Raw genomic sequence first — 40,747 nt, forward strand, 5'->3', positions numbered from 1 at the left:
GGGCAAAGAGATCGTGCGGGCTCATCCGCCGCGACAGCGCCAGAAGGTGCCGCAGATCCCGAACGGCGCTCGAGAAGCGCAGCGGCTGCTCGTCCGACAGCTGCACGAGATGCTGCCAGACGGACAAGCCCTCCGGCCGCAGCGCCGCCACCTCGAAGACATCCTCCTCGGAGAGGTCGAACAGCGGGCTCTTCAGCAGCGCCGCAAGCGAGAGGTCGTCCTGCGGCAGCACGAGGAACCGGCCGAGCGCCAGAAGGTCCTGGACGGCGATATGGCTGGTCAGCCGCAGCCGGTCGGCACCGGCGACGGGGATGTTGTCGCGTCGCTTCAGCGCCCGCGTCAGGGCATTGACGAAAGCATCCCGCTTGCGCACCAGCACCAGGATGTCGCCGGGTTCGATCGGCCGCTCGACGCCCTTCTCGATGATCGTCTCCCGGCCGATCATCTCGCCGACGCGATGCGCGATTCGGGCGGCGAGGATGGCCGAGGGTGCCTTGTCGGGCGTGGCGTCGAAGGGCGCCGTCCAGTCGTCGCCGGCATCTGCCACCTCCGGCACCACCACGTCCCAGAGATCGACGGCACCGGGATGGCCGATGCGGTTCGAGCGGTGGACGATCGGCTCGCCGCCGAAGGTGAGGCCGCGGGCGTTCTCCTCCAGCGAAAACACCTGGTCGACCGCGGCCAGCACGTCGGCGGTCGAGCGGAAGGAGAGCGGCAGGCGCACGGGATTGAAGCCCTGGCCGCTCGCCCGCACGTCTTTTTCGGTGCGGATGCGCTCCTCGGCGAACCGCTCCGGGCGGGCACCCTGGAACGAATAGATGGACTGCTTCTCGTCGCCGACGGCAAAGATCGTCCGGCGGATCTCCCGGGCGCTGCGGCCGGAGTAGAAATCCTCCGCCAGCGACTTGATCACCGTCCATTGCACCGGGCTCGTGTCCTGCGCCTCGTCGACCAGAATATGGTCGATGCCCTGGTCGAGCTTGTAATGCACCCAGGCGCCGACGCCGTCGCGGGTCAGAAGATCGGCCGTCTTGGCAATCAGATCCTCGAAGTCCAGCAGGCTGCGCTGCTTCTTCAGGTCCTCGTAGTCGTCGTTCAGCCGCTCTGCCAGCATCAGCGCTGCCTTGGTCGCCGCCAGCATCCGCATGATCCGCAACCGGTTGCGGCACTCGACGACATGGTTTCGCGCCTGCTCGACGGCCGCGGCCAGCAGGGGCGCCGCGTCGAGCATCTTCTTGGCAACCAGGGAAGTGTCGGCCTTCGGCTTGCCGTCCTTGGTGAGAAAGAGGCCGTCGAGGATGCGGGCGCGGACCAGGGGATCGGCTTCCTTCTCGCAGAGCCGCAGCCCATAGGCGACCTCTAGAACCTTGGAGCCGCCCTTCTCGTCCGAGAGCTGCAGATAGCTTGAAAGCGTGCCGCCGGAGAGGCCGGCGAGCGGCCAATAGCCAGCAGCCACGGTTGCCTCCGTCGCGTCCGGCGGTTGATCCCAGGCCTGCCGCAGCGCCGGATCGATTCCCCCATGGGCCTGCGCATGGGCGAGGAAGCGGCGGATCGCTGTGCGCCGGGCGATGATGTCGCTGAGCAGCGTCTCCAGACCGAACTCGTCGCCGAGGTCGAGCACGTGGGCGAATGCCTCGGCCAGCGCCGGATCGTCTTCCGCCGACGTCGCCGTCAGCAGCGACCGGCGCGCCTCGGCCAGCAGCGCGGAAGCGGAGCGATCGTCGAGGACGGAGAAGTGGCCGGCGACATTGGCTTCCAGGGGGAACTGGTGCAGCAGCGCCTCGCAGAAGGCGTGGATGGTCTGGATCTTCAGTCCACCCGGCGTTTCCAGCGCCTTCGCAAACAGCCGTCGGGCTTCCGCAAGCTTCAGCGAATCCGGCTCATCACCTTCGATGGCCGCAATCCTCTGGGTCAGCGCCGCGTCGTCCAGCACCGCCCATTCCGCCAGCCGCTGGAACACCCGGTTGGACATTTCGGAGGCCGCCGCCTTGGTATAGGTGAGGCAGAGAATGGAGGAGGGGCGGCAGCCGGAGAGCAGCAGCCGGATCACCCGTTGCGTCAGCACATGCGTCTTTCCTGACCCGGCATTGGCAGAGACCCAGGCGGAGCTGACGGGATCCGACGCCAGCGACTGCTGACGCGCCGTCCAGTCGAGCCATTGGTGCGGCTCGTCGCCATCCGGCAGGGCGTCACTCATCGGGTTCGCCCTCCTCGTCATCGGCCGTCGCCCATTCGGCAACGCGCGCCAGATGGTCGTAGTCGCCGCCGTAATCACTCTGCATGAAGGGCACGAGCCGCGAGGCGAAGCCGGCTTCGCCGCTGCGCAGCAGGGCCACGAACTTCGTCAGCTGCTCGACCGAATCGTCTGCGAGATCGACCGCGGACTTGCCGTTCTTGGCGCCCTCGTTGTTGACCAATTCGGATTTGAAACGCTCGCCAGGCTTCAGCCGCACGTAGAGCAGTTCGTCCGGCTCCAGGGCACCGACGGATTTGAAGGCGCCGGCGCGCAGCGCCGCGGCCTCCAGAGCCAGCTGCGGGTCGAGAAGCGAGCGCGCCTGCGACGGGCTGGGATTGGAGCCGGTCTTGTAGTCGATGAGGGTTGCCAGTCCCGACCCCTTGATGTCGATGCGGTCGGCGATCCCGGTCAGTCGGATGCCGGCGCCGGGGATCTCCCAGCCGGCGCCGCATTCGGTGACACTGCTCCGGATGTCCGGCGCCCGCTGCGCCTCCCAGCGCAGGAAGGCCTTGCCGACCTCGACCACGCGCGGCCGCCAGACCCGGTCGATATGCGCCGGAAGCTGTTCGGCGTCGAAGAGTTCGTCGATGATCCGCCGCATGGCCTCCAGCGACACCGGGGTGCCAGGAAGATGACCCTCGCGGGTATAGCGGTCGATGATGGCGTGGTAGAGCGTGCCGCGCTCGGCCGCCCCCGGATCCGCATTGAAGGCGGCGATCGGATCGAGCCGCAGGATCCGCCGGGCATAGATCGAATAGGGATCGCGCCGCAGTCGGGCGACTTCGCTGAAGGAATATTTCGTCGGTTGCAGATCGGCCGGAGGCTTGGGCGACGGACGCCGTGCCGGGCTCTGGTTGTCCCCCGCATCGATCGCACTAGCCCATTGGCGATACTGGTTGCCGCGGGCCCGCAGATTGCCGGCGAGATCGTAGCCGCCAAGAGCCAGAAGCCTCTGCAGCCAGCGCGAGGCGACGGTGGGCGTCGACCCCTGCCGCAGCGACCGTGAATAGATCAGCTGCCGCGTCCCGTTCGCCATCTCGAAATCATGCGCCAGCTGCCCGATTCGCCGCTCGGGTGGCTCGAGCCCCATCTCCGTCTTCATCGTCCGCGACAGGAAGGGATTGTTGATCGTCTGCCCCGGCCAGGAGCCCTCGTTCAGCCCGCCGAGGATCATCGTGTCGACGGTCTGCAGCCGGGCCTCGAGCGTGCCGAAGATGAAGACGCGCGGGTGGCTGAGGGAGCGGGGCTTGACCGCTTCGCCGGTTGCCAGCGCCTGGACGATATCGATCCACTGCGGCCCGTCCGCCTCCATCTGGCCGTCGGTCTCGATGACCTCTCCCAGCAGTCCTGCCAGGCGTTCACCGGCTTCGCCCGACCAGAGCGGCGAGAGGTCGCCCGCCGCGTCGGCGCACAGTGATTCCAGCGCTCGCCCGGTCCGGTCGGCCCAATCGGAGAGGTCCAGCCTGGCCGTCATGCCCCGGCCATCGGCCCGCCGTGCCAGGAGGGCGCTCGCCAGCGGCTCGATGGCGGCAGCGAGACGCTGCGCCAGCCTCTCTGCCGTCTCGAAGGCCTCGTCCGAAAGCGCCAGCCGCCATTGCGGCGGATGCCGGTCGGTCTTCTGGGCTGCCCGCTGTTCGTGCAGCAGTGGTTCCAGGGCAGAGATATCCATGTCGCCGCGCCCGCCGCGCAGCGCGAGGATTTCCAGCGCTTCGGCGGCCTCCCGCAGCTGTTCGTGATCCATGCCAAGCCGCACCAGCGGATGCTTGAGGAGCGAGGTGATCGCGACGGGATCACCGGGACGCAGCGTCGCTTCCAGGAGCAGCTGCACCAGCGTGCCCTGCGGCGTTGCCGAAAGAGGGGTGCCTGCCGTGTCGTCAGCGGTAATGCCGAAGCGCGCCAGCTCGGCCGTCACCCGCCGGGCGAGTGTCCGGTCCGGGGTGATCAGCGCCGCCTGTGATTCGCGTCCGTCCGCCCGGGGCGTCTCGAGCGCCAGACGAAGGGCGATCGCGATCGCCACGGCCTCTTCACGCTCGTTGGCCGCTTCGATCAGGGCGACGTCGGCAAAGGCCTCCTGCAGTGCCTGCCGATCGACCTCCTGACGCCAGCGGCTCCACTGGTCCGTCGCGGTCGCCGGCGCCAGAGCCTGCGACAGCGTCTTTGCCCGCAGATCGAGGTCGGGGGGGACCGAGCCCAGCGTTTCGACCTCATCCCGGTCGACGCCGAGCTTGCGCAGCAGGCGCGACAGACCGAACTGCGGGTGGCTGCGGCTCGACGGATCGATCCTGCCGTCAAAGCCCTCCGCGCTGATCGTCGCCCACTGGTCGTCCGGCATGTCGAGGTCGAGGCCGGGTAGAACCACGGATCCCTGCGGCAGGGCGGCGATGGCCGCGATCAGGTCGGCTGCGGCCGGCACCGAGCCGGTCGAGCCGGCAACGATCACCGGACCCTTGTGCTCCCGTTGCGCAGTCCGCCGCGCTTCACCGCGCAAGAGCGCCGCCTGGTGACGGGCAGGTGAGGAGCGCCGCAGTTCCTCGAGGCGCGCCGGCCAGAAGGCGCTGGCGATCGACAGGAATTCCGCCGTCAGCTGCCACCAGAGCGCATGCTCCGCCGTGTCGAGGTTGCCGAGGTCGGCCCAGTCCCGCTCTTCCGTCTCCACCGAATCGATCAGTTCGGCCAGCGAGCGGGCAAGCCAGATGGCGTCGGCCGGGCTCGCCGGCGCCACCAGCGGGGAATCGGAATGGATGTCGATGACCACCTGCGGCAGGCGGTTTCGCCAGGCGAGGATCAGCCGGCCGAGCTCCAGCAGCCGCGCCACCCCGCCGATCGGCATGGCCAGGTCCATTTCCTCGGGCGCTGCGAGATCGAAATAGCCGCTGTCGTCCTCGGTCTCGCCGAGCGGACGGATGACCGGCAGGATCGCGGAGCGGCCGCCGAGAAGATCGACGAATTCCGATCGCAGCACGCGGGCCGACCGCCGTGTGGGAACGAAGATCGTGACATTGGCGAGGGACAGCGGATCCTCGGGATCATGGCGGAACCCCTCGCTCAGGCGACCGTCGCAAAGCGCCGCGGCCAGCGTCTTGAGGAAGGGCGTTCCCGCCGGAATGGTGAAGATGCGTTTCTGGCGGCGCGCGTCCATCGTCACGCGCCGACGGAAAGGTCGGCGAGCACCTTCTCAGCTTCGTCGAGAGCCTCCGGCGTGCCCACGGTCAGCCAGTGGCCGTCGAGGATCAGCCCGTACAGCCGGCCCTTCTCGATTGCCTGGTCGAAATAGCGGTTGAGGCTGAACGGCGTCTGCGGGGCATCGGCACACAGCGTCGAATGCATGGCGATGGCACCGGCATAGACGAGCGGTTGCGCGCCGTCCGTATACCGGCTGAGCCGCCCGGCGCCGTCCAGCTGGAAGTCCTTCTTGCCGTTGTGGCCGGTCGTCTTCTCCAGCGGTACGCAGAGGAGCAGCATGTCCATCGTGTCCGGGTCAAAGGCATCGGCAAGCCGCTGCAGGCTGGTCGGCTGTCCGGAGGGTTCGCCGACCCAGAAGAGATCGGCGTTCATCACGAAGAGCGGCCCGGGCTGAAGCAGCCTCAGCCCCTTCACGAGCCCGCCGCCGGAATCCATCAGCTGGTCGCGCTCGTCCGAAACCTCGACCTGGAGCCTGGGGTAGACGGCGAGATGCGCCTCCATCTGGTCGGCGAAGTGATGGACGTTGACGACCGCGTGTTCCACGCCGGCCGCAGCCAGCGCGTCGAGGGCATAGTCGATCATCGGCTTGCCGGCGACGCGCACCAGCGGTTTCGGCATGCGGTCGGTGATCGGTCGCAGGCGGGTTCCAAGACCCGCTGCCAGCACCATGGCCTGGGTGATCTTCATGCCATGCTTTCTAAAGCAGGGCTCCTGATTCGGGTAGCGCTATTCCCGCCTTCAGGCACCAGGCCCGCAGTGGCGCCAGCGCCTCGTGTCGCAGCGCCGTCGCCAGATGGGCAAGCGTGCGGGGCATGTGCTTCATGTAGCCCGGCTTGCCGTCGCGCTGCATCAGCCGAACCCAGAGGCCGGCGAGCTTGCAGTTGCGCTGGGCCGCCATGATCGCGAAGGCCTTGAGGAAGGCTGCCTCGCCGAAGGGGCCCTGGCCATGGCGAAGCGCCAGATAGTCAGCCATCATCATCTCGGCGAGCGGCGCGGGGATGTCGACCCGGGCGTCCTGGACGATGGAGGCGAGGTCATAGGCGGTCGGCCCGATCATCGCGTCCTGAAAATCGATGAGGCCGGCCCGCTTCACACCTTGCTCGTGCTCGCGCCAGATGATGTTGGGCGAATGGAAATCCCGCAGCAGCAGGTTGGTCTCGGCCGCCTGCAGCTCAGAGATCAGCGCCTGCCAGATGTCGTGATACTCCTGACGCTCGGCGTCGGACGCCGGATTGCCGCGCTTCCAGGGGAGGTGCCAGTCGACGAGCAGCCGGGCCTCCATGGTCATGGCCACGGGATCGAAGTCGGGAATGTGGTGCAGACGTCCGGCACCTGCGGGCAGGTCTCGCGGCGCCGGCCGTTCATGCAGATAGGCCAGGCAGGCGACGCTTTCGCGATACCGCTCGGGGATCGGCTTGCCTTCGGCGTCCAGAACGCCATCGGCACCGAGATCTTCGAGGAGCAGAATGCCCTCGTCGACATCGGCCTCAAGCACCTTCGGAGCCGCAAGGCCGATACCGCGGAGATAATCGGAAACGGCGATAAACGGGGAGGCGTCCTCGGCCAGATGCGCGACCTTCGGGTATGTCTTGCCGTCTAGGACGGCCGGGCCCTCGAGCTGCCGCGGCCAGTCCATGAGGATCGTCGCGGATCCGTCGGCACGATGGATGGTCTCATAGGCCCGCACCGAGGCGTCGCCGGTCAGGTATCGGCGTGTTGCCGCCGGATAGCCCCAGCCGTCCAGCGTCTTGCGGATGGCGAGGGACCGTCGGATGCGCTTCAAGGCGGCATCAGGCCCCTCGAAACGGGCAATCCGCCCCTGGCCCTCGTTTTCGAGCCGCAGCGTGAGGCGATCCCGGGGAAGAAGAGCCTCCGCCATCTCCGGCCATTCGACCAGGCAGATACCCGAGGCCAGCGCCTCGTCGAGACCAAGCTCGTCGAGTTCGGACGCGTCGCCGAGACGATAGAGGTCGAAATGGGAGACGGGAATGCGCAGCTCGTAGCTCTGTACCAGCGTGAAGGTGGGGGAGGGAACCTCCAGCGCCTCGTCGTCGGCGATCGCTCGCACCAACGCCCGCGCCAGCGTCGATTTGCCGGCGCCGAGGTCTCCGGAAAGCGCCAGGCAGTCACCGGGCTTCAGGGCCAGTGCAAGATCTTCGCCAAGCTGGATGGTGGCCGCTTCATCCGCAAGGCTGACGACAATCGGAGTGGCGTCGCTCATTCGGCCGCGGCGATGGTACGCATCGTGACGGCGCTCGGGATCCGGCAGCTGACGGTGGTGCCGGCACCGGGCCGGCTTTCGATCCTGACTTCGCCCTTGTGCAGCTGCACGAAGCTCTCGACGATCGACAGGCCAAGGCCGGCGCCGCTCCGCTTGCCGCCGCGGGGTGTCGAGGAGAAACGGTTGAAGATGGTGCTCAGCATCTCTTGCGGAATGCCGGGTCCGCTGTCGGAGACCGAGAAATACACATCGGTCGCGTCGCGTCGGCAGGTGAGGGTGATCGTGCTGCCTTCCGGCGCGAAATTGGTGGCATTGGTCAGGAGCTTGAGCAGGATCTGCTTCAGCCGCTGAGGGTCGGCGACGATCGAGCCGATCCCCTGCGGTGCGGTGATCTCCAGGGTCATCTGGTTCTCCTGCAGCCGGTCGGCGATCTGCATCGCCACGTCGTCCAGAAGATCGTCGATGCTGATCTCTTCGTAGTCGAGCTGCATGATGCCCGCATCGACCGTCGCCAGATCGAGGATGTCGTTGACGATGGTCAGCAGGAGGGACGACGAGGTGGAGATGTGTCCGATATACTCCGCCTGGCGCTCGTTCAGCGATCCGACGCCCGGCGTCTTCAGGAGGTCGGTGAAGCCGATGATGTTAGTCAGCGGCGAGCGAAGCTCATAGGAGACATGCTGGACGAAATCGTTCTTGATCTCGTCTGCGCGGCGAAGGGCTTCGTTCTTCTCCATCAGGGCACGTTCGGCGCGGGCGCTGGCGGTCATGTCGACGAAGGTGAGCATCGTCTGCGCGTTCGGCAGCGGCGTCACCGCATAGTCGAGGATCAGGCCGGAGAAGAGCTCCAGCGTACCCTGCAGCGAAGGCCTCTCGTCATCGCAGTTCGTCAGTATCTGGCCGAAGCGCCGCCAGCCGTCGGGCCTGTCATAGGACGGCGCACAGGCCTCCTCGATGGCGCGGATGTGGACGCCGGGCTTTGCCTGTTCGGCGGTAATGCCCCAGAGGGCCCGGAACGCCGGGTTCGACAGCCGAATGCGGCCGTCAGGCCCGAACACCGCCACGCCTTCGGAAAGATGGTCGATGGTTTCGCCCTGTACCATCACCAGCGTATTGTAGCGCGTCTCGAGATCGACCTGTTCGGTGAGGTTCTCGAACACCCAGGTGGCGCCGCCTTGCGGATGCGCGGTGGCGATGACCCGCAGCGTCTGTCCTTGCGGCAGGTGCCAGAGGTCGGTCTTGGTATCCAGCGCCTGATAGACCGAAAGGGCCTCCTCCTTCCAGACCCGCCAGTTGAGCGGCTCGGGAAGCCTGTTTTCGCCGCGCAGGCGATCGAGGAGCTCGTTGTTGTCGGGCCGGGAATCCAGGAAGGAGAGATCGAGACCCCAGAGGGACACGAAAGCCTGATTGTAGAACTGCAGGCGCCGGTCGCGATCGAAGATGGCAACCGGCGTTGCCAGGTGATCGAGCGTTTCGGCATGGCTGCGCAGGGTGCGCTTCAACTCTTCTCGAACCGCCTCGGCTTCCGACACGTCGATGGCCATTCCGGCCGAGCCGCTTGCCGCCACGACGTCGACGATCTCATAGATGGTGCGGTTGCCGTGAACGACGGTCGAGACGCGGTCATGGTAGGGCGAATCGGGGGTCACGCTGGCGCGAATCTTTTCGCGGGCGACGGTTCCGAGGAACTCGCGTCCTTCGCCGATGGCCTGGGTCGGCGCAACCGCGTCCACGGCGTCGCTATAGGCATGGTTGACCCAGGCAAGGCGGCCGGCGTTATCGCGCCGCCAGACCGGCTGCTCGATCGCATCCAGGAGCGACTGGAACAGCGTGATGGAGCCCTGCAGGCGCTCGCGCTCGATCTTCAGCTCCGCAAGCTCCGCCCGCAGGTTGTTCAAGGCGATGAAGCGGACGAAGGCCCGACCGCCGGACACGCGCCCCTGCACCTCGAGGATTTCGTCGCGGTTCGTCTCGACCACCGTGTCGAAACTGTGCGCGTCGCTGCGCAGCGCCTCGATGGCCCGCTCCAGCTCGGTGGCCGAGCCGGGCCGCAGCCAGCGGCCGAAGGCGAGAAACTCCCGGTCCAGCTGCGGCGCACCAGTCTCCACCGGCAGCTGGCCCAGGAACTCGGGCTTCGAGGTGGCGCCGTCCCAGACGACGATGCGCCGGTTCTTGTCGGCGATGAGCGCCTCATATTTCGAAATCTGCTGCCGTGCGTCCGTCAGAGCGCTGCGCATCTCCTGTGTCTCGTTCTCCATGTTGCCGCGCTGCCGCACCAGCCAGAGGACGGAAAGAAGGGCCGCGCCAAGGGCACCGACGACCAGCGAGGAGACAACGACTTCAGTGGAGGTGAACAGTTTGACGGCCGCCGGACCTGCCTCTTGCGCCAGAACGCCGTGTGCGCTGCCGGCAAAGGCGCTACCCGCCAGAAGCGCGCGCAAGGCATGGCGCAAACGCAACCGTTTTCGCTGGCCTGAGGCCGTTGAGACATTATTCCCGCTGCTTTCGCCGCCGCGGGAATTTGCCTCCTGAAGGAGGTTCTTTTTGTTCACCGACATCCCCGGTCTGTCTCCGTCTTTTTGCCGCACGATCGACAAGACATCCCACATCGCGCTTGCCCGAAGCAGGTGCGATTCGATGTCTGACAGAGTACTTCTTTAGGGAATCGTCGGGAAGGCTGCGGGGAAAAAAGAAATCGCGGCCTCGTCAAGGCCGCGATCATCAATATATTGTGGATATCACTGGATAGTTTAGTACCTGTAGTGTTCGGCCTTGAACGGGCCGGACTTCGATACGCCGATGTAGCCGGCCTGCTCGTCGGAAAGCTCCGTCAGCTTGACGCCGAGCTTGGCGAGGTGCAGGCGCGCGACCTTTTCGTCGAGGTGCTTCGGCAGGATGTAGACGTCGTTCTTGTACTCGCCCTGCTTCGTGAACAGCTCGATCTGCGCCAGCACCTGGTTGGTGAAGGATGCCGACATCACGAAGGACGGGTGACCGGTGGCGTTGCCAAGGTTCAGCAGGCGACCTTCAGACAGCAGGATGATCCGGTTGCCCTTCGGGAACTCGACCATGTCGACCTGCGGCTTGACGTTGGTCCACTTGAGGTTCTTGAGCGCCGCGACCTGGATCTCGTTGTCGAAGTGGCCGATGTTGCCGACGATTGCCATGTCCTTCATGGCGCGCATGTGGTCGAGGCGGATGACGTCCTTGTTGCCGGTCGTGGTGATGAAGATGTCGGCGCTGTCGATGACGTCCTCGAGCACGACGACTTCAAAACCGTCCATTGCCGCCTGCAGGGCGCAGATCGGATCGACTTCCGTCACCTTCACCCGTGCACCGGCGCCGGCGAGCGACGCTGCCGAGCCCTTGCCGACATCGCCGTAGCCGCAGACGACGGCGACCTTGCCGGCCATCATCACGTCGGTGCCGCGGCGGATGCCGTCGACCAGCGATTCCTTGCAGCCGTACTTGTTGTCGAACTTCGACTTGGTGACGCTGTCGTTGACGTTGATCGCCGGGAAGGGCAGGAGGCCCTTCTTGCTGAGTTCATAGAGGCGGTGAACGCCGGTCGTCGTTTCTTCGGTAACGCCCTTGATGGCGTCGCGCTGTTTCGTGAACCAGCCGGGCGATGCCTGCAGGCGCTTCTTGATCTGCGCGAACAGGATCTCTTCTTCTTCCGAGCCGGGGTTCGAGAGGACGTCTTCACCGGCTTCGGCGCGGGCGCCGAGCAGGATGTACATCGTCGCGTCGCCGCCGTCGTCGAGGATCATGTTGGTAACGCCGCCATCGGACCACTGGAAGATCTTGTCGGTGTATTCCCAGTATTCCGTCAGGCTTTCGCCCTTGACCGCAAACACCGGAATGCCGCTCTCGGCGATCGCCGCGGCTGCATGGTCCTGCGTGGAGAAGATGTTGCAGGACGCCCAGCGGATGTCGGCGCCCAGCACCTTCAGCGTCTCGATCAGCACGGCCGTCTGGATCGTCATGTGCAGCGAACCGGAGATCCGGGCGCCCTTCAGCGGCTTGCTGTCGCCGAATTCCTCGCGGCATGCCATCAGGCCGGGCATTTCCGTCTCGGCGATGTCGAGTTCCTTGCGACCGTAGGCGGCAAGTCCGATATCGGCGACGATATAGTCTTTCTCAATGCTCATGAAGCTCTCCAGCTGGAAGTTGCCGGTGCCAGTCATCAAGCACCGCTCATCGTCATTCGAGAGCCGGTTTATCAGTCTTGCGGGCGGGACGCAACGGGACATAAAGAAGTGTTTATATCTTTATGTCCGGAAGGTTAAGCCTCTTCGCCGAACCGGTCGGCAATCAGCTGTTCGAGGGCATCAAGGGCCTCGGTCGCCTGCGGCCCCGAGGCGCTGACCTCGACGCTGCATCCGGGGCTGGCCGCCAGCATCATCAGTCCCATAATCGACATGCCCCCGACGGTCATGCCGTCCCGGCTGACGGCCACCTCCGCCTCGAAGCGGCCGACGGTCTGGACGAATTTCGCGGAAGCACGCGCGTGCAGGCCGCGCTTGTTGATGATGAGGAACTCGCGGGTCAGGGGGGGCATGGTGCTTTCGGGTTACTTGCCGCTGAGAACGCGGCTGGCGACATTGATATATTTTCGCCCCGCGTCAGAGGCCTCCGCGAGCGCTCTGTCCATGTCGTTGTCGCCACGGACGCCGGCGAGCTTGATCAGCATCGGCAGGTTGACGCCGGCGATCACCTCGACGCGGCCGCTGGCCATCACCGAAATCGAAAGGTTGGATGGCGTGCCGCCGAACATGTCGGTGAGGATGATGACGCCATGGCCGTCGTCGGCGCGCTCGACCGCATCGACAATGTCCTGGCGGCGCTGGTCCATGTCATCTTCCGGGCCGATGGAGACCGTTTCGATGCATCTCTGCGGTCCGACGACATGCTCGACGGCATGTCGAAACTCCTCAGCCAGCTTGCCATGGGTGACAAGCACTACTCCGATCATGAACTCCCCCTGCTATGGAAACTTGCGGCCCCTATCGCAATGCACAAAGGCCGTCCAGCGGTGGGACGCCATCTTCGCCATGTAGCTTTGAAGTGCAAGTCAAAAATACGAGTGGTTCCTTTCACAATGTCGTCGGTATACCGATTCGAGGATGAAGTGCCGCGATGGCCGCAAGCGGCTCCCGGTGGTCGTTGACCAGCAGGAGCTGGGGAAGGGCACCATGCCCGGGAACAGGATAGGTCTGATCCTCAGCCGGCAGCCGTTCGGCCGTACGCGGGTCGACCAGAAGGATTGCAAGATGCAGGGGCGCCTCCGGGATGCTCGGGATCGCCGCAATGCCGCTGCCGCGGATCTCGATCAGTCCGGCGATGGCCGCCGGCCGGGTGGCGACCAGCCTGCCGTTCTGTCGGGAGATGAAGACCTGGTCATCGGCAACGAGCGCGGCGGTCCATCCCGCGCGTCTCGCGGTCGCCAGACACTGCAGCGCCATCGCCGACTTGCCGATGCCCGAGGGGCCGACGAACAGCAGGCCTGCCTCGCCGACGACGACGGCCGTGGCATGGATGTTGACCGGGTCAGGCATCGGCGCGGCCTGCGGGCGGCAGCGACAGCGTGAACCGGGCGCCGGTGATCTCGCCCGTCTTCGGCTCGATGATGTTCTCGGCCCTCAGCGTGCCGCCGTGGGCTTCGGCGATCTGCCGGCTGATCGAAAGGCCGAGGCCGGAGTTCTGGCCGAAGCTCTCGCCTTCCGGCCTGTCGGTGTAGAAGCGTTCGAAGATCCGGTCGATGTCTTCGGCCTGGATGCCGGGCCCGTTGTCATCCACCTGGACATTGATGCGACCGCGGGAATGGTAGAGCCGGATGAGGATGTGCCCGCCCTGTTCCGGCACGAAGGACCGGGCATTCTCGATGAGGTTGGTGACGATCTGTCCCAGCCGGAGATCGTGGCCGTTGACGATGAAGGAGGCCTTTCCGGCCGATTTCGTGTCGATGCTGAGCTCGATCTCCATCGGCTTGCGGCCGCTGCGGATCTGGCGGGAAATGTCGACCATGTTGCGCAGCAGGACCTGCATGTCGATCGGCGCAGCATCCGACCGAGCGAGTTCCGCATCGAGCCGCGAGGCGTCGGAAATGTCGCTGATCAGCCGGTCGAGCCGGCGCACATCGTGGAAGATGATCTCCGTCAGTCTCTGCTTCGATTCTTCCGTTTTGGCCAGCGGCAGGGTCTCTACCGCGCTGCGCAGCGAGGTGAGCGGGTTCTTGAGCTCGTGGCTGACGTCGGCGGCGAAGCTCTCGATCGCATCGATCCGGTCGTAGAGCGCGGTCGTCATTTCGCGAAGGGCGATCGACAGGTTGCCGATCTCGTCCTGGCGGTAGGCGAAATCCGGGATTTCCTCACGCTGTTTGGCGCCGCGCCGCACGCGGATGGCGGCGGCCGCGAGCCGGCGGAGCGGATTGGCGATGGTGGATGACAGAAGCAGCGACAGCAGGATGTTGACGAGCGTCGCGACACCGAACACCCGCATGATAGCAAGCCGTTCGGCATGGACGATCTTGTCGATGTCACCCGCCTGCGTGGACAGGAGCAGGACCCCCAGCACGGCCCGGAACCGCTGCACGGGAACCGCGACCGAGACGATCAGCTCGCCCCGATCGGTGATGCGCACGACCGCACCACGCACACCCGTCAGTGCATTCATCACCTCGGGGTAGATGGAGCCATCGCCGCCTGGCGCTTCCTTGTAGAGGGGGAGGTTGCTCTGCTGCAGCATGCGGTTGAACAGGCCGACGAACCAGTCGCCCCAGCTCGTCGTTTCCTGTTCGACCGGCGGCAGATCGTAGCGCAGCACCTGGCCGCGGGAATAGAGGTGGCGGGAGTCGAGCAGCATGTTGGCGTCCGCATCGAACAGCCGGGCCCGGGTGCGCGTCGGGGAAATCAGTCGCCGGAGCACCGGTGCGACGCGGTCCGGATCGATCGGAAAATCGAGATCCTCGTCATTGGGGACGGGCGTGATGCTTTGCCCGGCCTGCAGCTCGAGCAGCTTCTCCGGATCGATGGTGATCGAATTGGTGTCGACCGAAGCGGATGCCGAGATGGCGCCGGCGATGATCTCGCCCTGCGTCAGCAGGCTTTCGACGCGGGCGTCGATCAGTCCCTCGCGAAACTGGTTGAGATAGAGGATGCCGCCCACCAGCACCACGGTCGCCGCAATGTTGAAGAAGAGGATCCGGCGGGTGAGGCTGGAGAAGACGGCATGGCCGAACACCCTGCGGATCATGGTGAAGGGATGAGACCAGACGCGTCCGGACGCGCGCTGCCCGTCTTCGCCCATCCCATCGGCAATGTCATCTTCAAGCAGTCGATCTGCCACCAATAGTCCTTTCGCAGGACCGGCCGCGCCCCTCCGGGCGCTCGCTCTCCTGTCGGCCGTGCCGACCTGCCTACGCCGCTTCCCGGAAGCGGTAGCCAACCCCGTAGAGCGTTTCGATCATATCGAAGTCCACGTCAACCATCTTGAATTTCTTGCGCAGGCGCTTGATGTGGCTGTCGATCGTGCGGTCGTCCACATAGACCTGCTCGTCGTAGGCGGCATCCATCAGCGCGTCACGGCTCTTCACCACGCCGGGCCGCTGGGCAAGCGAGTGGAGGATCAGGAATTCCGTCACCGTCAGGGTCACGGGTTCACCCTTCCAGGTGCATGTGTGCCGCTCCTGGTCCATTGCCAGCTGCCCGCGATCGAGGGTTCTCGCCTGCTGGGCGTCGCTTGCCGCCTTGGCACCCGTGCCGGAGCCTTGGGTTTCGCGGGCGCTGGCGCGTCTCAGGATCGCCTTGACGCGCTCCACCAGCAGCCGTTGCGAGAACGGCTTGGTGATGAAGTCGTCGGCGCCCATCTTCAGGCCGAACAACTCGTCGATCTCCTCGTCCTTCGACGTCAGGAAGATCACAGGGATGTCCGATTTCTGCCGTAACCGGCGCAGGAGTTCCATTCCGTCCATGCGCGGCATCTTGATGTCGAAGATCGCCAGTTGCGGCGGCCGTCCCAAGAGGCCGTCAAGTGCGGACGCACCATCGGTATATGTCTCGACCTTGTAGCCTTCTGCTTCAAGCGCGATCGATACCGAAGTGAGAATGTTGCGATCGTCGTCCACGAGCGCGATTGTCTGCATGCTCTCCGTCTCCATCACCATCTCTGCGCATCTCCTGGAATGTCCCCAGCCAGGTCCGGCGAATGCCGAAGCGCGTTGTGAGTCTAAAGGTGGAACAAATTGTGGCAAAGATAGAGGCTCTGCCGCCGATTACAACGACAACGCGCCCCGGCTCCACTTGTTCGACTTTGCAAACTAAAAAAGACACTAAACCGATTTAAATAGGAATAGATTTTTTTAAATCGATTAATATATTGATATCATTGCGTTATTGTCGCTATCTGCTCTTGCCCTTTGCATTCGCGGGGGCTAGTTGGTGCAGCAGACCAACGCCACGGGAAGGAAGGCGCATATGCAGGAGCTCGGACTTTACAATCCGTCCAACGGGATTTCGACCATCGGTTTTGCCGATGTCTCCCGCGCCAACTACAACTTCTCGGAGACGGAACTCTACGAAGAAGCCATTCGCAACCGGGAAGCCGAGGTGACGGCGGATGGTGCCCTGCGCGCCGTCACCGGCCAGCACACCGGCCGTTCTCCCAAGGACAAGTTCGTGGTGCGCGACGAGACCACGGAAGACGTCATCTGGTGGGACAACAACAAGCCGATGTCTCCGGAGCGCTTCGACGTCCTCCACAAGGACATGCTGGCGCATGCGGCCGGCAAGACGCTGTACATCCAGGATCTGATCGGTGGTGCCGATCCGGAAAATGCGCTCCCGACGCGCGTCGTGACGGAACTTGCCTGGCATGCGCTGTTCATCCGCAACCTTTTGATCCGGCCGAGCCGGGCGACGCTCGAGACCTTCTCGCAGAAGCTGACGATCATCAACCTGCCGAGCTTCAAGGCGGATCCGGCCCGGCATGGCTGCCGCACCGAGACCGTGATCGCCTGCGACCTGACGCGCGGCATCGTGCTGATCGGCGGGACCTCCTATGCCGGCGAGAACAAGAAGTCGGTCTTCACCGTGCTGAACTACCTGCTGCCCGCAAAGCACGTCATGCCGATGCATTGCTCGGCCAATGTCGGTCCCGCCGGCGATGCCGCCGTCTTCTTCGGTCTTTCGGGCACGGGCAAGACGACGTTGTCTGCGGATCCGAGCCGTACCCTGATCGGCGATGACGAGCATGGCTGGGGCGAAAGCGGGATCTTCAATTTCGAAGGCGGCTGCTACGCGAAGGCCATTCGTCTCTCGGCCGAAGCGGAGCCGGAAATCTACGCTGCCACCCGCCGATTCGGAACGGTGCTGGAAAACGTCGTCCTCGACGAGAACCGGGTTCCGGATTTCGAGGACGGCTCGCTGACGGAAAACACCCGCAGCGCCTATCCGCTGCACTTCATTCCCAATGCTTCGGACACCGGGCTTGCCCCGCATCCGAAGACGATCATCATGCTGACGGCGGATGCCTTCGGGGTCATGCCGCCGATCGCCAGGCTGACGCCGGAACAGGCCATGTACCACTTCCTGTCCGGCTACACGGCCAAGGTGGCGGGCACGGAAAAGGGTGTCACCGAACCGGAGGCGACCTTCTCCACCTGCTTCGGCGCGCCCTTCATGCCGCGTCACCCGGCGGAATACGGCAATCTGCTGCGCGACCTGATCGACCGTCACGGCGTCGATTGCTGGCTCGTCAACACCGGCTGGACCGGCGGCGCTTATGGAGTCGGGCGCCGGATGCCGATCAAGGCCACGCGGGCGCTGCTGACGGCGGCGCTGACGGGAGACCTCAAGGGCGCGCAGTTCCGCACCGACCCGAATTTCGGGTTTGCGGTTCCGGTCGCGGTCGACGGCGTCGATTCGTCCATTCTCGACCCGCGCTCCACATGGTCGGACGGTCATGCCTACGACGCGCAGGCGAAGAAACTGGTCTCGATGTTCATCGCCAACTTCGAGAAGTTCGAGAACCACGTCGACAGCAGGGTGCGCGAAGCAGCACCGGTGCTGCTGAGCGTGGCGGAATAACGGACCGTCGATCAAACCAATGCCGCCGGCCTGATCAGGCCGGTGGTTTCCTTCCTCCGGCGTTTATGGGATAGAGACGGCGGAGACGAACCATGGCCAGCAATCCCCTTTACATCAACAGCCGCATCACCATTGCAGGCTGGGAACTGACGGAACAGTTCGTATTGGCTGGCGGCCCCGGCGGGCAGAACGTCAACAAGGTCTCGACCGCCGTCCAGCTTTTCTTCGATGTCCTCAACTCCCCGTCCTTGCCCGAGCGCCTGAAGGAGAACATCCCCCGGGTTGCCGGACGGCGGATGTCGAAGGACGGCGTGCTGATGATCGAGGCGAACCGCTTTCGAAGCCAGGATCGCAACCGCGAGGATGCCCGCGAGCGGCTGAAGGAACTGATCCTCAAGGCCGCGGAGCCGCCGCCGCCGCCGCGCCGGGCGACCAGGCCGACGAAGGGTTCGGTCGAACGCCGCCTGAAGGCGAAGTCCGGCCGCGCGGTGGTCAAGAAGATGCGCGGCAAGCCGACAGGAGAATAGTGACGTGGCCGGCCTCCCGAATGGCGTCAGATACCTGCCCGGCCGGCTCGACCGGGCGGCACAGGAGCATCTGGTGGACCTTGTCCGCGCCGTCGTTGCGCAGGCCCCGCTCTACGTCCCGGAGATGCCGGGAACCGGTAAGCCGATGTCCGTGCGCATGACCAACTGCGGATCGCTGGGCTGGGTGACGGACAAGACACGTGGCTACCGGTATCAGGACACCCACCCGGTGACGGAAAAGCCCTGGCCCCCGATTCCGCAGGAGCTTCTGACACTCTGGGAAGAGGTGGCGGATTATCCGCAGCCGCCGCAGGCCTGCCTCGTCAACTTCTATTCCGACGATGCCCGGATGGGCCTGCATCAGGACAGGGATGAAACGGACCTCGCGGCCCCGGTCCTCTCCATCTCGCTCGGCAATACCTGCCTGTTCCGCGTCGGCGGTACGCAGAGGAAGGATCCCACCCGCTCGTTTCGGCTGCAGAGCGGCGACGTCGTCGTCCTCGGCGGCGAGGGCCGGCTCTGCTTCCACGGCGTCGACCGGATCTATCCGAGCACGTCAACGCTGCTGAAGCACGGCGGCCGGATCAACCTCACCTTAAGGCGCGTGACATAATCTGTCCGAACAGGGAGAGGTCATGCCGGTAGCGTCGCAGAAATTTATCGTCCTGAGTGGGCTGGTGGTGTGGTTGACGGGCACGCTGATTGGTCTCAACTATCTGCGTCTGGCATGGACGCTTGACGGCAACGGCCTTTCCGTCATGACAGGCAGGCTGCCGTACTGGGACTTTACCAACCTCTGGGGCGGCGGACGCCTGGCATTGCAGGGCAATGTGGGCCATCTTTTCGATGTAGAGGCCTATCGGCCAGCTTTGCGGAGGCTTCTTTCTCCGTTGTTGCTCGATCAGGAATGGAGCTACCCTCCGTCAATGCTTCTCCTCGGGGCTCCGCTCGCGGCGCTTCCGGTGTTTCCGGCCTATCTGGCGTGGACGGGAGCGACCCTGGCACTGCTTCTGGTCGTCGCCGGCTGGTTTGGCTTGAAGGGCTGGCATCGGTTGCTGCTGCTGGCTGCTCCACCTGTAATCTTCAATGTGCTCTTCGGTCAGAACGGTGCACTGACGAGTTCACTTTTGCTCGGCGGCCTGCTGCTGGCTCCGACGAGGCCTCTTCTCGGCGGCCTGCTTCTGGGCCTGCTCACGGTAAAGCCGCATCTGGGAATCCTCGTTCCCTTTTGCCTGATGGCTGCCGGCAACTATCGCGCCGTGGCTTCAGCCACCGTTACCGGTCTTGCGATGGTTGTCCTGAGCGGCGCCGTGTTCGGCTGGGAGACCTGGCCACTGTTCTTCTCCGAGACCAATCCGATGATGCGGGCAATCCTGGAGGCGCCCTATCCACAGGGTTACCAGATGAACGCGATGACGGTTTTCTCGCTTGTCCGATCGCTAGGTGCAGGGCTTGGGACAGCTTATCTGGTCCAGGGTCTTTTCACCGCCGTTGCGGTCGCGGCCGTGATCTGGCTGTGGCGGGGAGCGATGCCGGTGGAGCACGACGTAAGAGTTTCCATCACCGGGCTCCTCGCCTTGTGCGCCACGCCTTACGGCTACACCTACGATGCCATTCCGCTTGCCATTGCGGTCCTGGTCATGGGCAGGAGGCAGCTGGTACCGATGCTTCTGCTGGCAGTCGGCTGGTTGTACCCTCTGATGAACCACGTGGTGGCGATGAATTACCCGTCGCTGGGTGTCGTTGTCCCTGCACTCATGGCCACGGCCTCCGTCTGGGCGGTATCGCGGCGAAACGCCGGCGCCGAGAACCATCCCATGGCCAAGCTCAAAGCTTCCTCAGAGCGACCGTCTCCACCAGATGATTGGAGCCCTTCCGCAGGATCAGGTCGGCGCGCGGGCGGGTCGGCAGGATGTTCTGCCGCAGGTTCTTCAGATTGATGTTCTCCCACAAACCTTCGGCGATCGCACGCGCCGCCTCCTCGCCGATGGTGGCGTAGCGGTTGAAGAAGGAGTTGGGGTCCCGGAAGGCCGTCTGGCGCAGCTTCATGAAGCGTTCCACATACCAGCTGTGGATCAGCGCCTCGTCCGCGTCGATGTAGATCGAGAAATCGAAGAAGTCCGAAACGATCGGCACGATCTTGCCGTCTGCCGGAAGATCACGTGACTGCAGCACGTTGATCCCCTCGAAGATCAGGATGTCGGGCCGGTCGACGACGGTGTACTCGTCCGGCAGGACATCATAGGTGAGGTGCGAATAGCGCGGCGCCCGCACATTCGGCTCGCCGGCCTTGATCGCCGACAGGAAACGCAGCAGCGCGCCGATGTCGTAGCTTTCCGGAAAGCCCTTGCGTTCCATCAGGCCTTCCCGTCGCAAGATGGAATTGGGGTGGAGGAAGCCGTCGGTGGTGATGAGATCGACCTTCGGGCTCGACGGCCAGCGCGCCAGAAGCTCCTGCAGGATACGGGCGGTGGTCGACTTGCCGACGGCCACCGAACCGGCAATGCCGATGACGAAGGGCGTCTTCGCCACGTCCGACATGCTCAGGAAGCGGTTGCGCTGCTGGAACAGCAGCTGAGAAGCCTCCACATGGGCAGAGAGCAGCCGCGACAGGGAGAGATAGATCCGCCGCACCTCTGTCAGGTCGATCGGATCGTCGAGGGAGCGTACCCGCGCCACCTCGTCCGCCGTCAGCGTCAACGGGGTATCTGCGCGGAACCGGGCCCACTGCTCCGAGGTGAACTGGTGATAGGGCGAATAGTTGGCGCTGGACAGCTGGTCCTGGCCTTCAAGGGGTTGCGTCGCCAAGGTCATGACTGCCGGCTTGCCTTTTCCTGCAGACCGGATTGCACGGTCCGCCGCTGGAGTTCGTCCATCACATCCTGCAGCGGAATGCCGGCGATCTTCAATACGACCATCAGGTGATAGAGGAGGTCGGCGCTTTCGCTGACGAGGGCGGCAGGTTCCTGCGAAACGGCCGCGATCACAGTTTCCACCGCTTCTTCGCCCAGCTTCTTGGCAGCCTTGGTCTGACCGGCAGCGACAAGCTTTGCGGTCCAGGACTGGTCAGGAGACGCTTGCGCCCGGGTCGCGACGATCTGCTCCAGATCGGCCAGGGAAAAATCGCTCATGTCATGCCTCCGTCGGCGTCAGTGCAGCCGCATCGCGATACCGTGGTCGGCCATATAACGCTTGGCCTCCTCCACGGTATAGGTGCCGAAGTGGAAAATCGAGGCGGCCAGAACGGCCGTGGCATGACCGTCCCGGATCCCGGCCACGAGGTCGTCCAGCGTGCCGACGCCTCCGGAGGCGACCACCGGCACGCGCACGGCATCGGCAATCGTACGCGTCAGGGCAAGGTCGTAGCCGCTCTTGGTTCCGTCACGGTCCATGGAGGTCACCAGCAGCTCGCCGGCGCCCTTGTCCACCACCGTCGCCGCAAATTCCACGGCGTCGATGCCGGTTGGCTGGCGCCCGCCATGGGTGAAGATCTCCCAGCGGTCCGTTTCGCCGGCGCCCGACACCTTCTTCGCGTCGATCGAGACGACGATGCACTGGTTGCCGAACTTGTCGGCGGCCTCGGCGACGAAATCCGGGTTCTTCACCGCAGCCGAATTGATCGACACCTTGTCGGCGCCCGCGAGCAGCAGCTTGCGGATGTCGGCCACGGCGCGCACACCGCCACCAACGGTGAGCGGCATGAAGCAGTGATCGGCGGTGCGGGCGACGACGTCGAAGATCGTGTCGCGATTGTCGGAGGAGGCGGTAATGTCGAGGAAGCAGAGTTCGTCGGCACCGGCCGCATCATAGGCCTTGGCGGCCTCGACCGGGTCGCCGGCATCGATGAGGTCGACGAAGTTGACGCCCTTGACGACACGGCCGTCCTTCACGTCGAGGCAGGGGATGACGCGGGCCTTCAGGCTCATGCGGCCGCTCCCTTCCGCGATGCAATCAGGGCCAGCGCTTCGGCCGGATCGATGCGGCCGTCGTAGAGCGCGCGTCCGGAGATGGCGCCTTCCAGCCGCACCGCATCGGGCTCCAGCATCCGTCGTACGTCATGCATGGAGGCCAGGCCGCCCGACGCGATGACGGGGATTGAGACGGCATCCGCAAGCGCCAGCGTCGCGTCCCAGTTGATGCCCGCGAGGATCCCGTCGCGGTCGATGTCTGTATAGATGATCGCCGAGACGCCGGCGCCCTCGAATTTTTTTGCAAGCTCGATGACGCCGAGTTCCGAGGCTTCCGCCCAGCCCTCGACGGCAACCTTGCCGCCCTTGGCGTCGATGCCGACGGCGATCTTGCCGGGAAACTGCTTGCAGGCCTCGATCACCAGCGCCGGATCGCGCACGGCGACGGTGCCGAGGATGACGCGAGCAAGCCCGCGCGCCAGCCAGTTCTCGATGTGCTCGAGCGTGCGGATGCCGCCACCGAGCTGCACCGGGTTCGTCGTCGCCTTCAGGATGGCGTCGACGGCGGCGCCATTGACGCTCTCACCGGCGAAGGCACCGTTCAGATCGACCACATGCAGCCATTCGAAGCCCTGGTCCTCGAAGGTCTTTGCCTGGGCGGCTGGATCGGCGTTGTAGACGGTGGCCTGCTCCATGTCGCCGAGCTTGAGGCGCACGCACTGGCCGTCCTTTAGGTCGATGGCGGGGAAGAGGATCATGGTTTACGGCTTCCAGCGCAGGAAATTGGCGATCAGGGCGAGACCAAGCGTCTGGCTCTTTTCCGGATGGAACTGCGAGCCGGCCATGTTGTCGCGCCCGACGAAGGCCGTCATCGGACCGCCGTAGTCGGTGGTGGCAATGACCTCTGCCGGATTGCTCGCCGCCAGGTGATAGGAGTGCACGAAATAGGCGTGCAGGCCGTCTTCGCCCGTGGGGATGCCGTCAAATAGCGGGTGAGGGTGCTTCAGGTCGAGGGTATTCCAGCCGATCTGCGGGATCTTGAGCGTCGGATCGGCGGGCTCCATTTCCTTCACGTCGCCCTGGATCCAGCCGAGCCCCTCGGTGACCGTCTTCTCCAGCCCGCGCGACGACATCAGCTGCATGCCGACGCAGATCCCCAGGAAGGGACGGGCTTTCGCTTCGACGGCCTCGACAAGCGCCTCATACATGCCCGGGACCGCGTCCAGTCCGGCGCGGCAGTCGGCGTAGGCGCCGACGCCCGGCAGCACGATCCGGTCGGCACTCGCCACCGCATCGGCCTTGTCCGTCAGGTCGATGTCGGCATCGATCCCCGCTTCGCGCGCGGCGCGCTCGAATGCCTTGGTGGCGGAACGGAGATTGCCCGAACCATAGTCGATGATCGCGACGCGCATCAGCGTCCTCCGTGATGATCGAAGATCCCGATGCCGCCCTGATCCCATCCGGTTCCAGGTCGCGCCTCGCCTCGTCTGGCCCAATCGGGGGCCGCCGGCCGCTCGGGGATCTCCGGGGACTGCTGCCCCGAGAAATAAAGCTCTTCCGCCGTGTCCAGAGTGTCGGCCGTCAGCACGGCATCGAGCGTCCAGCCCCGGCGGATCAGCGTTTCGCTATAGAAGTGGCGACCCTCCAGCGCAACCGCAAGATTGATCGCCAGCGCGAAGAGAAAGCCGCCGACTTCGAATCCCGCGACCTGGATCAACCGGCCGGCCAGAAGCTGCAAGAGAAACACGATTGCCGCCGCGAGCCACAGACGCTTGGTGAGCAGCCAGATCCACGGAAAGACCAGCGCCAGCCAGGAGAACCGGTCGGCGAGAAAGATCGTCCGCTTGTGATCCGGGTCGGTGCCGCCCGGAGGTGTCAGAACGAGATAGCTTTTCAAGACATCTCCTTGGCCGTCAGACCAGCGTGCCCTTCGTGGAAGGAACGCGGCCGGCCTGGCGCGGGTCGATTTCGGTGGCCGTGCGCAGGCAGCGGGCAACCGCCTTGAAGCAGGTTTCGGCAATATGGTGATTGTTGGCGCCGTAGTAGTTGAAGACGTGCAGCGTGATGCCGGCGTTCTGGGCGAGGGCCTGGAAGAACTCCCGCACCAGTTCGGTGTCGAAACTGCCGATCTTGGGCGCGCTGAAATCGACGTTCCAGACGAGGAAGGGGCGTCCAGAGAGGTCGACGGCAGCCTTCGTCATCGTCTCGTCCATGGCAAGATCCAGCGAGGCATAGCGGGTGATGCCGCGGCGGTCGCCGAGCGCCTTGGAGATCGCCTGGCCGATGGCGATGCCGGTGTCCTCGACCGTGTGGTGGTCGTCGATGTGCAGGTCGCCCTGGACGTCGATCTCCATGTCGATCAGCGAGTGGCGGGAAAGCTGGTCCAGCATGTGGTCGAAGAAGCCGACGCCGGTCGAGATCCGGGCGGTACCGGTCCCGTCGAGGTTGACCGAAACCGAAACCGACGTCTCGTTGGTCTTGCGCGAGACCGAGCCTCTGCGTGCGGCGGCTGTTTCGGCCATTGTCTGCTCCATGCGATCGATCTGCGCTCCATAACAGGCAGCCAGCCAAATATCCAGCAAAAGCGCCGCCCGGAAAGCAGGCGATCTGCACCGATTTGCAATCAGCCTTGCCCCACTTACATAGGGATCAACCGAGGCAGATACGCCTCAAGGACAACGCCCCGCACAGGGGCCAACAGGTGAAGAATGACAACCATTATTACAGTCCGGAAGGGCGGCAAGGTGATCATGGCCGGCGATGGTCAGGTCAGTCTCGGCCAGACCGTCATGAAGGGAAATGCACGAAAGGTACGGCGGATCGGCAAGGGCGAGGTGATCGCAGGCTTTGCCGGAGCTACGGCGGACGCCTTCACGCTGCTCGACCGGCTGGAGAAGAAGCTCGAGCAGTACCCTGGCCAGCTGATGCGCGCCGCCGTCGAGCTCGCCAAGGACTGGCGCACCGACAAATACCTCAGGAACCTCGAGGCGATGATGCTGGTCGCCGACAAGACCATCACGCTCGCCATCACCGGGAACGGCGATGTGCTGGAGCCGGAGCATGGCACGATCGCGATCGGATCGGGTGGAAACTACGCCTATGCCGCCGCCCGCGCGCTGATGGACAGCGACAAGTCCGCCGAGGAGATCGCCCGCACGTCGCTCGATATTGCCGCCGAGATCTGCGTCTACACCAACCACAATCTCGTGGTCGAGACGCTCGACGCCGAATAGCAACAACAGGAACGGGTTCGACCGGCCGGGCTTCAGGAGCCGGCCGGGCAGGGACGCCGAAGAGGAAGACATGACGACATTTTCACCCAGAGAGATCGTCTCCGAGCTCGACCGGCACATCATCGGTCAGCATGACGCCAAGCGCGCCGTGGCAATTGCCTTGCGCAACCGCTGGCGCCGCCAGCAGCTCGACGAGAGCCTGCGCGACGAGGTGATGCCGAAGAACATTCTGATGATCGGGCCGACGGGCGTCGGCAAGACCGAGATCTCCCGCCGGCTGGCGAAGCTCGCCGGCGCGCCGTTCATCAAGGTCGAAGCCACGAAATTCACCGAGGTCGGCTATGTCGGCCGGGATGTCGAGCAGATCATCCGCGACCTTGTCGAAGTCGGGATCGGCCTGGTTCGCGACAAGAAGCGTGCAGAGGTCCAGGCCAAGGCGCATATGAGTGCCGAGGAGCGGGTTCTGGATGCGCTCGTCGGCGCGACGGCCTCCCCTGCAACGCGCGAATCCTTCCGCAAGAAGCTCCGCAACGGGGAAATGGACGACAAGGAAATCGAGGTCGAGGTTGCCGACAGCAGCTCGGGCATGCCCGGCTTCGATATTCCCGGCATGCCGGGTGGCAACATCGGCGTCCTGAATCTCTCGGAAATGTTCGGCAAGGCCATGGGCGGCCGCACCAAGAAGGTCCGCACCACCGTCGCAAAGTCCTACGGCGACCTGATCCGGGACGAATCGGACAAGTTGATCGACAACGAGGTCATCCAGCGCGAGGCCGTTCGGTCCGTTGAGAACGATGGCATCGTCTTCCTCGACGAGATCGACAAGATCGCCGCCCGCGACGGCGGCCTCGGTGCCGGCGTATCGCGCGAGGGCGTCCAGCGCGATCTCCTGCCGCTGGTCGAAGGAACGACGGTGGCGACGAAGTACGGCCCGGTGAAGACGGACCACATCCTCTTCATCGCCTCCGGCGCCTTCCATGTCTCCAAGCCTTCGGATCTCCTGCCGGAACTGCAGGGCCGTCTGCCGATCCGCGTCGAACTGCTTCCGCTGACCAAGGAGGACTTCCGTCGGATCCTCACCGAAACAGAGGCGAGCCTGATCCGTCAGTACAAGGCGCTGATGGAGACGGAGCAGCTTGCTCTCGACTTCACGGAGGATGCGATCGACGCGCTTGCGGATGTCGCCGTGCACCTCAATTCCTCCGTGGAAAACATCGGGGCCCGCCGCCTGCAGACCGTGATGGAGCGTGTGCTGGACGAGATATCCTTCAACGCGCCCGATCGCGGCGGCACGGCCGCGACGATCGACGCGGACTATGTGCGCGAGCACGTCGGTGACCTGGCGGCCGACACCGACCTGTCGCGCTACATTCTCTGACGCGTGGCGGCAAAGCAACGCTTTGCAAGGACTTGCTGATGTTGACGGCAATTTGATGCAAGGTGCCTCGACAGGATGCCTCCCTTTCCCCTAAGGGAGGCATCAATTCGCTCGTGGCGGATGTCAGGTCGCAGCCGGTGTTCTTGAGCGCGCCCCTCTTCATCCTCGCACGGTTTGCAGGTCCGACATCTTGAAGCGACTTCTTCTGGCATTTCTTCTGGCGATGAGCAGCGTAGCTGCAGCAGACGCCGCAGGTCTGCGCGCCGTTCCGGAAGGCAACCGCCATGTGGAGCAGCCACGGGTGCCGGGGGCGTCGGTGCGGCGAACCCGTGCCGGACGCACGACCTTCGACGACAAATACGACAAGATCCGCGATCTTCTGGCGACGGACAAGGCGTTGATCGGCAAGATCAAGGCGACCGCTGCGGACTACCGGATCGACCCCATTCACATGATCGGCGCGATTGTCGGCGAGCACACCTACAATGTGGATGCCTACGATCGGCTGCAGTCCTACTACATCAAGGCCGCGGCCTATGCCGGGGACCGGTTCCGGTTCGGCCATGGGGACCAGACGATCAGCGCCTTCGTCGCCCGCCCCGAGTTCTCCCGCTGCGACCCAGAGGCTGATTCCTACTCCCTCTGGACATGCCGCGAAGGCGTCTGGGAGAAAAGCTTCCGGGGACGGTCCGTGGATGGGATCTCCTACCCCGACAACCGGTTCAGTGCCGTCTTCTTCCAGCCCTTCTACGCCGGCCAGACCTTCGGACTGGGTCAGGTCAATCCGCTGACGGCGCTGATGCTCTCGGACATGGTCGCCAAGACCTCCGGCTACGAGAGGCTCGACGAGAACGATGCGGCCGGCGTCTACGAAGCCATCATGGATCCCGACCGGTCGCTTGCCTACATGGCGGCGGCCATCCGCAGGTCGATCGACGACTATGCCCGCATTGCCGGAGTGGACATTTCCACCAACCCTGGCGTCACGGCCACCCTCTACAACACCGGCGGCTCCGCGGAACGCGCCGTCGCGCTCCGCTCACGGGGCGGCCTGCCCGAAGAGAACTACTACGGCTGGCTGGTCAATGATAAGCTCCCCGAGTTGAAATCGCTGCTCTGAGTCCTGATATCTCCGGTTCAGGAAACCAGCATCAGGAGGGCCGTCGATGGACATGCGCCCCGAGCCGTTCGTCCCGCCCGCTCCCATCCCGCGCACCGTGCCGCCCTCGCGGCTGGAAATCATCCGGACCGTTCTCAACAACCCGCTCGAGCTGTGGGGGGTGCCCTCCTATACGCTCCCCTGGATCGAGACGAAGTTCTTCAGCGAGCGGACCCTGATCGTCAACGACCCCGGGCTGATCCGCCACGTGCTGGTCGACAATGCCGCAAACTACGAGATGTCCGAGATCCGGCAGTTGATCCTGCGGCCGATCTTGCGCGATGGCCTGCTGACGGCGGAGGGGCCGGTCTGGAAGCGGTCGCGCAAGGCCATGGCGCCCGTCTTCACCCCCCGGCACTCGAAGGGCTTTGCGACCCAGATGCTGCGCAAGTCCGAGGAATATGCGGAGAAATACGAAGACCTCGGCGAGGGCAAGGTCTTCGACATTTCCGTCGACATGACCGAACTCACCTTTGCGATCCTCTCCGAGACGCTGTTTTCCGGCGAGATCGTCACCGAAAGCAACGACTTCTCCGAGGATGTCGATAATCTCCTGCATCGCATGGGCCGGGTCGATCCGATGGATCTCTTGCGGGCGCCGGCATGGGTGCCGCGCGTGACGCGGATCGGCGGGCAGCGGGTGCTCGGAAAATTCCGGGAGATCGTCGCAAAGACCATGGCACGCCGCCAGGAGAAGATCCGCAGGGATCCCGAGTCGGCGCCGCAGGATTTCCTGACGCTCCTCCTGCAGCTCGCCGGACCGGACGGGCTGACCATGGAGGAGATCGAGGACAACATCCTCACCTTCATCGGCGCCGGACATGAAACCACGGCCCGCGCGCTCGCCTGGACGCTCTATTGCGTCGCCAACTCGCCGCATGTCCGCGAACGGATGGAAGCGGAGATCGACCAGGTCATGGCTTCGGGCGCCGATCCGGTCGACTGGCTGGACCAGATGCCGATGGTTCGCGCCGCCTTTGAGGAAGCCCTGCGGCTCTATCCGCCGGCGCCGTCCCTGAACCGGGCGGCAATTGCCAACGACGAATGGGAAAGCCCCGACGGAAAACGGGTCAGGATCGACGCCGGCGTGACCGTGCTGATCATGCCCTGGACGCTCCATCGTCACGAGCTCTATTGGGACAAGCCGCGGGCCTTTGTGCCGGAGCGCTTCCTGCCGGAAAACCGCGGCAGCATCAACCGCTTCCAGTATCTTCCCTTCGGCGCCGGCCCGCGCATCTGCATCGGCGCGACCTTTGCCATGCAGGAGGCGGTGATCGCGCTGGCGGTGTTGATGCGCCGTTACCGCTTCGACGTCACGCCGGAGACGAACCCCTGGCCGGTGCAGAAGCTGACGACGCAGCCCCGCAACGGTCTGCCGATGCGGGTCAGCAGGCGCGAGGGAATATCTTCCGCGGCGAATTGGTCTTTGTCGTCCATGCGATATTGATCGAATGAAAGCCTCATCGGGAAATTCGCGTGTCCTCACCATACCTTCTCGGCATCGACACCGGCGGAACCTATACCGACGCGGTCATCTTCCGGGAGCCGGAAGGCGTTGTCGCCAAGGCGAAATCGCTGACGACGCGGCATGATCTCTCGCTGGGCATCGCAGGAGCCGTTGACCGGGTGATCGCCCAGAGCGACATCCTGCCGTCGCAGATCGGACTCGTGTCGCTCTCGACGACGCTGGCCACCAATGCTCTCGTCGAAGGGCAGGGCGGCAGCGCGGCACTGGTCATGATCGGCTTCTCGCAGGAGGATCTGGCTCGCGGCGGCTTGCAGGAGGCACTGGGGCGTGATCCCGTCGTCTTCGTGCCGGGGGGGCACGACGTCCACGGCAACGAGCTTCCACTTGATCTTACGGCGCTCGAAGAAGCGGCCGCCACCCTTGCCGAACACGTATCGGCCTTTGCGGTGGCCGGTTATTTCGCAGTCCGGAATCCGGCTCACGAGGTGCGCGTGCGGGATCGTCTGCGGCAGATGACCGGCTTGCCGGTCACCTGCAGCCATGAACTGTCCTCCAGGCTCGGCGGCCCGCGCCGGGCGTTGACGACGGTCCTGAACGCCAGGCTCGTGCCGATCATCGACCGGCTGATCAATGCCTGCGAGCGCTTTCTGGACAGCCGCGGCGTGGCGGCGCCCTTGATGGTGGTGCGCGGCGACGGCGCCTTGATCTCGGCAGCCGAGGCACGGCTGCGGCCGATCGAGACGATCCTCTCCGGCCCGGCGGCAAGTCTGGTCGGCGCCCGCCATCTGACCGGCCTCGACCGCGCCGTCGTCTCCGACATCGGCGGAACCACCACCGACGTCGCCGTTCTGGAAGGCGGCCTGCCACGGCTTGCCGAAGAAGGCGCCATCGTTGGCGGACACCGCACCATGGTCGAGGCGGTTGCGCTTCGGACCTTCGGCCTCGGCGGCGATTCGGAGGTCCACATCGATGACCGTGGCCTGACGCCGTCGATCACGCTCGGGCCCCGCCGGATCCTGCCGCTCAGCCTCCTTGCCCATCACCACCGGGAGATCGTCCTCTCGGCGCTCGAAAAGCAGTTGAAGGCGCCCCGCCCCGGCCGCCACGACGCGCGCTTCGCCGTCGCAACGGGCCTCGCCTCGCCAGCGGCGCAGGGCCTCAGAGCGCAGGATCAGGCGCTGTTGCAACGTCTTGGGTCCGGGCCGGTGAGCCTTGACGCTCTGCTCCAGTCCGCATCGGAAAAGGTGCTGCTGGACGGTCTTGTCGCCCGCGGCCTTGTTCACCTCTGCGGCATCACTCCCTCCGACGCGCTGCATGTTCTGCGTCAGCAGGGCCAGTGGAATGCGGAGGCGGCGCGCATGGGCTTCGAGCTTTGCGCCCGTCGCAAAGACGGGGCCGGTCGCGCAATCGCTCCGTCAGCGGACGAACTGGCCGAGGCGGTGGTCGCACGCCTGACCCGCCAGTCAGCCGAAGCCGTGCTGGCGACGTGCCTGGCCGAGGACGGCGGCGAGCCGATCGATCCCTCGACCTCTCCTGCCGTCGACCGCGCCCTGCGGCGGACGCCCGGCATAGTCGGAATGTCGATTGCCCTCGATCGGCCGCTTGTTGGCCTGGGGGCTTCCGCAGCGCTCTATTATCCCGCCGTCGCTCGAATGCTGGGCGCGGAGTCAGTCGTTCCGGCAGACGCAGACGTGGCCAACGCCATCGGCGCGGTTGTCGGAGAGGTCCGCGCCGTCGTGAGTGTGGTGGTGAGCATCTCGGGCGAGGGAGGGTTCGTGATCTCGGGCGCCGGCGAAAACCGCTTGGCGAGTGAGGAGGCCGAGGCGATGAAGCAGGCCCGCCAGCGGGCACGCGCTACGGCTCTGGCGCGGGCCGCCGCCGCCGGCGCCGATGATGCTGTCGTCACCCTGGAGGAGCATCTGGACCGGCCTGACGTCGAGGGTTCGCCCAGGCTCCTGGAGGCCCGGATCGTGGCGACGGCGGTCGGCCGTCCTCGCGTCGCCTCACGCGACATGGGCGCCGTCAGCCCTTCGGCGCATTGACAGCGGCGGCTCTGCGCGCAAATTGGCAGGCAATAACAATCAAGGATGAGGAGGAGGCACCGGATGGCTCGCATTACCAAGAACGGCCTTGCGATCGATGAGAAGCTGCATGATTTTCTCCTGCAGGAGGCGATCCCCGGCACGGGCGTCGACGCCGAGCGTTTCTTTTCGCAGTTTGCCCAGATCGTCCATGACCTGGCGCCGAAGAACCGCACGCTGCTGGCCAAGCGCGACGAGATGCAGGAAAAGCTGGACGAATGGTATCGTCGCAATGGTGCTCCCGTGGACCTAGAGGTCTACGAAGCCTTTCTCCGCGACATCGGCTATCTCCTGCCGGAAGGTCCCGATTTCAAGGTCTCGACGGAGAACGTCGATCCCGAAATCGCCGAGATTGCCGGGCCGCAGCTCGTCGTGCCGGTGATGAACGCGCGCTATGCCCTGAATGCCGCCAATGCGCGCTGGTGCTCGCTCTACGATGCGCTCTACGGCACCGACGCCATTACGGAGGAGGGTGGCGCCGAAAAGGGCGGATCCTACAACCCTGTCCGCGGCGCAAAGGTCATCGCCTGGGTGCGGGACTTCCTCGACCAGTCGGTGCCGCTGTCGGGCGCGAGCTGGAGCGACGTGACGTCCTTCGTCGCTGCTGCCGGCACCCTCACGGCAGCCGGTCCGGAAGGACGCACCGTCGAACTCGTCGATCCGGCACAGTTCATCGGGTACACGGGCGAGGCCGCGGCGCCGGAGAGCCTGCTTCTCGGAAAGAACAACCTGCACATCGAGGTGCGGATCGATCCGTCGACGCAGATCGGCAAGGACGACCCGGCGAAGATTTCCGACGTGCGGCTCGAATCGGCGATCACCACCATCATGGACTGCGAGGATTCCGTCGCCGCCGTCGATGCCGAGGACAAGGTGCTCGTCTATCGCAACTGGCTCGGTCTGATGAAGGGGGATCTTCAGGAAGAGGTGGCCAAGGGCGGCAGGAGCTTCATCCGCAAGCTGGAACCGGACATCGCGTTTACGACGCCGCAAGGCGCGAGCGGCAGCCTGAAGGGTCGGTCGCTGATGCTGGTGCGCAATGTCGGCCACCTGATGACCAATCCGGCCATCCTCGACCAGGACGGTCGCGAGGTGCCGGAAGGCATCATGGACGCCATGGTCACCGCCCTCCTTGCGCTGCATGACATCGGGCCCGACGGGCGCCGCCAGAATTCCCGCACCGGCTCCATGTATGTGGTGAAGCCGAAGATGCACGGACCGGAGGAGGTCGCCTTCGCCTGCGAGATCTTTGCGCGCGTAGAAGAAGCGATCGGCATGCCCACCAACACCATCAAGATGGGGATCATGGACGAGGAGCGCCGCACCACGGTCAACCTCAAGGAATGCATTCGCGCCGCGCGCGAGCGTGTCGTCTTCATCAACACCGGCTTCCTTGATCGCACCGGCGACGAGATCCACACGTCGATGGAAGCGGGTCCGATGATCCGCAAGGGCGACATGAAGCAGGCCGCCTGGATCTCCGCCTACGAGAACTGGAACGTCGACATCGGCCTCGAATGCGGGCTCGCGGGCCACGCGCAGATCGGCAAGGGCATGTGGGCGATGCCTGACCTGATGGCAGCCATGCTGGAGCAGAAGATCGCCCACCCCAAGGCCGGTGCAAACACCGCCTGGGTCCCGTCGCCCACGGCGGCGACGCTGCATGCGACCCACTATCACAAGGTCAATGTCGCCGACGTCCAGGCCGGCCTGAAGACGAGGGGCCGCGCCAAGCTCTCCGACATTCTCTCCGTGCCGGTCGCATCAAGGCCGAATTGGACGCCCGAGGAGATCCAGCGGGAGCTCGACAACAATGCCCAGGGGATCCTCGGCTATGTGGTGCGCTGGATCGATCAGGGCGTCGGCTGCTCAAAGGTGCCCGACATCAACGACATCGGCCTGATGGAAGACCGCGCAACGCTGCGCATCTCGGCCCAGCACATGGCCAACTGGCTGCACCACAAGCTGATCAGCCAGGAGCAGGTCGTCGAGACGATGAAGCGGATGGCGGCGGTCGTCGATGGCCAGAATGCCGGTGATCCGCTCTACCATCCGATGGCATCGGATTTCGACGGCTCAATCGCCTTCCAGGCCGCTCTCGACCTGGTGCTGAAGGGCAGGGAGCAGCCGAACGGCTACACCGAGCCGGTCCTCCACCGGCGGCGGCTGGAGCTCAAGGCGCAGCACGCACACTGAACGACAAAGGCCGCCGGGGTGACCGGCGGCCTTTACGTTAGGTTCGCGAAGCAATCCGCTTACTGGATGACGACGACCTTGGTGTTGCGGCCCGGGCGGACGCGATTGTAGAGGTCGATGACGTCCTGGTTGATCAGCCGGATGCAGCCCGAAGAGGCTGCGGTGCCGATCGACGCCCATTCCGGCGTGCCATGCAGGCGGAACAGCGTGTCCTGGCCCTTCTCGTTGAAGAGATACATGGCGCGCGCACCAAGGGGGTTGCTGAGGCCCGGCCCCATTCCGTCCTCGACATAGCGTGCCACGTCCGGCTTGCGCTCCGCCATTTCCTTCGGCGGGTGCCAGGTCGGCCAGGCCTGCTTCCAGGCGACATAGGCCTCGCCCGACCAGGAGAAGCCCTGCTTGCCGACGCCGATCCCGTAGCGGACCGCCTTGCCGTTCGGCAGCACGTAGTAGAGGAAGCGTTCGCGGGTGTTGACGACGATCGTGCCCGGCTTCTCCTGCGTCGGATAGTCGACGATCTGGCGGTGGAACTTCTTGTCCACGCGGGTGATCGGAATGGCAGGCAATGCATAGCCGGCATCGGTGACGGAGCCGTAGGAATCGGTGAAGATCCGGGTGGTTTCGATGCGGGCGACTTCGGGGGATTCGGACGTGGTGGAGCATCCGGCCAGGGCAGCAGTTGCCAGGAGGCCGAAGGCGATCATGCTTGTGCGGATGCGCATGGAGATCTCATGAAAAGGGAAAAAGCGACGCAGGCGGGATGAGCGCCTTTAAGAGCGGGTTATTTTCGAATAAAACGGACTTGGCAAGTCGCTGTGCCCCGACCGGGCGTCGCGCCCGCACGATTGGACGCGGATCTGCCTTTTTTGCAACATCGAACACGGGATCGGCACCCGACCTCATGACACGTGTCAGCATCGCCAACAGCAATCCGCTCATCGATGGTCGCCAGTCGGCCCGCGCCATGATGGTGCGCCGCGGCCTGCAGATCCTGCTGACCGACATGCGTCATGCGACGCTGCCGGAACTCGCGCTCGCCAACGGCCGCCGCGCCGACCTCGTCACGGTATCGGAGAAGGGGGAGATCTGGATCATCGAGATCAAGACCTCGATCGAGGACTTCCGGGTCGACCGCAAGTGGCCGGATTACCGGGCCTATTGCGACCGTCTGTTCTTTGCCACCCATAAGGACGTACCGCTGGAGATCTTCCCGGAGGACTGCGGCCTCTTGCTCTCGGATGGCTACGGCGCCCATCTCATGCGCGATGCGCCGGAACACCGGCTGCCGCCGGCGACCCGCAAGGCGGTCATGCTGAATTTCGCCAGGGCGTCCGCGCATCGGCTGACGATGGCCGAATGGGCCACCGGCAGGACCTTCGACGAGATGTGATCTATTTCGGCGCCCGCTTGGCGAGGATCCGCTGCAGCGTCCGGCGGTGCATGTTGAGGCGCCGCGCCGTCTCCGACACATTGCGCTCGCACATCTCATAGACCCGCTGGATATGCTCCCAGCGCACCCGATCGGCCGACATCGGGTTTTCCGGCACGTCAGCCTTCTCCCCGGGGCGCTGCGTCAGGGCATGAAAGATATCATCCGCATCGGCGGGCTTGGCCAAATAGTCGAGGGCGCCGAGCTTCACGGCCGTGACGGCCGTGGCGATATTGCCATAGCCGGTCAGCACGATGGTCTTCGTATCCTGCCGCAGCTGGCGGATCGCCTCGATCACGTCGAGTCCGTTGCCGTCTCCCAGGCGAAGGTCGACGACGGCATATTTCGGCGGATTGGCCTTCGATTTGGCAATGCCCTCGGCAACCGATTCGGCCACGTCGACGGTAAAGCCGCGGCTTTCCATGGCGCGCGCCAGCCGTCGCAGGAAGGGGCCGTCATCGTCAACGATGAGCAGGGACCGATCCGGTCCGAGCAGATGTTCCGCAGCAGCGTCTGCGGCTCGCATTGGTGTATCCATGTCTCTTCTCCAGAAGCGTCACGGGCTCGAAAGCATCTACGTTCGGCAGACCCTCTCGGACCACATGCGCCAGCTAACCATCCTCGAGCATCGCCCGGGGCCATTCGATGCGAATACGGGCACCCGCTTCGTCGCCATCCCGATTCTCGAACCGCAATCGTGCGCCGGAGCGTTCCAGCAGCGTCTTGGCGATGAACAGGCCGAGCCCGAGCCCGCCGGCTCTTTCGACTTCCTTGGCCCTCTTTGTCATATAGGGTTCGCCGATGCGGGAAAGAATATCTGCCGAGTAGCCGGCGCCATCGTCCTCGATGACGACGACGACCCGCTCGGCATTGTGCTCGACGGTCACCGTCACCTGGCTTGCCGCGTAGTCCACCGCGTTTTCCACGAGGTTGCCGAGACCGTAGAGAATGCCGGCGTTGCGGGTGCAGACCGGTTCGCTGGCGCGGTCACCCCTCTCGACCAGCCCGATGGCAATCCCGAACTGGCGGTGCGGCGCGATTACGTCCTCGATCATCGAGGACAGCGGCAGGCGGCGCATGTGCTCCTCGCTCGCCGCCGACAGCGAGGTCAGGCGCTTCAGGATATCGCGGCAACGCTCGCTCTGGCTGCGCAGCAGCTGGACGTCCTCCCGCAGCAGCTCGTTGTCGCCGAAGTCGCGCTCCATCTCCTTGGCCACGACGCTGATCGTTGCCAGCGGCGTCCCGAGTTCGTGCGCTGCCGCCGCGGCCAGGCCATCGAGCTGCGACAGGTGCTTTTCCCGCTCGAGCACGAGTTCGGTCGCCGCCAGTGCATCCGCCAGCAGCGTCGCCTCGTTGGACACCTGATAGGCATAGAAGGCGGCAAAGCTCATCATCGAGGCGATCGAGAACCAGATGCCGAGCTGCATGACCGGCTGGACCCGCCAGATCTCTTCCGGATACCAGGGCAGCGGATAGGGCGAGAAGGCGAGCGCCGTGGTGCAGGCGAGCGCCAGCAGGAGGAGTGCAATGGAATGCCGCAGTGGCTGCGAGGCAAACGAGATGATCACCGGCACGCAGAGGAGCGGCGCGAACGGATTGGCAAGCCCACCGGTGATGAACAGCAGGCAGGCCATCTGCAGGAGATCGAAGCTGAGGAGCGCCAGCGCCGCCTTCGGCCCCAGCCGCTGCGTCGGCGGAAACCAGAGCGACAGCATCACATTGGCGAGCGCCAGGGCGCCGATCAGGAAGCCCGCCGGCAGTAGCGGCAGCGGAAAGGAGAGCGCCAGCGCCACGATCAGCACCGTCAGCGTCTGGCCGGCGACCGCCAGCCAGCGCAGCCGGACCAGCGTCTGGAGCCGGAACCGCCGGCTGGAGGACCCGAACTGTGCCTCGCGCACCGACGAGAGGCCGAGGGTTTCCGTCTGGCGGCCAGTGCCGATCGTGTCTGCCTTGTTCATGGACCGGTCCAATACAGCTCCTTGCCCCATCTCCCGAGGCGGCATTCTGTCACGTCCCGCGCGGCTTGGCACGTGTGGTGGGCAGCGCCTCGTCGGGCCGCTCCGGCCAGGGGTGCCTGGGGTAGCGTCCGCGCATCTCGGCGCGCACGTCCTTCCAGGATCCTGCCCAGAAGCCCGGCAGGTCGCGGGTCGTCTGGATCGGCCGGTGCGCCGGCGAGGTGAGTTCCAGCAGAAGCGGCAACCGTCCGCCGGCAACCGCGGGATGCGTCTTCAATCCGTAGAGTTCCTGCACCCGGATCGCCAGCACCGGCTCCTCCCCGTCGTAGCGGATCGGGTGGCGCTGGCCGGTCGGCGCCTCGAAATGGGTGGGCGCCAGCCAATCCAGGTCGCGGCGCAGGTCGTGCGGCACGAGCGAACGCAGCCCCTCGGTAAGGCTGCCGGCATCGACGGCATCGAGGCTGGAGCTGCTGCCCTGAAACGGCACGAACCAGTCTTCCAGCCGGTCGAGCAATGCGTCCTCGCTCATGTCGGGCCAGGGATCGCCGATGCTCCGCTGCAGGAAGCCGGTCCGCTGGCGCAGATGCTGGGCCTCGCGCGAAAACGGCAAAGCCGCCAGCCCAAGCTCCCGCACGCCCTCGGCCAGTGCCCGGGCGGCCGCTTCGCCGCGCGGCTTCGGCAGCGGTGTTTCCTCGAAGATGATCGCCCCGAGCCGCGTCACCCGGCGGGCGCGCACCTGGCGGCTCGCCCGGTCGAAGAAGCACTCCTCTCCTTCGACGATGAGCTCTCGCAGCTGCTCCTGCACGTCGGCCCGAGAGATGTCCGCCGCCGCAAGGATCCGGCCCTGCGCAGCGCGGCCGGTGAGGTCGGCGATCACCAGCATGCGGCTGGCGGCCAGCCGCTCCGTCTCCGGCAGCTCGGCGCCGCGCCCGTTGGCCATGACGAACCGGCCACGCCCGCCGCGCTGCAGGGCCACCCGGTCGGGATAGGCGTGCAGCAGCAGCGGCCCCGCACCGGAGACCACACCGGCATCATCTCCTCCGGGCAGGCTCCGCGAAAGTCGGGCGGCAAGCGCCCGCGCGGCGTCCGCACGGGACCCGCGTTCGGTTCGAAACCGCCGCAGCCGCTCGTCGAGATCGAGATCCTTGCCGCCGAGGCCCTGTTCGGTCAGGAGCACCGCAAGCTGGCAGGCGAGCAGGCCAAGGCCCTCGGCGGCGGCAGATATTGCCATGGCGGAAAGCCGCGGCGGCAGGGCGAGGCGCCGCATCAGGTGGCCCTTCTGCGTCAACCCGAAACGCGCATCGAGCGCACCGAGCTGGACGAGCAGGGCGCGGGCCTCCGACAGCGCCGGCGCCGGCGGCTGATCGAGAAAACGCAGCGTCGCCGGATCCTTCACGCCCCAGTGCGCCAGGTCGAGCGCCAGCTGGGACAGATCGGAGGAGAGGATCTGCGGCGGCGTGAAGGCCGGCAGCGCCGCCGTCTGTCCGGCATGCCAGAGGCGGATGGCGGTTCCCGGTTCCGTACGGCCGGCGCGCCCGGCACGTTGATCGGCGGAGGCCCGCGACACCCGGACCGTCTCCAGCCGGGTGATGGCGGTGGCGGGCTCGAACACCGGCAGCCGCTGCAACCCGCTGTCGATGACGACGCGGACGCCGTCGATGGTGATCGAGGTTTCCGCGATCGAGGTCGCTAGCACGATCTTGCGCATGCCCGCCGGTGCCGGCCGGATGGCGAGATCCTGGTCCGCCTGGCTCAGGTTACCATAGAGCGGCGCAATCAGGGTCTGCGGTCCGAACCGCCCCTCCAGGCGTTCGGCAGTGCGCAGGATTTCGCCCTGTCCCGGCAGGAAGGCAAGGATCGATCCTTCTTCGCCGCCATGTGCGGCCAGAATGGCGCTCGTCACGCTGTCTTCGATCCGCTCTCCTGCCGGCCGGTCGCGATGGCGGATCTCGACGGGAAAGCTGCGCCCCTCGCTGACGATCACCGGCGGATGGTCGAGGAGTGCTGCCACCCGCTCGACGTCGAGTGTTGCCGACATCACCAGCACCCGCAGGTCTTCCCGCAACGCCGACTGCACGTCGAGCGCCAGCGCCAGTCCGAAGTCCGCGTCGAGCGACCGCTCGTGGAATTCGTCGAAGATCACCGCCGAGATGCCGGCAAGCTCAGGTTCCTCCAGCACCATGCGCGCGAAGACACCCTCGGTTACCACCTCGATCCGGGTGCGGCCGGAAATGCGGTTGTCGAGCCGCATCCGGTAGCCGACCGTCTCGCCGACCTGTTCACCCAGCAGCGCGGCCATCCGGCCGGCCGCCGCCCGGGCCGCCAGCCGCCGCGGCTCGAGCAGGATGATCTTGCCGCTGCACCAGGGCTGGTCGAGCAGCACCAGCGGCACGATCGTCGTCTTGCCCGCGCCCGGCGGCGCCGAGAGAACCGCCCGGTTGCCGTCCGAAAGGGCCGCCATGATCTCCGGCAGCACGTCATGGACAGGAAGAACCGGGACCGGAAGAACGGGAAGGCCGCGTTCACCACCGCTTGCCATCAGGCGACGGTCTCTCGGCTGGTCTGCTCGTAGGCGAGAATGGCCCCGGCCAGATCCTCCAGCGCCGCCCCCACCGATTTGAAGAGCGTGATCTCCTCCGCCCGGCTGCGCCCCCCGTGGCGACCGCCGACGAGATCCGCGAGCTCCGCCAGGATCCCGCCTTCGTCGAGGACGCCGCTGCGCAGCGGCTGGACGATGTCGCCGCCCTCCTTGAGAGCGCCGGCGCGGGTGTCGACGAAGACGGACGCGCGGCGGATGCAGGCGTCGTCGCTTTCGCGCATGTCCGGCTTGAAGGCGCCGACGAGATCCAGATGCGTGCCCGGCCGAAGCCATTCGCCCTGAATCAAGGCCGTACTTGAAAGCGTGGCGCAGGAGATGATGTCGGCGTCCCCGGCGGCCGCAGCGAGGTCGGCGGTCGCGGTCGCGTCGAGGCCAAGCGCCCGCGCCTCGGCGGCACAGGCTTCGGCCTTGTCCGGGTCGCGGGCCCAGACTGCGAAGCGCTCGAGCGGCCGCACCGTCGCATGCGCCTGCATCAGGTTGAGCGCCAGCCGCCCGGCGCCCACCATCAGCATCGACTGCGCGTCCTCGCAGGCGAGGTAACGGGCTGCAAGCGCGGACGTCGCCGCCGTGCGCCGCGCCGTCAGCTCGCCACCGTCGACCATGGCCAGCATCTCGCCCGTCGTGCCCGACGACAGGAGATAGGTGCCGATGATCGTCGGCAGCGCCCGGCGCTGGTTGTCGGGAAAGAGGTTGAGGATCTTGACGCCCATGTACGCGCCGGGCACCCAGGCTGGCATCAGCAGCATCGTCGCAGCCGCTTCGCCAGGCACCTCCACCGCGTGGTGGTGGCGCACGGGCGTCACGCAGTCCGACGTGAACATCGTCTTGATGGCGTCGATCAACGGCGCCCAGGGAAGGGCTGCCCGCGTGTCGGCCTCGTTCAGTACCAGCATTCTGTCACTCCAGCTTCGATGGCTGGCAGACTAGCAATCCCTCCATGCCGCAGGAAGGGCCTTCTCCAATTGGGCCGGATCGCCTGCGGACACGGGGTTTACACCACGGGCAGAGCAGGGCCCATGACGCCTGATAAGGTGCGGAGGGAGAAAAATGACAGTTTCTTGAAATTTCCCCGTTGACTTGTTTTGTTGG

The 40,747-nt window shown here is 65.3% G+C and carries 34 protein-coding genes (1 of these 34 cut by a window edge); 11 read left to right on the forward strand and 23 right to left on the reverse strand.

Annotation, left to right across the window (positions count from 1 at the left end; genetic code table 11):
* From addA to EO99_RS0105605, 11 genes are all read right to left on the reverse strand, one after another.
* Positions 1 to 2,197, reverse strand: the 5' portion of a protein-coding gene (gene addA, locus EO99_RS0105555) for a double-strand break repair helicase AddA (RefSeq protein ID WP_029617654.1). 1,352 nt of this gene lie to the left of the window's left edge; the window shows 2,197 of its 3,549 coding nt (coding positions 1-2,197); its start codon is at positions 2,195 to 2,197; its stop codon lies off the left edge, out of view.
* The gene (gene addB / locus EO99_RS0105560; RefSeq protein ID WP_029617655.1) at positions 2,190 to 5,375 is read right to left on the reverse strand and encodes a double-strand break repair protein AddB; all 3,186 of its coding nucleotides are present in this window, start codon (positions 5,373 to 5,375) and stop codon (positions 2,190 to 2,192) included. The genes addA and addB overlap by 8 nt, the downstream gene beginning before the upstream one ends.
* Positions 5,376 to 5,377: 2 nt before the next feature.
* Positions 5,378 to 6,106: a nucleotidyltransferase family protein gene (locus EO99_RS0105565; protein WP_029617656.1), complete on the reverse strand. Its 729-nt coding sequence runs from the start codon at positions 6,104 to 6,106 to the stop codon at positions 5,378 to 5,380.
* 10 nt (positions 6,107 to 6,116) lie between these two features.
* Positions 6,117 to 7,640, reverse strand: a complete 1,524-nt coding sequence (gene tsaE, locus EO99_RS0105570) for a tRNA (adenosine(37)-N6)-threonylcarbamoyltransferase complex ATPase subunit type 1 TsaE (protein WP_029617657.1) — start codon at positions 7,638 to 7,640, stop codon at positions 6,117 to 6,119.
* On the reverse strand, positions 7,637 to 10,198 hold the full coding sequence (locus EO99_RS0105575; protein ID WP_029617658.1) for a PAS domain-containing sensor histidine kinase: 2,562 nt from the start codon (positions 10,196 to 10,198) through the stop codon (positions 7,637 to 7,639). Before EO99_RS0105575 ends, tsaE begins: the two co-directional genes overlap by 4 nt.
* A 192-nt stretch (positions 10,199 to 10,390) precedes the next feature.
* Positions 10,391 to 11,791: an adenosylhomocysteinase gene (gene ahcY, locus EO99_RS0105580; RefSeq protein ID WP_029617659.1), complete on the reverse strand. Its 1,401-nt coding sequence runs from the start codon at positions 11,789 to 11,791 to the stop codon at positions 10,391 to 10,393.
* A 134-nt stretch (positions 11,792 to 11,925) separates the two neighbouring features.
* Complete coding sequence (locus EO99_RS0105585) at positions 11,926 to 12,201, reverse strand: HPr family phosphocarrier protein (RefSeq protein ID WP_029617660.1); 276 nt, start codon at positions 12,199 to 12,201, stop codon at positions 11,926 to 11,928.
* Positions 12,202 to 12,213: 12 nt separating this feature from the next.
* A complete protein-coding gene (locus EO99_RS0105590) occupies positions 12,214 to 12,615 on the reverse strand; it encodes a PTS sugar transporter subunit IIA (RefSeq protein WP_029617661.1) in 402 nt (133 codons plus the stop codon).
* A 121-nt stretch (positions 12,616 to 12,736) separates the two neighbouring features.
* Positions 12,737 to 13,198 (reverse strand): HPr kinase/phosphorylase, encoded by a 462-nt coding sequence (locus tag EO99_RS0105595; protein ID WP_029617662.1) that lies wholly within the window; start codon positions 13,196 to 13,198, stop codon positions 12,737 to 12,739.
* The gene (locus tag EO99_RS0105600; RefSeq protein ID WP_037111109.1) at positions 13,191 to 14,948 is read right to left on the reverse strand and encodes a sensor histidine kinase; all 1,758 of its coding nucleotides are present in this window, start codon (positions 14,946 to 14,948) and stop codon (positions 13,191 to 13,193) included. The genes EO99_RS0105595 and EO99_RS0105600 overlap by 8 nt, the downstream gene beginning before the upstream one ends.
* 109 nt (positions 14,949 to 15,057) lie before the next feature.
* Positions 15,058 to 15,783: a response regulator transcription factor gene (locus tag EO99_RS0105605; RefSeq protein ID WP_102248684.1), complete on the reverse strand. Its 726-nt coding sequence runs from the start codon at positions 15,781 to 15,783 to the stop codon at positions 15,058 to 15,060.
* Between the two features lie 331 nt (positions 15,784 to 16,114).
* On the opposite strand from EO99_RS0105605, the gene EO99_RS0105610 reads away from it, so the two are divergent.
* From EO99_RS0105610 to EO99_RS0105625, 4 genes are all read left to right on the forward strand, one after another.
* Positions 16,115 to 17,725 carry a phosphoenolpyruvate carboxykinase gene (locus EO99_RS0105610; RefSeq protein WP_029617665.1) on the forward strand — a complete coding sequence of 537 codons (1,611 nt, stop codon included), beginning with the start codon at positions 16,115 to 16,117 and terminating at the stop codon, positions 17,723 to 17,725.
* Positions 17,726 to 17,817: 92 nt separating this feature from the next.
* The gene (arfB, locus tag EO99_RS0105615; RefSeq protein WP_029617666.1) at positions 17,818 to 18,252 is read left to right on the forward strand and encodes an alternative ribosome rescue aminoacyl-tRNA hydrolase ArfB; all 435 of its coding nucleotides are present in this window, start codon (positions 17,818 to 17,820) and stop codon (positions 18,250 to 18,252) included.
* Between the two features lie 4 nt (positions 18,253 to 18,256).
* Positions 18,257 to 18,865: an alpha-ketoglutarate-dependent dioxygenase AlkB family protein gene (locus EO99_RS0105620; RefSeq protein WP_029617667.1), complete on the forward strand. Its 609-nt coding sequence runs from the start codon at positions 18,257 to 18,259 to the stop codon at positions 18,863 to 18,865.
* Positions 18,866 to 18,887: 22 nt separating this feature from the next.
* On the forward strand, positions 18,888 to 20,192 hold the full coding sequence (locus EO99_RS0105625) for a glycosyltransferase family 87 protein (RefSeq protein ID WP_029617668.1): 1,305 nt from the start codon (positions 18,888 to 18,890) through the stop codon (positions 20,190 to 20,192).
* Here EO99_RS0105625 and coaA read toward each other — a convergent pair.
* From coaA to hisB, 7 genes are read right to left on the reverse strand one after another with little or no spacing between them, the layout of a single operon-like run.
* Positions 20,080 to 21,066 carry a type I pantothenate kinase gene (coaA, locus tag EO99_RS0105630; RefSeq protein WP_029617669.1) on the reverse strand — a complete coding sequence of 329 codons (987 nt, stop codon included), beginning with the start codon at positions 21,064 to 21,066 and terminating at the stop codon, positions 20,080 to 20,082. The two genes, EO99_RS0105625 and coaA, sit on opposite strands and share 113 nt — an antisense overlap.
* On the reverse strand, positions 21,063 to 21,383 hold the full coding sequence (locus EO99_RS0105635; protein ID WP_029617670.1) for a phosphoribosyl-ATP diphosphatase: 321 nt from the start codon (positions 21,381 to 21,383) through the stop codon (positions 21,063 to 21,065). The genes coaA and EO99_RS0105635 overlap by 4 nt, the downstream gene beginning before the upstream one ends.
* An 18-nt stretch (positions 21,384 to 21,401) precedes the next feature.
* Positions 21,402 to 22,178, reverse strand: coding sequence for an imidazole glycerol phosphate synthase subunit HisF (hisF, locus tag EO99_RS0105640; protein ID WP_029617671.1), 777 nt, complete (start codon positions 22,176 to 22,178; stop codon positions 21,402 to 21,404).
* Positions 22,175 to 22,918 (reverse strand): 1-(5-phosphoribosyl)-5-[(5-phosphoribosylamino)methylideneamino]imidazole-4-carboxamide isomerase, encoded by a 744-nt coding sequence (hisA, locus tag EO99_RS0105645; protein WP_029617672.1) that lies wholly within the window; start codon positions 22,916 to 22,918, stop codon positions 22,175 to 22,177. The genes hisF and hisA overlap by 4 nt, the downstream gene beginning before the upstream one ends.
* 3 nt (positions 22,919 to 22,921) lie before the next feature.
* The gene (gene hisH, locus EO99_RS0105650; RefSeq protein ID WP_029617673.1) at positions 22,922 to 23,572 is read right to left on the reverse strand and encodes an imidazole glycerol phosphate synthase subunit HisH; all 651 of its coding nucleotides are present in this window, start codon (positions 23,570 to 23,572) and stop codon (positions 22,922 to 22,924) included.
* Entirely contained in the window at positions 23,572 to 24,057 is a 486-nt protein-coding gene (locus EO99_RS0105655) for a DUF2628 domain-containing protein (protein WP_029617674.1), read from the reverse strand. Before EO99_RS0105655 ends, hisH begins: the two co-directional genes overlap by 1 nt.
* 16 nt (positions 24,058 to 24,073) lie before the next feature.
* On the reverse strand, positions 24,074 to 24,682 hold the full coding sequence (gene hisB / locus EO99_RS0105660; protein ID WP_029617675.1) for an imidazoleglycerol-phosphate dehydratase HisB: 609 nt from the start codon (positions 24,680 to 24,682) through the stop codon (positions 24,074 to 24,076).
* Positions 24,683 to 24,868: 186 nt separating this feature from the next.
* Between hisB and hslV the strand changes: the two genes are divergently transcribed.
* The 6 genes from hslV to EO99_RS0105690 all read left to right on the forward strand — a co-directional run bounded on the left by hslV (position 24,869) and on the right by EO99_RS0105690 (position 33,675).
* The gene (hslV, locus tag EO99_RS0105665; protein WP_029617676.1) at positions 24,869 to 25,393 is read left to right on the forward strand and encodes an ATP-dependent protease subunit HslV; all 525 of its coding nucleotides are present in this window, start codon (positions 24,869 to 24,871) and stop codon (positions 25,391 to 25,393) included.
* A gap of 70 nt (positions 25,394 to 25,463) precedes the next feature.
* Complete coding sequence (gene hslU, locus EO99_RS0105670) at positions 25,464 to 26,771, forward strand: ATP-dependent protease ATPase subunit HslU (protein WP_029617677.1); 1,308 nt, start codon at positions 25,464 to 25,466, stop codon at positions 26,769 to 26,771.
* Positions 26,772 to 26,961: 190 nt separating this feature from the next.
* The gene (locus EO99_RS0105675) at positions 26,962 to 27,891 is read left to right on the forward strand and encodes a DUF1402 family protein (RefSeq protein WP_029617678.1); all 930 of its coding nucleotides are present in this window, start codon (positions 26,962 to 26,964) and stop codon (positions 27,889 to 27,891) included.
* Between the two features lie 46 nt (positions 27,892 to 27,937).
* The gene (locus EO99_RS0105680) at positions 27,938 to 29,377 is read left to right on the forward strand and encodes a cytochrome P450 (RefSeq protein ID WP_029617679.1); all 1,440 of its coding nucleotides are present in this window, start codon (positions 27,938 to 27,940) and stop codon (positions 29,375 to 29,377) included.
* Between the two features lie 29 nt (positions 29,378 to 29,406).
* On the forward strand, positions 29,407 to 31,440 hold the full coding sequence (locus EO99_RS0105685; RefSeq protein ID WP_051679704.1) for a hydantoinase/oxoprolinase N-terminal domain-containing protein: 2,034 nt from the start codon (positions 29,407 to 29,409) through the stop codon (positions 31,438 to 31,440).
* Positions 31,441 to 31,503: 63 nt separating this feature from the next.
* Entirely contained in the window at positions 31,504 to 33,675 is a 2,172-nt protein-coding gene (locus tag EO99_RS0105690) for a malate synthase G (protein ID WP_029617681.1), read from the forward strand.
* Between the two features lie 59 nt (positions 33,676 to 33,734).
* Here the strand turns inward: EO99_RS0105690 and EO99_RS0105695 are convergent, their stop codons facing one another.
* On the reverse strand, positions 33,735 to 34,397 hold the full coding sequence (locus EO99_RS0105695; RefSeq protein WP_029617682.1) for a L,D-transpeptidase: 663 nt from the start codon (positions 34,395 to 34,397) through the stop codon (positions 33,735 to 33,737).
* A 179-nt stretch (positions 34,398 to 34,576) separates the two neighbouring features.
* Between EO99_RS0105695 and EO99_RS0105700 the strand changes: the two genes are divergently transcribed.
* The gene (locus tag EO99_RS0105700) at positions 34,577 to 35,065 is read left to right on the forward strand and encodes an MmcB family DNA repair protein (protein ID WP_029617683.1); all 489 of its coding nucleotides are present in this window, start codon (positions 34,577 to 34,579) and stop codon (positions 35,063 to 35,065) included.
* Position 35,066: 1 nt separating this feature from the next.
* On the opposite strand, the gene EO99_RS0105705 is transcribed toward EO99_RS0105700, so the two are convergent.
* The 4 genes from EO99_RS0105705 to lhpI form a co-directional block, all read right to left on the reverse strand.
* Positions 35,067 to 35,642 carry an ActR/PrrA/RegA family redox response regulator transcription factor gene (locus tag EO99_RS0105705; RefSeq protein ID WP_051679705.1) on the reverse strand — a complete coding sequence of 192 codons (576 nt, stop codon included), beginning with the start codon at positions 35,640 to 35,642 and terminating at the stop codon, positions 35,067 to 35,069.
* A gap of 73 nt (positions 35,643 to 35,715) precedes the next feature.
* The gene (locus tag EO99_RS0105710) at positions 35,716 to 37,062 is read right to left on the reverse strand and encodes an ActS/PrrB/RegB family redox-sensitive histidine kinase (RefSeq protein ID WP_029617685.1); all 1,347 of its coding nucleotides are present in this window, start codon (positions 37,060 to 37,062) and stop codon (positions 35,716 to 35,718) included.
* A 49-nt stretch (positions 37,063 to 37,111) separates the two neighbouring features.
* The gene (gene hrpB, locus EO99_RS0105715) at positions 37,112 to 39,598 is read right to left on the reverse strand and encodes an ATP-dependent helicase HrpB (protein WP_029617686.1); all 2,487 of its coding nucleotides are present in this window, start codon (positions 39,596 to 39,598) and stop codon (positions 37,112 to 37,114) included.
* Positions 39,598 to 40,551 carry a bifunctional Delta(1)-pyrroline-2-carboxylate/Delta(1)-piperideine-2-carboxylate reductase gene (gene lhpI, locus EO99_RS0105720; protein ID WP_029617687.1) on the reverse strand — a complete coding sequence of 318 codons (954 nt, stop codon included), beginning with the start codon at positions 40,549 to 40,551 and terminating at the stop codon, positions 39,598 to 39,600. Before lhpI ends, hrpB begins: the two co-directional genes overlap by 1 nt.
* Positions 40,552 to 40,747: the final 196 nt, after the last annotated feature.

The sequence above is a fragment of the Pseudorhizobium marinum genome (assembly GCF_000705355.1).
Taxonomy (GTDB): Bacteria; Pseudomonadota; Alphaproteobacteria; order Rhizobiales; family Rhizobiaceae; genus Neorhizobium; species Neorhizobium pelagicum.

What these genes read in the sequence shown, in the direction of transcription:
- addB (WP_029617655.1), bottom strand. Translation starts at nt 5,375, where the DNA reads ATGGACGCGCGCCGCCAGAAACGCATCTTCACCATTCCGGCGGGAACG.
- EO99_RS0105565 (WP_029617656.1), bottom strand. Translation starts at nt 6,106, where the DNA reads ATGAAGATCACCCAGGCCATGGTGCTGGCAGCGGGTCTTGGAACCCGC.
- tsaE (WP_029617657.1), bottom strand. Translation starts at nt 7,640, where the DNA reads ATGAGCGACGCCACTCCGATTGTCGTCAGCCTTGCGGATGAAGCGGCC.
- EO99_RS0105575 (WP_029617658.1), bottom strand. Translation starts at nt 10,198, where the DNA reads ATGTCGGTGAACAAAAAGAACCTCCTTCAGGAGGCAAATTCCCGCGGC.
- ahcY (WP_029617659.1), bottom strand. Translation starts at nt 11,791, where the DNA reads ATGAGCATTGAGAAAGACTATATCGTCGCCGATATCGGACTTGCCGCC.
- EO99_RS0105585 (WP_029617660.1), bottom strand. Translation starts at nt 12,201, where the DNA reads ATGCCCCCCCTGACCCGCGAGTTCCTCATCATCAACAAGCGCGGCCTG.
- EO99_RS0105590 (WP_029617661.1), bottom strand. Translation starts at nt 12,615, where the DNA reads ATGATCGGAGTAGTGCTTGTCACCCATGGCAAGCTGGCTGAGGAGTTT.
- EO99_RS0105595 (WP_029617662.1), bottom strand. Translation starts at nt 13,198, where the DNA reads ATGCCTGACCCGGTCAACATCCATGCCACGGCCGTCGTCGTCGGCGAG.
- EO99_RS0105600 (WP_037111109.1), bottom strand. Translation starts at nt 14,948, where the DNA reads ATGGGCGAAGACGGGCAGCGCGCGTCCGGACGCGTCTGGTCTCATCCC.
- EO99_RS0105605 (WP_102248684.1), bottom strand. Translation starts at nt 15,783, where the DNA reads ATGCAGACAATCGCGCTCGTGGACGACGATCGCAACATTCTCACTTCG.
- EO99_RS0105610 (WP_029617665.1), top strand. Translation starts at nt 16,115, where the DNA reads ATGCAGGAGCTCGGACTTTACAATCCGTCCAACGGGATTTCGACCATC.
- arfB (WP_029617666.1), top strand. Translation starts at nt 17,818, where the DNA reads ATGGCCAGCAATCCCCTTTACATCAACAGCCGCATCACCATTGCAGGC.
- EO99_RS0105625 (WP_029617668.1), top strand. Translation starts at nt 18,888, where the DNA reads ATGCCGGTAGCGTCGCAGAAATTTATCGTCCTGAGTGGGCTGGTGGTG.
- coaA (WP_029617669.1), bottom strand. Translation starts at nt 21,066, where the DNA reads ATGACCTTGGCGACGCAACCCCTTGAAGGCCAGGACCAGCTGTCCAGC.
- EO99_RS0105635 (WP_029617670.1), bottom strand. Translation starts at nt 21,383, where the DNA reads ATGAGCGATTTTTCCCTGGCCGATCTGGAGCAGATCGTCGCGACCCGG.
- hisF (WP_029617671.1), bottom strand. Translation starts at nt 22,178, where the DNA reads ATGAGCCTGAAGGCCCGCGTCATCCCCTGCCTCGACGTGAAGGACGGC.
- hisA (WP_029617672.1), bottom strand. Translation starts at nt 22,918, where the DNA reads ATGATCCTCTTCCCCGCCATCGACCTAAAGGACGGCCAGTGCGTGCGC.
- hisH (WP_029617673.1), bottom strand. Translation starts at nt 23,572, where the DNA reads ATGCGCGTCGCGATCATCGACTATGGTTCGGGCAATCTCCGTTCCGCC.
- hisB (WP_029617675.1), bottom strand. Translation starts at nt 24,682, where the DNA reads ATGGCCGAAACAGCCGCCGCACGCAGAGGCTCGGTCTCGCGCAAGACC.
- hslV (WP_029617676.1), top strand. Translation starts at nt 24,869, where the DNA reads ATGACAACCATTATTACAGTCCGGAAGGGCGGCAAGGTGATCATGGCC.
- hslU (WP_029617677.1), top strand. Translation starts at nt 25,464, where the DNA reads ATGACGACATTTTCACCCAGAGAGATCGTCTCCGAGCTCGACCGGCAC.
- EO99_RS0105680 (WP_029617679.1), top strand. Translation starts at nt 27,938, where the DNA reads ATGGACATGCGCCCCGAGCCGTTCGTCCCGCCCGCTCCCATCCCGCGC.
- EO99_RS0105690 (WP_029617681.1), top strand. Translation starts at nt 31,504, where the DNA reads ATGGCTCGCATTACCAAGAACGGCCTTGCGATCGATGAGAAGCTGCAT.
- EO99_RS0105695 (WP_029617682.1), bottom strand. Translation starts at nt 34,397, where the DNA reads ATGCGCATCCGCACAAGCATGATCGCCTTCGGCCTCCTGGCAACTGCT.
- EO99_RS0105700 (WP_029617683.1), top strand. Translation starts at nt 34,577, where the DNA reads ATGACACGTGTCAGCATCGCCAACAGCAATCCGCTCATCGATGGTCGC.
- EO99_RS0105705 (WP_051679705.1), bottom strand. Translation starts at nt 35,642, where the DNA reads ATGGATACACCAATGCGAGCCGCAGACGCTGCTGCGGAACATCTGCTC.
- EO99_RS0105710 (WP_029617685.1), bottom strand. Translation starts at nt 37,062, where the DNA reads ATGAACAAGGCAGACACGATCGGCACTGGCCGCCAGACGGAAACCCTC.
- hrpB (WP_029617686.1), bottom strand. Translation starts at nt 39,598, where the DNA reads ATGGCAAGCGGTGGTGAACGCGGCCTTCCCGTTCTTCCGGTCCCGGTT.
- lhpI (WP_029617687.1), bottom strand. Translation starts at nt 40,551, where the DNA reads ATGCTGGTACTGAACGAGGCCGACACGCGGGCAGCCCTTCCCTGGGCG.